Annotated in this window: 50 protein-coding genes and 1 riboswitch (2 of these 51 cut by a window edge); of the genes, 23 read left to right on the top strand and 27 right to left on the bottom strand. The window is 72.3% G+C overall.

The features are described 5' to 3' along the window. Positions 1-27: the 5' portion of a glycerol-3-phosphate dehydrogenase/oxidase gene (locus OG992_RS23410; RefSeq protein WP_266305261.1), read on the bottom strand. The gene continues 1,788 nt to the left of window position 1, outside the view; the window shows 27 of its 1,815 coding nt (coding positions 1-27); the start codon lies at positions 25-27; its stop codon lies off the left edge, out of view. A 251-nt stretch (positions 28-278) separates the two neighbouring features. Between OG992_RS23410 and OG992_RS23405 the strand changes: the two genes are divergently transcribed. The 3 genes from OG992_RS23405 (at position 279) to OG992_RS23395 (ending at position 4,529) form a co-directional block, all read left to right on the top strand. After that, a complete protein-coding gene (locus OG992_RS23405; protein ID WP_266304318.1) occupies positions 279-3,197 on the top strand; it encodes a S8 family serine peptidase in 2,919 nt (972 codons plus the stop codon). Positions 3,198-3,266: 69 nt separating this feature from the next. After that, positions 3,267-4,202 (top strand): GNAT family N-acetyltransferase, encoded by a 936-nt coding sequence (locus tag OG992_RS23400; RefSeq protein WP_266304317.1) that lies wholly within the window; start codon positions 3,267-3,269, stop codon positions 4,200-4,202. A 78-nt stretch (positions 4,203-4,280) separates the two neighbouring features. Continuing rightward, positions 4,281-4,529: a hypothetical protein gene (locus OG992_RS23395; RefSeq protein WP_266304316.1), complete on the top strand. Its 249-nt coding sequence runs from the start codon at positions 4,281-4,283 to the stop codon at positions 4,527-4,529. A gap of 56 nt (positions 4,530-4,585) precedes the next feature. On the opposite strand, the gene groL is transcribed toward OG992_RS23395, so the two are convergent. The 3 genes from groL to OG992_RS23380 all read right to left on the bottom strand — a co-directional run bounded on the left by groL (position 4,586) and on the right by OG992_RS23380 (position 7,951). Continuing rightward, positions 4,586-6,208 carry a chaperonin GroEL gene (groL, locus tag OG992_RS23390; RefSeq protein ID WP_088950420.1) on the bottom strand — a complete coding sequence of 541 codons (1,623 nt, stop codon included), beginning with the start codon at positions 6,206-6,208 and terminating at the stop codon, positions 4,586-4,588. A gap of 272 nt (positions 6,209-6,480) precedes the next feature. After that, positions 6,481-7,653, bottom strand: coding sequence for a hypothetical protein (locus OG992_RS23385; protein ID WP_266304315.1), 1,173 nt, complete (start codon positions 7,651-7,653; stop codon positions 6,481-6,483). A 94-nt stretch (positions 7,654-7,747) separates the two neighbouring features. Beyond that, on the bottom strand, positions 7,748-7,951 hold the full coding sequence (locus OG992_RS23380; protein ID WP_091402914.1) for a cold-shock protein: 204 nt from the start codon (positions 7,949-7,951) through the stop codon (positions 7,748-7,750). A gap of 325 nt (positions 7,952-8,276) precedes the next feature. Here OG992_RS23380 and OG992_RS23375 point away from each other — a divergent pair, with 325 nt between their 5' ends. Continuing rightward, positions 8,277-8,807 carry a GNAT family N-acetyltransferase gene (locus tag OG992_RS23375; RefSeq protein WP_266304314.1) on the top strand — a complete coding sequence of 177 codons (531 nt, stop codon included), beginning with the start codon at positions 8,277-8,279 and terminating at the stop codon, positions 8,805-8,807. 240 nt (positions 8,808-9,047) lie between these two features. Here the strand turns inward: OG992_RS23375 and paaN are convergent, their stop codons facing one another. Further along, on the bottom strand, positions 9,048-10,721 hold the full coding sequence (gene paaN, locus OG992_RS23370) for a phenylacetic acid degradation protein PaaN (RefSeq protein ID WP_238683083.1): 1,674 nt from the start codon (positions 10,719-10,721) through the stop codon (positions 9,048-9,050). 278 nt (positions 10,722-10,999) lie between these two features. Between paaN and OG992_RS23365 the strand changes: the two genes are divergently transcribed. After that, on the top strand, positions 11,000-13,192 hold the full coding sequence (locus OG992_RS23365) for a hypothetical protein (protein WP_266304313.1): 2,193 nt from the start codon (positions 11,000-11,002) through the stop codon (positions 13,190-13,192). A 9-nt stretch (positions 13,193-13,201) separates the two neighbouring features. Here OG992_RS23365 and OG992_RS23360 read toward each other — a convergent pair whose 3' ends face one another. From OG992_RS23360 to OG992_RS23350, 3 genes are all read right to left on the bottom strand, one after another. Next, positions 13,202-14,221 carry a GNAT family N-acetyltransferase gene (locus OG992_RS23360; RefSeq protein WP_266304312.1) on the bottom strand — a complete coding sequence of 340 codons (1,020 nt, stop codon included), beginning with the start codon at positions 14,219-14,221 and terminating at the stop codon, positions 13,202-13,204. Positions 14,222-14,486: 265 nt separating this feature from the next. After that, positions 14,487-15,773 carry a threonine synthase gene (thrC, locus tag OG992_RS23355; RefSeq protein ID WP_210780906.1) on the bottom strand — a complete coding sequence of 429 codons (1,287 nt, stop codon included), beginning with the start codon at positions 15,771-15,773 and terminating at the stop codon, positions 14,487-14,489. 10 nt (positions 15,774-15,783) lie between these two features. Continuing rightward, a riboswitch (SAM riboswitch) is annotated at positions 15,784-15,919 on the bottom strand. Positions 15,920-15,987: 68 nt separating this feature from the next. Continuing rightward, positions 15,988-16,950, bottom strand: coding sequence for a DMT family transporter (locus tag OG992_RS23350; protein ID WP_238683080.1), 963 nt, complete (start codon positions 16,948-16,950; stop codon positions 15,988-15,990). A 91-nt stretch (positions 16,951-17,041) separates the two neighbouring features. On the opposite strand from OG992_RS23350, the gene OG992_RS23345 reads away from it, so the two are divergent. Further along, positions 17,042-17,347 (top strand): helix-turn-helix transcriptional regulator, encoded by a 306-nt coding sequence (locus OG992_RS23345; RefSeq protein ID WP_238683079.1) that lies wholly within the window; start codon positions 17,042-17,044, stop codon positions 17,345-17,347. A 191-nt stretch (positions 17,348-17,538) separates the two neighbouring features. Beyond that, positions 17,539-18,228: a DUF4232 domain-containing protein gene (locus tag OG992_RS23340; RefSeq protein WP_266304311.1), complete on the top strand. Its 690-nt coding sequence runs from the start codon at positions 17,539-17,541 to the stop codon at positions 18,226-18,228. Between the two features lie 9 nt (positions 18,229-18,237). Here the strand turns inward: OG992_RS23340 and OG992_RS23335 are convergent, their stop codons facing one another. Further along, the gene (locus OG992_RS23335; RefSeq protein WP_238683077.1) at positions 18,238-19,104 is read right to left on the bottom strand and encodes an ABC transporter permease; all 867 of its coding nucleotides are present in this window, start codon (positions 19,102-19,104) and stop codon (positions 18,238-18,240) included. Next, positions 19,104-21,968, bottom strand: coding sequence for an alpha/beta fold hydrolase (locus OG992_RS23330; protein ID WP_266304310.1), 2,865 nt, complete (start codon positions 21,966-21,968; stop codon positions 19,104-19,106). Before OG992_RS23330 ends, OG992_RS23335 begins: the two co-directional genes overlap by 1 nt. Before the next feature lie 372 nt (positions 21,969-22,340). Between OG992_RS23330 and OG992_RS23325 the strand changes: the two genes are divergently transcribed. Genes OG992_RS23325 through OG992_RS23295 form a run of 7 tightly spaced genes read left to right on the top strand, consistent with a single transcriptional unit; the run spans position 22,341 to position 30,604 of the window. Next, the gene (locus tag OG992_RS23325; RefSeq protein WP_238683075.1) at positions 22,341-23,519 is read left to right on the top strand and encodes a hypothetical protein; all 1,179 of its coding nucleotides are present in this window, start codon (positions 22,341-22,343) and stop codon (positions 23,517-23,519) included. Next, the gene (locus tag OG992_RS23320; RefSeq protein WP_266304309.1) at positions 23,506-26,124 is read left to right on the top strand and encodes a sensor histidine kinase; all 2,619 of its coding nucleotides are present in this window, start codon (positions 23,506-23,508) and stop codon (positions 26,122-26,124) included. The genes OG992_RS23325 and OG992_RS23320 overlap by 14 nt, the downstream gene beginning before the upstream one ends. After that, on the top strand, positions 26,121-26,594 hold the full coding sequence (locus OG992_RS23315; protein ID WP_091402960.1) for a roadblock/LC7 domain-containing protein: 474 nt from the start codon (positions 26,121-26,123) through the stop codon (positions 26,592-26,594). Before OG992_RS23320 ends, OG992_RS23315 begins: the two co-directional genes overlap by 4 nt. Then, positions 26,591-27,079 carry a DUF742 domain-containing protein gene (locus OG992_RS23310; RefSeq protein WP_238683073.1) on the top strand — a complete coding sequence of 163 codons (489 nt, stop codon included), beginning with the start codon at positions 26,591-26,593 and terminating at the stop codon, positions 27,077-27,079. The genes OG992_RS23315 and OG992_RS23310 overlap by 4 nt, the downstream gene beginning before the upstream one ends. After that, complete coding sequence (locus OG992_RS23305; protein ID WP_238683072.1) at positions 27,057-27,815, top strand: ATP/GTP-binding protein; 759 nt, start codon at positions 27,057-27,059, stop codon at positions 27,813-27,815. Before OG992_RS23310 ends, OG992_RS23305 begins: the two co-directional genes overlap by 23 nt. Positions 27,816-27,853: 38 nt before the next feature. Then, positions 27,854-28,354 (top strand): hypothetical protein, encoded by a 501-nt coding sequence (locus tag OG992_RS23300; RefSeq protein ID WP_266304308.1) that lies wholly within the window; start codon positions 27,854-27,856, stop codon positions 28,352-28,354. Between the two features lie 36 nt (positions 28,355-28,390). Then, on the top strand, positions 28,391-30,604 hold the full coding sequence (locus OG992_RS23295) for an AAA family ATPase (protein ID WP_266304307.1): 2,214 nt from the start codon (positions 28,391-28,393) through the stop codon (positions 30,602-30,604). Positions 30,605-30,643: 39 nt separating this feature from the next. Here the strand turns inward: OG992_RS23295 and OG992_RS23290 are convergent, their stop codons facing one another. The 6 genes from OG992_RS23290 to OG992_RS23265 form a co-directional block, all read right to left on the bottom strand. Then, entirely contained in the window at positions 30,644-31,153 is a 510-nt protein-coding gene (locus OG992_RS23290; RefSeq protein WP_266304306.1) for a GNAT family N-acetyltransferase, read from the bottom strand. 149 nt (positions 31,154-31,302) lie between these two features. Next, positions 31,303-32,127, bottom strand: coding sequence for a hypothetical protein (locus OG992_RS23285; RefSeq protein ID WP_266304305.1), 825 nt, complete (start codon positions 32,125-32,127; stop codon positions 31,303-31,305). Between the two features lie 256 nt (positions 32,128-32,383). After that, positions 32,384-32,797 (bottom strand): DUF3263 domain-containing protein, encoded by a 414-nt coding sequence (locus OG992_RS23280; RefSeq protein WP_238683067.1) that lies wholly within the window; start codon positions 32,795-32,797, stop codon positions 32,384-32,386. 110 nt (positions 32,798-32,907) lie between these two features. Next, entirely contained in the window at positions 32,908-33,924 is a 1,017-nt protein-coding gene (locus OG992_RS23275) for an ABC transporter permease subunit (RefSeq protein WP_238683066.1), read from the bottom strand. Beyond that, complete coding sequence (locus tag OG992_RS23270) at positions 33,921-34,931, bottom strand: ABC transporter ATP-binding protein (protein ID WP_091403013.1); 1,011 nt, start codon at positions 34,929-34,931, stop codon at positions 33,921-33,923. The genes OG992_RS23275 and OG992_RS23270 overlap by 4 nt, the downstream gene beginning before the upstream one ends. Positions 34,932-35,052: 121 nt before the next feature. Further along, the gene (locus OG992_RS23265; protein ID WP_091403015.1) at positions 35,053-35,838 is read right to left on the bottom strand and encodes a DeoR/GlpR family DNA-binding transcription regulator; all 786 of its coding nucleotides are present in this window, start codon (positions 35,836-35,838) and stop codon (positions 35,053-35,055) included. 200 nt (positions 35,839-36,038) lie between these two features. Between OG992_RS23265 and OG992_RS23260 the strand changes: the two genes are divergently transcribed. From OG992_RS23260 to nagA, 3 genes are read left to right on the top strand one after another with little or no spacing between them, the layout of a single operon-like run. Beyond that, complete coding sequence (locus OG992_RS23260; protein WP_266304304.1) at positions 36,039-36,968, top strand: SIS domain-containing protein; 930 nt, start codon at positions 36,039-36,041, stop codon at positions 36,966-36,968. A gap of 55 nt (positions 36,969-37,023) precedes the next feature. Then, complete coding sequence (locus tag OG992_RS23255; RefSeq protein ID WP_266304303.1) at positions 37,024-37,974, top strand: ROK family protein; 951 nt, start codon at positions 37,024-37,026, stop codon at positions 37,972-37,974. After that, entirely contained in the window at positions 37,971-39,080 is a 1,110-nt protein-coding gene (gene nagA, locus OG992_RS23250) for an N-acetylglucosamine-6-phosphate deacetylase (RefSeq protein ID WP_266304302.1), read from the top strand. The genes OG992_RS23255 and nagA overlap by 4 nt, the downstream gene beginning before the upstream one ends. 253 nt (positions 39,081-39,333) lie before the next feature. Here nagA and OG992_RS23245 read toward each other — a convergent pair whose 3' ends face one another. Beyond that, on the bottom strand, positions 39,334-40,557 hold the full coding sequence (locus OG992_RS23245; RefSeq protein WP_266304301.1) for a DUF4032 domain-containing protein: 1,224 nt from the start codon (positions 40,555-40,557) through the stop codon (positions 39,334-39,336). Positions 40,558-40,677: 120 nt separating this feature from the next. Here OG992_RS23245 and OG992_RS23240 point away from each other — a divergent pair, with 120 nt between their 5' ends. After that, positions 40,678-41,415, top strand: coding sequence for a phosphatase PAP2 family protein (locus OG992_RS23240; protein ID WP_266305260.1), 738 nt, complete (start codon positions 40,678-40,680; stop codon positions 41,413-41,415). Between the two features lie 10 nt (positions 41,416-41,425). After that, complete coding sequence (locus OG992_RS23235; RefSeq protein WP_266304300.1) at positions 41,426-42,661, top strand: APC family permease; 1,236 nt, start codon at positions 41,426-41,428, stop codon at positions 42,659-42,661. A 19-nt stretch (positions 42,662-42,680) separates the two neighbouring features. Here OG992_RS23235 and OG992_RS23230 read toward each other — a convergent pair whose 3' ends face one another. The 7 genes from OG992_RS23230 to OG992_RS23205 all read right to left on the bottom strand — a co-directional run bounded on the left by OG992_RS23230 (position 42,681) and on the right by OG992_RS23205 (position 50,647). Next, entirely contained in the window at positions 42,681-43,466 is a 786-nt protein-coding gene (locus tag OG992_RS23230; RefSeq protein WP_238683061.1) for an ABC transporter permease, read from the bottom strand. Next, on the bottom strand, positions 43,463-44,452 hold the full coding sequence (locus OG992_RS23225; protein WP_266304299.1) for an ATP-binding cassette domain-containing protein: 990 nt from the start codon (positions 44,450-44,452) through the stop codon (positions 43,463-43,465). Before OG992_RS23225 ends, OG992_RS23230 begins: the two co-directional genes overlap by 4 nt. Positions 44,453-44,482: 30 nt before the next feature. Continuing rightward, entirely contained in the window at positions 44,483-47,335 is a 2,853-nt protein-coding gene (locus OG992_RS23220) for a BTAD domain-containing putative transcriptional regulator (protein WP_266304298.1), read from the bottom strand. A gap of 43 nt (positions 47,336-47,378) precedes the next feature. Beyond that, complete coding sequence (locus tag OG992_RS23215) at positions 47,379-47,852, bottom strand: GNAT family N-acetyltransferase (protein ID WP_266304297.1); 474 nt, start codon at positions 47,850-47,852, stop codon at positions 47,379-47,381. A gap of 44 nt (positions 47,853-47,896) precedes the next feature. After that, on the bottom strand, positions 47,897-48,187 hold the full coding sequence (locus OG992_RS23210) for a DUF1778 domain-containing protein (protein WP_238683057.1): 291 nt from the start codon (positions 48,185-48,187) through the stop codon (positions 47,897-47,899). Positions 48,188-48,304: 117 nt separating this feature from the next. Further along, complete coding sequence (locus tag OG992_RS33920; protein WP_353962156.1) at positions 48,305-48,637, bottom strand: DUF416 family protein; 333 nt, start codon at positions 48,635-48,637, stop codon at positions 48,305-48,307. A 39-nt stretch (positions 48,638-48,676) separates the two neighbouring features. Further along, positions 48,677-50,647 carry a TrkA family potassium uptake protein gene (locus OG992_RS23205; protein WP_266304296.1) on the bottom strand — a complete coding sequence of 657 codons (1,971 nt, stop codon included), beginning with the start codon at positions 50,645-50,647 and terminating at the stop codon, positions 48,677-48,679. Positions 50,648-50,742: 95 nt separating this feature from the next. On the opposite strand from OG992_RS23205, the gene OG992_RS23200 reads away from it, so the two are divergent. The 4 genes from OG992_RS23200 (at position 50,743) to OG992_RS23185 (ending at position 54,734) form a co-directional block, all read left to right on the top strand. Next, positions 50,743-51,231 (top strand): MSMEG_6728 family protein, encoded by a 489-nt coding sequence (locus OG992_RS23200; RefSeq protein ID WP_238683055.1) that lies wholly within the window; start codon positions 50,743-50,745, stop codon positions 51,229-51,231. A gap of 24 nt (positions 51,232-51,255) precedes the next feature. Next, positions 51,256-52,803, top strand: coding sequence for an FAD-dependent oxidoreductase (locus tag OG992_RS23195; RefSeq protein WP_238683054.1), 1,548 nt, complete (start codon positions 51,256-51,258; stop codon positions 52,801-52,803). A 67-nt stretch (positions 52,804-52,870) separates the two neighbouring features. Further along, positions 52,871-54,079 carry a hypothetical protein gene (locus tag OG992_RS23190; protein ID WP_266304295.1) on the top strand — a complete coding sequence of 403 codons (1,209 nt, stop codon included), beginning with the start codon at positions 52,871-52,873 and terminating at the stop codon, positions 54,077-54,079. 211 nt (positions 54,080-54,290) lie between these two features. Beyond that, complete coding sequence (locus OG992_RS23185; protein ID WP_238683052.1) at positions 54,291-54,734, top strand: HNH endonuclease; 444 nt, start codon at positions 54,291-54,293, stop codon at positions 54,732-54,734. A gap of 70 nt (positions 54,735-54,804) precedes the next feature. Here OG992_RS23185 and OG992_RS23180 read toward each other — a convergent pair whose 3' ends face one another. The 3 genes from OG992_RS23180 to OG992_RS23170 all read right to left on the bottom strand — a co-directional run. Further along, positions 54,805-56,499, bottom strand: a complete 1,695-nt coding sequence (locus OG992_RS23180; protein ID WP_266304294.1) for a serine/threonine-protein kinase — start codon at positions 56,497-56,499, stop codon at positions 54,805-54,807. 78 nt (positions 56,500-56,577) lie between these two features. After that, on the bottom strand, positions 56,578-57,078 hold the full coding sequence (locus OG992_RS23175; RefSeq protein ID WP_238683050.1) for a hypothetical protein: 501 nt from the start codon (positions 57,076-57,078) through the stop codon (positions 56,578-56,580). A gap of 150 nt (positions 57,079-57,228) precedes the next feature. Continuing rightward, on the bottom strand, positions 57,229-57,671 hold the 3' portion of the coding sequence (locus tag OG992_RS23170; RefSeq protein WP_238683049.1) for an enoyl-CoA hydratase/isomerase family protein. 325 nt of this gene lie beyond the right edge of the window; the window shows 443 of its 768 coding nt (coding positions 326-768); the start codon falls outside the window, past its right edge; the stop codon is at positions 57,229-57,231.

The raw sequence follows: 57,671 nt of genomic DNA, 5'->3' as shown, positions 1-57,671 counted from the left end.
GAGCTGACCGGCGACGGATCGGGAGATATTGGGGTCGCGCACCCGTCCACCGTAACCGTCGAGCCACCGTGTCGACATTCGCCGCCCGCTCCGCACCGCGCCTACCTGCTCCGAAGCGCACGACACGTCTCGCCACCCGGCCCATGCCGACCGATCGCAGATCTTGGACAGTTTCCGTCATCTCCTGACGGAAACTGTCCAAGATCTGCACGGTTCCTCGTAGCCCCGGAACCCGACGGTCGGGTCGAAACCCTTCCTCATAGTCGTAAGGTTCTCGGATGCAAGGTCAACCTGCGCACCCCGGCTACAGCGACCGCAGTTCCCCGTGGCCGGTGGTCGCGGCCGTGCTGGTCGGCTGCTGGACGGTGGCGGTCACAGTGGGAACCCAGACCGGTGGCTGGCTCACCGATCAGGTGCTGCTGGGCTTCGGACGGGACCGGTTCGGCTGGCTCTGGCCGGTGCTCGGCCTGGCCACCGTCGTGCTGGCCGGCACACCCGCCCTGCTGCTGGCCCTCCTGCCCCGGTCGGGCGCGGTCCGGGCCACCGGGCGGGCCTGGTTGATCGGGGCACTCGCGCTCGGCGTGCTCACAGTCCTGCGGGTCGTGCCGCCGGTGCACCACGAGGCATACCTCGCCGCGCTGGCCGGCGCCGCGTTGCTCAGCGCGCTCGCCGTGCGTTGGTCGGCGCGCCGCTGGGCGTACCCCGGGCTGATTGGCTCGGTCCGCGGCCCGGCACCCACCGGGAACAGCGACACCACGCGGCCCGAGGCCACCGGAGACGGCGACACCACGCGGCCCGCGCCCACCGGGAACAGCGACACCACACGGCCCGCAGCCACCGGGAACGGCGACACCACACGGCCCGAGGCCGCTGGGAACGCGGAGTCGGTCGGACGGCGCGTGCGCCAGCCCGACCCGGTGCCGCTGCTCGCTGTCGCCGCCGGGTTGGCGCTGCTGCTGCCGTGGGCCTGGCTGGGCGCGCTCGGCGGCCTCCTGGAGACCGCGCTCGCGCTGCTGGCGGCCGCCGCGCTCGGGGTGCTCGCCGCGACTCTGCTGGATGCCCCGTTCTGGTCGCTGTTCGCGGTTGGGCGACCGCCCCGGCCGGCTCGGCTGGTGCTGGTCGGCGGCCTGGTCGCCGGGGTGGCGCTGCTGCTGCTCGCGGCCGGGACCGGCCAGTCCGGCGCGCAGTTGCCCGCGCTGCTGACAGTGCCGCCGGTGGGTTTCGCACTGGCCGCGCTCTGGGCCGCGACCTGGCGGCCCACCGCCGACCCGGCCACCACAGACCCAGCCACCGCCGACCCGGCCACCCCCGACCCGGCCACCGCCAGCCCAGCCACCGCCGACCCGGCCACCACCAGCCCAGCCACCGCCAGCCCAGCCACCACCAGCCCAGCCACCACCAGCCCAGCCACCACCAGCCCAGCCACCACCAGCCCAGCCACCACCAGCCCAGCCACCACCAGCCCAGCCACCACCAGCCCAGCCACCACCAGCCCAGCCACCACCAGCCCAGCCACCACCAGCCCGGCCACCACCAGCCCAGCCACCACCAGCCCGGCCACCCCCGGCCCGGCCACCGCCGACCCGGTTGAGGCCACCCGCGCCGGCCGCACGGCGACCGGCTGGCTCGTGGGCCTGGCCGTGCTCGGCCCGTTGGCCTTCACCGACCCGGAAGAGATCAGCCTGCTGCTGGTCGGCACCCGGGACATCCCGTTCTGGGTGGCGGCCGCCAGCGGCGTCGGGCTCGCCGTCGCGGTAGTGGTCGCCATCGGGTACGCGGTGCTGCTCGCCCGACGCACGGCACGCACCCCGAACAGGCGGGTCGCCGCGGTGGCGGCCGTGGTGCTGCTGGTGGCGTTCGCGGTGGTCGACCTCGGCCCCGGCCAGCCGGGCCTGTACGGCGAGCGGCTGTTCGTGGTGCTGCGTACGCAGGCCGACCTGAGCGGCCTTCCGGCCGCAGCGCCGGGTCGGGCCGGGCGGGACGCCCGCGCGGCGGAGGTCTACCGGCGACTGGTGACGACCGCCGAGCAGAGCCAGGGTGACCTGCTGCGGGGGTTGAACCGGCTGCGCCTCGACCCGGTGTCGTACTACCTGGTCAACGCGGTCGAGGTGGACGGGGGCCCAGCGGTCCGTGCCTGGCTCGCCCGCCGGCCGGAGGTGGCGCGGGTGCTGGTCAGCCAGCGCCTGCGACCGCTGCCGGCCCCGGCCGGGCAGAACCGGGGCACGTTGCCCAAGCCCACCGGCCCGCAGTGGAACATCAGCCAGATCGGTGCCGACCGGGTGTGGTCCCAACTCCGGGTCACCGGCACGGGCATCGTGGTCGGCAGCTCCGACTCGGGGGTGGACGGCACCCATCCGGCGCTACGAGCCGGGTTCCGTGGTGGGGACGACTCCTGGTACGACCCGTGGGACGACACCCGGAGCCCGACCGACCAGGGCGGGCACGGCACCCACACGGTGGGCAGCGCGGTCGGGCGGGACGGCATCGGGGTGGCGCCGGACGCGCAGTGGGTGGGCTGCGTCAACCTGGACCGCAACCTGGGCAGCCCCGCGCACTACCTGGACTGCCTCCAGTTCATGTTGGCGCCCTTCCCAGCCGGCGGCGACCCGTTCACCGACGGCCGTCCGGAGCGCGCCCCGCAGGTGCTGACCAACTCGTGGGGCTGCCCGCCCATCGAGGGTTGCGACCAGCGCGTTCTGCGGCCGGCCACCGCCGCCCTCGACGCCGCCGGGATCTTCGTGGTCGCCGCGGCCGGTAACACCGGCCCGTGGTGCGCGTCGATCGACGATCCGCCCGCCCCGTACCCGGACGTGCTGACAGTGGGCGCGGTGGACGCCCAGCGGCGGGTCGCCGAGTTCTCCTCGCGTGGGCCGGTGCCGGGCGGCTCGGGTAAACCGGACGTGCTGGCGCCGGGGGTGGGGGTGGTGTCGGCCATGCCGGGCGGCACGTACGCCGCGTTGGACGGTACGTCGATGGCGACCCCGCAGGTGGCCGGGGTGGTCGCGCTGATGTGGTCGGCGAACCCGGCGCTGGTCGGTGACGTGACCCGGACCAGGCAGATCCTTCGGGACACTGCCACGGTGGCCACACCCACCTATCGCTCCGACAGTCCTTCCGACGCCTGCGGTACCCCGTCGAACGTCACCGGTGCCGGCCAAGTCGACGCCTACGCGGCCGTTCGCGCCGCCCAGCAATAGGCAGGTTTCCTTCCTGAAGCGCTGAGCCGGGCGTGCGGCTCGACAGTCGGTGATCTAGGGTCGGCGACCATGGACGCCGAGATCACCGTCACCGAGCTGACCGCCGACCTGGTCACCAGCGTCGTACAGCTCTGCCAGCAGGCTCTCGACCTGCCCGAGGACGCCGCCGAGGCGGCTTCCATCGTGGACGTGCTCTGGACCCGGGCCGCCGCCGAGCGGCCGGCGGTCGGGCTGGGCGCGTACCGGGGCGCGGACCTGGTGGGGGTGCTGATCTGTTCGGTGTCGTCGACCGAGCCGGGGATCGGGCACGTGGACCTGGTCGCGGTCCTTGCGGATCAGCGGCGTCGGGGCGTCGGCCGGACGCTGCTCCAGCGGGCCGAGCGGGTGCTCGCCGACCGCGGGGCGACCGAGGTGCTGCTGGCCGGAAACCCGCCGTACTACGCGTGGCCGGGAATCGACGTCCGCTACACGCCGGCGGTCTGCGCCGCACTCGCGCTCGGCTACCAGCAGGACCGGACCGCCTGGAACATGACCGCGGACCTGTCGTACGACGGGTCGCCGGCACTGCGGTCCACCGAGGCGACGGAGCAACGGCTGGCCGACCAGGGCGTCACGGTACGCCGGGCGGAGCCGGCGGACCTGCCGGCGCTGACCGCGTTCGCCCGGTCCACCTTCGGCGGAACGTGGGACGGTGAGCTGGCCGGGTCGGTGGGGCGTGCCGACGCCGGTTGCCACCTGGCGGAGCGCAACGGCGAGGTGCTCGGCTTCGCCGCGTACGGGTCGTCGCGGCCGAGTTGGTTCGGACCGATGGGCACCGCGCCGGCCGCGGAGGGCTCGGGCATCGGTGGGGTGCTGTTGCGGCGCTGCCTGCGCGACCAGCGGGCGGCGGGGCTGGACCGGGCACAGATCGGCTGGGTGGGACCGGTGCCGTTCTATTCGGGTAGCGCGGGCGCGTGGATCGAGCGGGTCTTTTTCCTGTACCGGCGAACCCTACCGACGGCATAACCGGGGCAAACAGGACAAAGATCCATTCGCCCGCATCGGCCATCGACGCCCCCTACCGTTTCGGTAGAGGAGGCAGCCATGACCACGGATGACAACCAGACCGAGGACGGCCCGCCGATCACCTGGAAACCGGTGGGTGAACTCCCCGGCCAACTGCCGTTCGACAGGCTCGACTACGGCGACGCCGAGCAACTGGCCGAGATGACCACCGAGGGCGAGCCGACGGTGGCCGAGGAACCGCAGGAGATGGTGGACGCGCCGATCAAACTGCCTCCGCCGTACAACCGGGCACAGAAGCGGCGCAACCAGCGCCCACTACCGACCTGACGACGAACGGGGCGGACCGCGTCAGCGGCCCGCCCCGTTCGGTGTCGGAACTGGACTCAGAAGTCCATGTCCCCGCCACCCGGGCCAGCCGGGGCAGCCGGGTTCTTCTCCGGCTTGTCCGCGACAACGGCCTCGGTGGTGAGGAAGAGCGCCGCGATGGAAGCGGCGTTCTGCAGCGCCGAACGCGTCACCTTGGCCGGGTCGATGATGCCCGCGGCCAGCAGGTCGACGTACTCGCCGTTGGCGGCGTTCAGACCGTGACCCGCTTCGAGGTTACGGACCTTCTCCACCACGACGCCGCCCTCAAGGCCGGCGTTGACGGCGATCTGCCGCAGCGGGGCGTCGAGCGCGACCTTGACGATGTTCGCACCGGTCGCCTCGTCGCCGACCAGGTCGAGCTTGTCGAAGGCGGTCTTGCCGGCCTGAACCAGCGCGACGCCACCACCCGGGACGATGCCCTCCTCGACGGCGGCCTTCGCGTTGCGAACGGCGTCCTCGATGCGGTGCTTGCGCTCCTTGAGCTCGACCTCGGTGGCCGCGCCGACCTTGATCACCGCAACGCCGCCGGCCAGCTTGGCCAGCCGCTCCTGCAGCTTCTCCCGGTCGTAGTCGGAGTCGCTCTTGTCGATCTCGGCCCGGATCTGGTTGACCCGGCCCTGGATCTGCTCGGCGTCACCGGCACCGTCGACGATGGTGGTCTCGTCCTTGGTCACCACGACCTTGCGGGCGCGGCCCAGCATGTCGAGGCTGGCGGCGTCGAGCTTGAGGCCGACCTCCTCGCTGATGACCTGGCCACCGGCGAGGATGGCGATGTCGGTCAGCATGGCCTTGCGGCGGTCACCGAAGCCCGGCGCCTTGACGGCGACCGACTTGAAGGTGCCACGGACCTTGTTGACCACCAGGGTGGCGAGGGCCTCGCCCTCCAGGTCCTCGGCGATGATCAGCAGCGGCTTGCCCGACTGCATGACCTTCTCCAGGATCGGGAGCAGGTCCTTCACCGACGAGATCTTGCTGTTGGCGATCAGGATGTACGGGTCGTCGAAGACGGCCTCCATACGCTCCGGGTCGGTCATGAAGTAGGCCGAGATGTAGCCCTTGTCGAAGCGCATACCCTCGGTGAGCTCAAGCTCCAGCCCGAAGGTGTTGCTCTCCTCGACGGTGATGACGCCTTCCTTGCCGACCTTGTCCATCGCCTCGGCGATGATCTCGCCGACGGTGCTGTCGCCAGCGGAGATGGAGGCGGTGGAGGCGATCTGCTCCTTGGTCTCGACGTCCTTGGCGAGCTTGGACAGCTCCTCCGAGACGCTCGCGACAGCGGCCTCGATGCCCCGCTTCAGGGCCATCGGGTTGGCGCCAGCGGCCACGTTGCGCAGGCCCTCGCGAACCAGGGCCTGGGCCAGGACGGTCGCCGTCGTCGTGCCGTCACCGGCAACGTCGTCGGTCTTCTTGGCGACCTCCTTGACCAGCTCAGCGCCGATCTTCTCGTACGGGTCCTCGAGCTCGATCTCCTTGGCGATGCTCACACCATCGTTGGTGATGGTGGGGGCACCCCACTTCTTCTCGAGCACGACGTTGCGGCCCTTGGGGCCGAGGGTCACCTTTACGGCGTCGGCGAGCTGGTTCATGCCCCGCTCGAGGCCGCGGCGCGCCTCTTCGTCGAACGCGATCATCTTGGCCATACGGCGTTGTCCTCCTGGACACTCACGGGCCACCCGAGATGTGTGCCCCGGATGGGCCGCCTGGTGTACGCACCTTGGGACGTCGCCACCTGGCGACGACGACGTCCTTCGGCCGGGCCGGATAGCCCGCGACGACCGGCCATGTGCCGCCCCGGTGTCTCCACACCGGTGCAACCTGGCCCCACCGTCCCGACCATTGGCACTCACGGTATGCGAGTGCCAATGACTTGTTTAGCACTCTCACCTGCCGAGTGCAAGCACGATGCCGCCGCTCAGCCGAGTTCCGCGGCCAGTCCAGCGCTGTTCACCGGTGCCTCATGGGCACGCTGCTCGGCGTACGTCACCAGCAGACCGATCATCTGCGCGAGGTGGGCCGGCAGGGCCAGCACGGCGGTGATCCCGATCACCACCACCGCTCCGGCGGCGGTACCCGCCGAGGAGAACGGATCCGTTCCGAGCGGGGAGGTGCCGATTCCTTCCAGGGCACCGGGGATCAGGGTGCCGACGATCACCGCGGCGGCCACCAGGGCCACCCGTCCGAGCAGCAGGCCGAGCCGGTCGTGGAACATCCGGAACGATCGACCGATCGGGTTGTGCCGTTCGAAGAGGTAGACCGGGCCGGCCATGCTCAGCGCGAAGGCCAGGTAGATGCCCGGCAGCACGCAGAAACAGACACCGACGCCGATGAGCAGACTGATCAACAGGGTCCAGCCCCACAGCCCGAGTGCCCGACGCAGGCCGTAGCGCAGCGCGGCCTCCAGGCTGGCCGGCTGACCGGCCGCCTGCTGGGTGATCACCCAGGTGCCGGCGGCCCACCCGACGGCCTGCACCAACCCGACCACCACACTGCCGCCGACCAGCAGGACGAGGAGGCTCAGCAGCTCGGCGGCGAAATTGTCCGGCAGCGCGGGGGTCGACGTCGATTCGGCCTGGGCGGCCCACTTCGCCGATGGGTCCAGCCCGAGGGAGACCACCGAGAGCACCGCCGCCGGCAGCACCTGGGTGAGCAGCATGATCGGCACCAACTGCCGCCAGCCCCGGCGCAGCGTTCCCCCGCACCGGTCGAACCAGCCGCCGATGCCGGCGCCGGGCGGCGTGACCAGGGCGTCGTTCGGGTCGAACCCGTGACCCGGCGGGTACCAGCCGACCGGCGGCCCCGGATACCACGGCTGCCCGCCGTAGGGACCCGACCCGGGCGGGTAACCCCCGGTGGGCGGGAACGCCCAGCCCTGCGGTGGCGGGGCCGCACCCCAGGCACCCTGCGCGGGATCCCAGCCGGGGGGCGGGGCGGCGGGGCCGGAGGACGGGCCGGCCGGGGGCATGCCCGGCCCCCAGCCGGGGGGCGGACCGGCGTGGCCGGGGCCGCCGGCTTGCGAGGACGGATCGGACGGGTCCGGCTCCCCCGACCCGGAGGAAGGAGTGTGCGGGGGTGACTGGTCGGTCATGAACGCTCCTCAGCTTTGGCTGGAACGGTTCACGATCTTCCCGGCTGAGTGCCCCTGCCGCAGCCCCGACTCACGGGCCGATCGGCCAGGAAGCTCAGCCGATGACGCGTACGTGCTCCGCCTGTGGGCCCTTCTGGCCCTGGGTGATCTCGAACTCGACCCGCTGACCGTCGTCCAGCGCCTTGTAACCGTCCATCTCGATCGCGGAGAAGTGAACGAACACGTCCTGACCGCCGTCGACGGCGATGAAGCCGTAGCCCTTTTCGGCGTTGAACCACTTCACGGAGCCCTGTGCCACGGTGCACTTCCCTCACTCTGCCCGGCGTTGCCTGATTCGGCGCACGGCACGGCCGGGCGCCCCGGACCACCGACTCAGCGATCGATGACCGCCATTAAATAAGGTGGCCGAAATCGCACGCTACACGAGGAGTGACGGCCGCGCACTGCCACAAATCAGACACACTTCGGGGCGTCCCGGGCGCGCTGATCGGCCGGGTTCCCCAGCCATCGGATTCGCCCGCGTCATTGCGGAGAGGGGCAGGGTCGCAGGGCAGCCCTCGAGATGATCGCGATCGGGCCCAGCTCGCGAAACGCCATCCCCGCCCTGTGGTAGGCATGCGGACATGACCACCGACATGGGCTCGCCGGCCCTACGGCTCGCGGAGATCCGCCGGGTCCGGCCGGAGGACGCCGCCCGGATGCGGGCGCTGCGCCTGGAGATGCTCGCCGACGCGCCGTTGGCCTTCCTGGAGACCCTGGCGGACGCGGCGGCCCGACCGCACAACGAGTTCGCCGCCCGGGTCGCGTACACCTCGGCCGGTGCCGGTAACGCGCAGTTCGTCGCCGACCCGGGCGGCCGGCTGGTCGGGCACGCCGGTGGCACGACCCACCCGAACGAACCGGGGCTGACCGTGATCTACGCCGTGTACGTCACGCCGACCTGGCGCGGCAGCGGCCTGCTCGGCGAGCTGATCGACGGGGTGGCCGCCTGGTCGCGAGCCTGTGGCCGACCTGAGCTGCTGCTGGAGGTGGTGGTCGGCAACGACCGCGCCTACCGCGCCTACCAGCGCCTGGGCTTCGAGGACACCGGGGTACGAGTCCCCCACCCGAACATCCCAGCCCTCACCGAGCTACAGATGCGCCGAACAGCCTGACCCACAAACCACCTCCAACGATCACCACCGCCACGCGGACGGCCGGCGCGCGCCGCCCAGCCGTGATGATCACGCTCGATCCGGGATGTAGTGGTCATCATCCGACCAGAGGCCACTACTTCCTGGGTCGAGCACGATCACGGGAAAGCAGAGGCTCCGGGCCGGACACGCCGACGACCACCGCGCCCACGGCGGGTTTCCGGGGCAGCCCGACCCGGAAACCCCCACCGCGACTAGAGATCAAACATGACGCCGCGACTGCACGATCCGGAACCGGTTCGCCACATAAGCCCCGTCGGTCAGCGCCGAGTTGGCCGCCGCGTTGGCCCCACTGCCGTGGAAGTCGGAGAACGCCGCCGACTGGTTGACGAAGACGCCCCCGGTGAGGTTGCAGGACAGGTGAACCCCGACCTCGACCGCCACCGCCTCGGTTGCGTCAAGCACTGCCTCGTCGGTCGAGTAGACCCCGGCGGTGAGCGCGCCCTTCTCGCCGACCGTCCGGCGCAGCAGCTCCAGGCTGTGCGTGGTGGAGTCGGTAGCGATGGCGAACGAGATCGGCCCGAACCACTCCCGGCCGTACGTCTCCGCGTCGTCAGCGGCCAGCTTCACGATCGTCGGGGTACGCACCACCGCGTCGGCGTACGACGGGTGGGCCACGGCCCGCGACTCCAGCACCGGCTCGCCGACCTTGGTCACCTCGGCCAGCCGCTCCAGCACCCCGTCGTTGACGATGGCGCCGGTCAGCTCCACACCTCGGGCCGGGTCGGCGGTGAGCTTGCCGACCGCTGCGGCGATTCCGCCGGCCACCTCGTCGAAGCTCTTGTGGCCCTGGTCGGTCTCGATGCCCCCGGCCGGGATGAGGATGTTCTGGGAGGTGGTGCACATCTGCCCGCTGTAGAGGGTCAGCGTGAACCCGAGGTTGCGGCACATGCCGGCGAAGTCGTCGGTGGAGTCGATGACGACGGTGTTGAGGCCGGCCTTCTCGGTGTAGACCGATGCCTGCCGCGCGTGCGTCTCCAGCCAGTCGCCGTACTCGGTGGAGCCGGTGAAGTCGACGATCCGGATCGCCTGGTGCAGGGCCAGGTCGCTGGCGAGCTTCTCACCGGGCGCCTCGGCCGCCAGCATGATCAGGTTCGGGTCGAACCCGGCCTCGGCGAGCACCTCCCGGGCGTACTTCACTGTGATGGCCAGCGGCAGCACCGCGCGCGGGTGCGGCTTGACGATCACCGGGTTGCCGGTGACCAGCGAGGCGAACAGCCCAGGGTACGAGTTCCAGGTCGGGAAGGTGTTGCAGCCGATCACCAGCGCCACCCCACGCGGCACCACGTGGAACGTCTTGGTCATCCGCAGCGGGTCGCCCTTGCCGGCGGCCTTCTCCCAGCCGGCCGTGCCCGGGTGGCGGGTCATCTCGGCGTACGCGTACGCCAGCGCTTCCAACGCCCGGTCCAGCGCGTGCGCGCCACCGGCCTGGAAGGCCATCACGAACGCCTGCCCGCTGGTGAACTGCACAGCGTTGGCCAGCTCGAAGATGTGCTTGTGCAGCCGGTCGAGGATCTCCAGGCAGACGCCGACCCGGGCCTGCGGGCCGGCGTCGCGCCACGCCGGCAGCGCGGCGGAGGCGGCGCTGATCAGCTCACCGGGGCCGGCGTGCGGGTAACGCACCGCCAACTCCACCCCGAACGGGCTCGTCTCGGTGGCGACCCGAACGCCCGCGCCGGGCTGGTCGAGCGGGAAGTCACCACCGAGGTACGCCTCGAAGGCGGCCTTACCGTCGGCGGCGGCGGTCTCGCCGTACACCCGGGGGCTGGGGGATTCGGGATAGGCGGACCAGTAGCCCCGCTCCGTGATCGCGGTCAGCGCACGGTTGAGGGTGTCGGCGTGCCTGTCGTACAGGGGATGCGGGGTCTCCGTCATGCCCGCCATCATGCCTGAGTCCGGTCCGCGAGCAGTAGCGCGAATGCCCGACAGCGGCTCATGCCTGAGTCCGGTCCGCGAGCAGTAGCGCGAATGCCCGACAGCGGCTCATGCCTGAGTCCGGTCCGCGAGCAGTAGCGCGAATGCCCGACAGCGGCTCATGCCGCAGTCGACGTCCCGAGCAGTAGCGCCAATGGCCGACGGCACGAGGTTGCTCGCGGCGGCAGCGGGTAACCGCGGGCCTCCGGCCAGGAAAGCCGGCCAGGGGAGGGCGGCGGGTGAGGATCACCGAGATCCGGGTGCACGGGGTCGCCGACAAGGGGCCCGAGACGATCCTCGACCGACCGATCGTCGCGCGGGTCGCGGGAGACGACAACGCCGGCTTCTACCGGCCGCGGCCCGGCTACGGTGCCGCCGCGGACCGCAACGGGGTGACGCTTGAGGCGTACCGCTGGAGCAGGCTGACCGGCGGGACCGCCACCCGGACGTTCTCCCTGGTCCTGCTCTTGCCGTTCATGCTCAGCAACATCGCGGCCTGGATGCTGCCGGTCACCGGACGCGGCGGCCACGCCGCGCGGGCGCTGTGCCGACTGTTGGCAGCGACGATGACCGCGATGTACGTGCTCTCCACCGTCGGGGTGTCAGTCGACCTGATCGCGTGGCAGTGCGCGGCCTACCCGAGGTGCCTGGAGGGGCGGCGGGAGTTGTCGTGGCTGGGCGACGTGCCGCCCGGGCAGCGGCTGGCGCTGCTTGCCGTACCGCCGATCCTCGCGATCTTCCTGATCTGGCGACTCGGTGCCCGGAGCTGGCAGCTCCCCGAGGACAGCGACCACGCGCCCGGGGTGGGTGCGGACCGGCTCGACGCGCCCGCTTTCTGGGACACCCGCTCGCTGCTGCGCCGCCTGCGCTCGGTGCACGTCGCGGTGGCGTTGGGCACGCTCGACATCACTCTGCTGTTGGTCCTGGCACCGCACGACGCGACGGTGCCCGGCTGGCTGCTGCTGGCCGCGGACGTGGCGCTGCTCGCCGGCGCGGTGGTGCTGCTCTGCCGGCCGGCGATAGAACGGCGCGGAGAGCAGGACCAGCGGAGTCCGCGGACGATCCGCTGGGTGGCCGTGGCACTCACCGCGCTGACAGTGGGCTACGCGGTGGTGCCACGGTCGCCGTGGAAGGCCGAGGGGATGTTGCCGGGGTACGGGCTGCTGGTGGCCGGGCTGTTCGCCGGGCAGGTGGTGCTGCTCGCGATGCTCGGCCTGGTGGTGGCGGTGCAGCGCCGTTCCCTCCCCCGCCCCTTCTTCCTGCTGGCCGGGTTGGGGGCGCCGGTGCTGATAACTGTCGCGATCGGGCTGGGCGTCGCCTACTCCTCGGGCCTGACCTACGGGCTCGCCGAGTATCTGGACCGTGGGTCCAGCCCGACGCCCGCACGGCCGCTGCCGCCCGGCGCGCCACCGTTGTCGCCGCCGATCGCCTACCGCTGGGTCACCCTCGGCTTCACCCTCGCAGTGCTCCTGGTGGTCGTGACGGCAGTGCTCGTGCCCCGGCTTCGCCGTGCTCGTCGCCGTCGGGAGGCCGAGGAGCTGATCCGGCGGGACTATCCGGAAGCCTCCCGGGCGGCCCCGGAACGGGTCCGGGCCGTCCGCGACGCGGTCGTGCGCGCCCGACTGACGGATCGGCTCGGAGGGCTGTTGGCCACCGCGTACGTGGTGTTGGCGCTGCTCACCCTGGCTGCGGCCGGGCTCTCGGTGATCGGTCCCGGCCCGGGTGCGCTCGCGCTGCGACTCGGCGGCGAGTCGCTGGCCCGTCCGGTGATCTTCGTGACCGACCTGGGCGCCCTGCTGATCGGGTTGTTCGCCACGGTCCTCGCGATAATGGGACTTGTCGCCTACCGTTCCGGCGCGATCCGGCTGGTCGGGGTGCTCTGGGAGCTGGCCACCTTCTGGCCGCGTGCCGCGCATCCGCTCGCCCCGCCGTGCTACGTCGAGCGGGCGGTCCCCGAGCTGACCCGCCGGATCGGGCAGCTCACCGCCGACGGGAACGCGGTGCTGCTGTCCGGGCAGAGTCACGGCAGCGTGCTCGCGGCGGTGACGATCCTTCAACTGCCCGACCACTGCCGCCGGCGGGTGGCCCTGCTCACCTACGGCTCCCCGCTCGGCAACCGGTACCGGCGGATCTTCCCGGCGTACGTCAGCGACGAGATGTTGCGCGAGGTCGGCAGCCGGTTGGCCTGGCGGTGGATCAACCTGTGGCGGTACACCGACGCGGTGGGCGGAGCGGTGTTCGTCCCGTTCGTCGACGGACCCGACGACCCCGCCGCCCGGGTCGACCGTCGGGTACGGGATCCGAAAGGGCTGCTCATCCCACCGACCGACACCGTGCCTCCGCCGGTGCAGGGCCACCGGTTCACTCCCGACGACGACTTCCACGCCGCGGTCGGCGAACTGGTCGAGCGCCTGGAACGGACGGACGGGTGACCTGTCGACTCAGAGGGTGAGCTGCCAGTCGGTCCAGCGGTCCACCGGGCGGAAGCCGAGCTGTTCGTTGATCGACACCATGTAGCTGTTGCTGGCCGCGTTGAAGGTGTCGATCACCCGTACCGCCGGCTCGTGGGTGAGCAGGTGGTGCAGGTTTTCCGCCTTGGCGATGAGGCCGAGCCGGTGCCCACGGTGGGCCGGGTCGACGATGGTGATCTGCTGGAACGCGTGCCAGTCGGCGGAGGCGCCCACGTCCAGCAGCGTCCAGGCGACCAGCCGACCGGACGCCTCGTGCCGCATCCCGAGGTGGTAGCGCCGCCGGCCCCGGGCGTCCAGTGCCCGCTCGTTGCCACGGATCCGCTCGGCGTCCACCTGCTCCGGCTCCCACTGCACGTCGCCCATGGGCGCGTCCATCAGCAGCCGGCCGTCGAGGTAGGCGATGTCAGCCACGTACTCCTGTGGGGTGGAGCCCTGCCAGCAGACGGAGTGATAGCCCTCGGCTCGCGGTCGGGCCTCGGCGAGCGCCGCCCGCAGAGCGACCCGGTCGATCTCGCCGACGTCGAGCCGGCGACGCACCTCGGCGAGGGCGGGTTGGGCGCCGGTCGCGGCGGCGAACGCGTCACCGGCCACGCTTCGGGCAGCGCCGCCGGGCAGCGCGGAGACGGCCATCGCCACCACCCGCTTGCGGCAGTGCTCGCGGAGCAGGCGCAGCCCGTACTCGTGCAGGGCCCGGCCGACGCCCCGGCGCCGCAGCCGCGGATGCACCAGCAGCTCGGCGGTGGCGTTGTCGGGGTTGTCGAGCTGCGGCAGGTCCAGTTGGAGGTAGCCGGCCGGCACGCCGTCCAGGCGGGCCAGCGCCCAGAGCGACCGGGTGCCGGGCATCGGCGAGTGGAACATCGCGTCGAAGCGACGCCGGCAGAAGGGCGGGAAGTCCGGGAGATCAGCGTCGTTGGCCGCCGACCCGATCCGGTACGCCTCGTCGACCGGCGTCCGGTCGGCGCCGTCGAACGACGCGATCGTGATGCTCATGCCGGTGAGCGTGCACCCTACAAAAGCGATCGGGCCAGCGAATTACTCGCTGGCCCGATCGAACGTTGGTCGGGAGGGACACTCGCACAACGCCTCCGGCGTTGGGTCGCAAGAACTTCAAAAGTCTTCGGCGAAATGCCCTCCCGCACGGAGCATCTTGCGCCGTCCGGTTCCTGCCGTCAAGTCCGTAGCGGCGGGTTTTCCACACTCACAGCGAAAACCCAGTTACCGACTGATCGACTCCGCCCGGGTCCGAGCGAGCCCGTCAGCCCAGGAGGCCGGCGTCGCGGGCAGCGCGCAGCGAGGGCTTTATGTGGTGGGTCGGCCCGACCTGGCCGGCTACCGCGTCGATGGTCTTCAGACCCTCGCCGGTGTTGAACACGACGGTCTCGGCCGTCGGGTCGAGCCGACCGGACTCGACCAGCTTGCGCAGCACGGCCACCGTGACCCCACCAGCGGTCTCGGCGAAGACCCCTGTGGTACGGGCCAGATCGCGGATGCCCGCGCGGATCTCGTCGTCGTCGGCGTACTCCATCCAGCCGCCGGTGCGGCGGACCGCCTCCAGGGCGTAGAGGCCGGCCGCCGGGTCGCCGATGTTGAGCGACTTGGCGATGCCGGTGGGCTTGACCGGGACGATCGTGTCGGTCTCGGCGTGCAGGGCGACGGCGATCGGGTTGCAGCCGGCGGACTGCGCGCCGAAGACCTTCCAGCCGTCGGCGGGCGCCTCGACCAGGCCGATCTCCACCAGCTCGGAGAACGCCTTGTCAATCTTGGTGAGCAGCTCGCCGCTGGCCATCGGGATGACCACCTGCGCCGGGATCCGCCAGCCGAGCTGCTCGGCCACCTCGTAGCCGAGGGTCTTGGAGCCCTCCGCGTAGTACGGCCGGACGTTCACGTTGACGAACGCGGTGTCCTCGAATTCGTCGGTCTCCACCAGCTCACCGCAGAGCCTGTTGACATCGTCGTACGAGCCGTCGATGGCGACCAGTTCGCCGCCGTAGACGGCTGTGGTGATGACCTTGCCCTGCTCCAGGTCGCTGGGGATGAAGACCACCGAGGGCGCACCGGCGCGGGCAGCGTGGGCGGCCACCGAGTTGGCCAGGTTGCCTGTCGACGCGCAGGCGAACCGGCTGAAGCCGAGCGCCTTGGCAGCGGTGAGCGCCACCGAGACGACCCGGTCCTTGAACGAGTGGGTGGGGTTGGCGCTGTCGTCCTTGACCCAGAGCGGCGCGGTGATGCCCAATTCGGCGGCGAGATGCGGGGCCGCCACCAGTGGGGTCAGGCCCGGGTCGAGGGTGACCCGGCTGGCCGGGTCCTGACCGGCGGGGAGCAGCGCGGCGTACCGCCAGATGTTGTTCGGGCCGGCCTCGATCTGCTCGCGGGTGACGGCGGCCAGCGCGGCGGTGTCGTAGTCGACTTCCAGCGGGCCGAAACACTCGTAACAGGCGTGCTGGGCGGCGAGCGGGTAGCGGGCCGAACAGGCACGGCAGACCAGGGCGCGGGCGGGGCTGGCGGAGGTGTCGATGCCGGAGGCGACGAGCGTCGACGTCATGTCGAGGGTCCTCTCATCTTTCCCCGCATCGCACGGTGCGGCGGGGACGGAATTGGCACCTGCCCCGCGGGTCGCTCAGCGGTGAGCGCGCGGGGTGGTTGCCGGGGCGTCGTCGGGCCGTATCCCTCAGCCCCTCTGGATGAGGTATTCAGTTGTGCCGTCGAGTCTAGGACAACGCTGTCGGTCGCTGCTACCGCTGATCCCAGGTAGTGGGTCAGCGGGCGCTCACCGCCACCGGGTCGGTCACCGCGATCGGATCCGTCACCGCGCTCGGCCGGGGCAGCGACGTGGTCCGGGGCCGGGCGGCGAGGTTCGCGGCGACCAGGGCGGCGATCGTGATGGCGGCCCCGACCAGTTCGACGGGCTCCGGGCGGTAGCCGCGGGCGATCTGCACCGCGAAGGTGGTCACCGGAACCAGGTTCATGAACAGCGCGGCGTTGGCGGCGCCGAGCCGCTGCACACCGGTGTTCCAGGCCAGGACCGCGATCACGGCGCCCACCAGCACGGCGTACGCCAGTTGCGGGGCGACCGCCACGAGGTCGGCGGCGGCCGGCGCGTGCTGCCAGCCGACGGCGTCGGCGCCGACGCTCAGGACGAGCATGGCGGCCGTGCCGGCGAGCGCGGTCAGTGTGGTGAAGCGCAGCGGGGACCACTCGCCGAACCGGCTCGCGCCGTGGGTGTAGATGCCCCAGCCCAGCACCGCGCCGATCATCATGAGCCCGCCGAGGCCGAACTGGCCGAGCCCGGCCAGGCTGCCGCGCGTGATCACCAGACCGACGCCGAGGAGCGCCACCAGGGAGAGGGCCAGCAGGAGTGGCTTCGGGCGTACGCCGTCGCGGGCCCAGCGGACGAGCTGGGTGATCACCGGCGTGGTGGCCACGAAGAGGGAGATCTGCTGCGGGGCGGCGTGTTCGAGCGCCAGGTTGGTGAGCAGGTTGAAGCCCGCGAAGCCGACCACTCCGAGCCCCACCACCTCCAGCGCCCGGCCACCGTGCCGGAGCGCGCCGGCACCCTCGCGGAGCAGCAGGATGGCGACCAGGACGACGGCGGCCAGCAGGTAGCGCGCGGTGGTCAGGTTGAGCGGGTCGACCCGGTCGAGCGCGCTGGCCAGGATCGGGAACATCACGCCCCAGCCGAGCACGGCGACCAGTGGGTACGCGGTGGCGCGGGATCGCATCGGCAACTCCAATGTTCGAGTATCGTCGAACCAACGACACCGACCCTAGGGCGTCGTTCGATCGTTGTCGAACAAGGGTTACACTGGTCACATGGAGCCGCACGAGCCCGACCTGACCGCCGTACCGGTCACCAGCGTGTTGGCCGCACTCGCCGACGACGTGCGGCTACAGATCGTCCGGGCGCTCGCCGAGGGCGGCGAGGCCGCCTGTGGCAGTTTCGACTTCGGCGTCTCCAAGGCGACCCGCAGCCACCACCTCAAGGTGCTGCGCGAGGCGGGGCTGACCCGGACCCGGGCGGCCGGCACCAGCCGACTGGTCCGGCTCCGCCGGGACGAGGTGGACGAGCTCTACCCCGGCCTGCTGGACGCGGTCCTCACCCAGCGCCCGCCGGCGTAGACGAGCCGCGCCTGTGTCAGGTACGGCGCAACCCGCGCCGATCTTGCGCTTTGTGTAGTCGGTATGGGTGGTTAAGCGCCTTATGTCGGCACAGAAAGTGCAAGATCGCGGAGCCGGCCCGGCGGCGCGGGAGAGCCGGCGAGGTCGGGGCCGGGCGGCGGTGTGCCCCGCACGTGGGCGAGGATCAACAGATGATCTCCCCCGACACGGCAGCACGGCGACGCGTCACCGCTACGGTCGCGATGGCTCTCGCGCTCGGCGGCTGCACTCCCGGCGACCATCGGGGCCAGGGCGGGGACCCGAGCGGGCCGCCCCCTGCGGCGAGGGCGGAAGCGGGCCCGTCCTCCAGCACCGAGCCGTCGGCCGAGTGCCCGGCCACCGGCGTTCGGATCCGGTCGACCGGCGGGGACGCCGCGATGGGCCTGCGCGCCCTCGGCCTGGAGCTGGTCAACTGCGGCGAGCACCCCTACCAGCTCAACGGGTACCCGGTGCTGCACGTGTTCGACGAAGCGCGCGAGCCGGTCATGCTGCGGGTGGTCAACGGCGCCAAGGAGATCACCTTGGGCTTCGACCAACCACCCCGGCAGGTCACCCTCGCCGCCGGGGAGCGGGCCACAGCAGTGGTGCTCTGGCGCAACCTGGTCACCGACTCGACAGTGGTCGCCACAAACGGCGAGTTCCTGACCGTGGCGCCCGCCGCCGGGCAGCCGGCCGCGGAGGTCGACCCGGACGGGCCGATCGACCTCGGCAACACCGGCCGGATCGGCGTCAGCGCCTGGAAGAAGGCCGACCCGTCCACGCCGGCGCCGACCCGTCCGAGCCCGCCGCCGGCGCCGAGCGTGGTCCCTTCCTCGGTGAGCCCGCCCGACAGCCGCCTGTGAGCCGACCCGCTACGAGGTGATGTCCTTGCGGGTGAAGCGCCAGAACGCCAACCCCCAGAACAGCGTCGCGTAGCTGATCGCCGAGATGCAGCCGCGCACCACGTCGTCGGTCTGCACCGGAGTCGACAGCAGACCCAGCCAGGCGGTGCTGAAGTGGGTGGGCAGGAAGTCGCGCAGCGCGCCCAGGGCGGTGATCTGGTCCAGGATGCTGGACAGGATCCAGAGCAGAACCGCACCACCCACAGCGCCCAGCGCGGCGTCCGTGATCACCGACAGCAGGAACGCCAGGCCGGCCACCACCAGCAGTACGACGGCCAGGTAGCCCAGCACGGCCAGCAACCGGAGCAACCCCTCGGTGGGTTCCAGCTCGGCGGCGACGGTGCTGCGCAGCGGTGACCAGCCGTAGCGCAGGGTGCCGGCCAGCAACGCGGTGCCGGCCAACAGCACCAGGGCCAGTCCCGAGTACGCGAGCGCGACCACCAGCTTCACGGTCAACAACCGGGCCCGGGGCACCGGGATCGCCAACAGGTATCGCAGGCTGCCCCAGCTCGCCTCGCTGGCCACCGTGTCGCCGCAGAACAGCGCGACGACTACCACCAGCAGGAACGACGCCGACACGAAGATCGAGAACAGGGTGAAGTTGAGCCCGCCCGACGTGGCCAGCTCGACCAGGCTGGCGAACTCGTTGCGACCGTTGTCGTCGTCGCCGCCCGAGTCGAACTGGAACGCGATCAGGATGATCAGCGGCAGCAACACCATGAACCCGAGCGCCAACTGGGTCCGCCGTCGGGACGCCTGCCGACGGAACTCCGCCACGAACGGCATGGTGGCCGACGGCCGGTAGCCACGGGCCTCACCCGCGTCAGTAACAACCATCACCGGTCACCGCTTCCCCGAGAGTTCTCGCCCACCAGGGCGAGGAACGCGTCCTCCAGGCGCCGCCGAGGCACCACCCGGTCCACCCCGATGCCGGCGCGCACCAGCTCCGCCACCACCTCGCTGCGGGCCGTGCCGTTGGTGTCGACCACCAGTTGGCCGTCGCTCTCCGGCAACACGCGGACCCCGTGCAGCCGGTCCAGCACCGCTCGCGCCGCCACCGGGTCGGTGACGTCGAAGAGCACGCTCGGCGACTCGCCCACGATCTCCTCCACCGGCCCGGACGCCACGATCCGGCCCTTGTTCACCACCACCGCGTGCGTGCACGTCTGCTCCACCTCGGCCAGCAGGTGACTGGAGACCAGCACCGCCCGACCGTCAGTGGCGTACCGCTGGAGCACCCGGCGCATCTCGGCGATCTGCGGCGGGTCCAGCCCGTCGGTCGGCTCGTCCAACACCAGCAGTTCGGGAAGACCGAGCATGGCCTGGGCGATGGCGAGCCGCTGGCGCATCCCGTGGCTGTAGTTCTTGATCCTCCGGTGCACCGAGTCGCCCAACCCGGCGATCTCCAGCGCCGCGTCGAACTGCGCGTCCTCCCACGGCCGCCCGGTGGCCCGCCAGTACGCCTTCAGGTTGTCCAGACCCGACAGGTGCGGCAGGAAACCCGGCCCCTCCACCAGCGCCCCGATCCGGGACAGCACCGGCGAGCCGGGCACCAGCCGACGACCGAAGACGTAGATCTCCCCGGCGGTCGGCTGGGTCAGCCCCATCAGCACCCGCAGGGTGGTGGTCTTGCCGGCGCCGTTCGGCCCGAGCAGACCCACTACCTGACCGGGGTGGACCTCGAAGTCCACGTTCGACACGGCGACGAAGCCGTCCGCGTACTCCTTGCGCAGCGCGCGCACTGCCAGCGGGGTGTCCGCGTACTCCGGGTGCACCGACCGGTCCTGGCGGCGGTGCCGGCGGCGGACCAGTGCGACGACCACGACGAGCCCGATCACGATGGCGGCGAGCAGGCCGGCGAGCACCCAGCGCCAGATCGTCGCCGCGGTGGGGATCGGCTCACCGCTGACAGTGGGCAGGATGACCGCGCCGTCAGCGGCCACCGTGTAGACGGTCGGCGCGGCCGGCGTGGTGTACGCCTGGTCGGAGGTGGCCACCACCAGCCGCAACCGGTGCCCGGCCTCCACCCGGTGCACGATCCCCGGCAGCGTCACGGTGACCGGGCGGGCGTCCTGCACCTGCTGCGGAAGGCCGGTGAGCCGGATCGGGGCGACCAGGCCGTTCGGCAGGGTGGCCGCGCCGTCCGGGTCGACGTCGTAGAGCTTGACGAAGAGCACCGCCTCGCCGGTCGGCGACGCGGCCCGCACCGTGACGGTGGGCGCACCGGCCACGTCCACGGCCTCGGTCAGCGGGGTGGACTCGAACTGGGCGTGCTGGCCCGGCACGTCACCGGCCACGCCGTCCAGCAGCGAGGCGAGTCCGCCGGCGAACGGGATCGAGGAGATGGCTGCCGGGTTGCCGTTCGGCGGGTTCGCGATCGGCTGTGCCGGGCCGGCGACAGTCACCTCCCGACGGGCGTTACCGGTGAGACCCGGGTAGTCGGGGCGGCGGAAGCCGGTGGCGACGAGGCCCCTGTCGAGCGCGTCGAAGCCGGCGATCCGCGACCAGGTGAAGTCGTCGCCGGGCGCGTCGCCCTCGCCCTTGACGTAGTGGTCGAGCCACTGGACGGTCAGGAACTTCACCCGGTCCTCGTCCGAGCGGGGTCCACTGCCACCGTCGTGCCCGCCGGTGAACCAGGCGACCCGCACCGGGGTGCCGGCGGCGGCGATGCCGCGCGCGTTGGCGTCCGCCTCACCGAGCGGGAAGAGGGTGTCCGCCTCACCCTGCACCAGCAGGGTGGGTGCCTTGATCCGGTCCAGCACACCGGCCGGGCTGGAGCGGCGCAGCAGGTCCACGGCGGCCTGGTCGGCACGGCCGGTGGTGGCGATCCGCAGGTACGCGGCGCAGACGTCGGCGGCGAACCGACCGCAGGACGGGTCGGCGGCACCGGCCGGGGCGCCACCGGGACCGGTGCCGGGGCCGGCGCCCGGCCCGGGGCTGGGCGGGCCGGCCGAGGCCGGTGCGCCCTGCGGCTGGGCGGCGGTCGCGCCGGAGAGCCCGGCCGGGCCGGAGCCCACGTTGCCGCCCCCGCCGAAGAAGAGGCCGGCCCAGCCCTTCTTGAACACACCCTCGGTCGGCGCTGCGCCGGTGCTCTCCGGCAGGAACGCACGGGAAAGATCGTTCCAAGTGATCATGGGCACGATCGCGTCGACCCGGCGGTCCTGGGCGGCCAACAGCAACGCCAACCCACCGCCGTACGAGCCACCGACCACACCGACCTTCGGGTCGCCGGCGGCGTCGGTGCGCACCTCCGGCCGCGCGGCCAGCCAGTCCAGCAGCCGCTCGGCGTCGCGTACCTCGTAGTCCGGGTTGTCCAGGTGGATCTCACCGCCGCTGCGGCCGAAACCCCGCGCGGTCCAGGTCAGCACCGCGTAGCCGCGCCCGGCGAACTCCTCCGCGTCGGAGCGCACCGACTCCTTCGTGCCGCCGAAGCCGTGCGCCAGCAGCACCGCCGGCACCTTCCGACCGGACGAGGCGTCGTCCGGCAGGTAGAGGGTGGTGTCCAGGTTCACCGGTTGGTCACCGGACGGTCCGGAGCGGACGGTGAGCATCGCGCTCTCGGTGCGTACGCCCGGTCCCTGTGGCCACACCGCCCAGGTCACGGCGGCGGCCAACAGCACGACGACCACCGCGGCGGCGATCGCCCGGCGGCGGGTGGGCAGGGCACGCCGGAACCACGCGGCCGGCGACGGCGATGTCATGCGGCACACGGTACGGCCCGCAGCCTGAGCGTTGGCTGAGATCCGCCGTACGTCCGTCCGGTTGCCCCGATCGGTGCGCGGTGGGGTGCGAGCGCGCAACGTCCGACGCGGCACAGCGAGTTGAGTTCGGATCCCGTGAATTCCGATCTTCCACGGATATCCACCTCGATCCCTCCATGTCACACCCACAGCGGACACAGAGCGTGGCGGTAACGCGGACAAATGGTGACATGGCTCGAAGTGACGCGAACCTGACTCGCCGAGTGAGGTCTGACCAGGCGGGGGTTCGATTAGTTTTCCGGTCCGGTGCACGGGACTTGTCGGCCAGCCCGACGCCGCGCCGATCAGCGCCCCACGCCGGAGGAGACACACATGACAGTCCCCGCGCCGCGGGCCCGTCGACGGCCGTCCACGCTGGGCCGGCTGCTGCCCCTGCTGCTCATCGGAGCACTGCTGGCGCCGTTGGGCCTGCTCGTCACGTCGAACTGGCGGCAGGTCACCGACGACCGGGACCTCGCCGCCCGGGAACGGCTCGGCGTGCAGTACCTCACCGCGCTGGCGGCGGTCACCGACGCCCTCGTGGAGGCCCAGTCCAACGCGGTGAACGGCCGCCCTGTGGCCCGGGAGGCGTTGAACGGGGCTGTCGAGAAGGCCGCCGCTGTGGACGCCCGCATCGGCGGGGAACTGCTCAGCCAGGAACGCTGGGCCGGCGTACGGGCCAAGCTGGAGGCACTGCGCGGCCGCAGCGCCACCGATCCCGAGGCCGCCTACACCGCGTACGGCGAGGTCTCCGACCTGCTGCTGGCCCTGCACCGGAAGGTCCGGGAGAGCTCCGGGCTGGTCCGTGACCCCGAAGCCGACTCGTTCTTCCTCCAGGACAGCGCCGGCCAGGAGCTGCCCGAGGCGGTGGTCGGCGCCGGTCGGCTGGCCGACCTGGCCACGCTCGTCAGCCGTCGGCCGGCCGCCGAGCGACCGCGCGGCCTGCTGGAGCTGACCGGCCTGCGGGTGTCCGCCCTGACCCCTGCCGCGGACCTCGTCGACAACCTGCGCTCGGCCGTTGACGGTTCGGAGAGCACCGACCTCGGCGCCAACGTGCTGACCCCGCTGGACACCTACCAGCGTTCGGTGGAGGCGCTCGCCGGGTACTCCCTGCCAGCCAAGGAGACCGGCGTGGTCGACCCGGGCCAGTTGAGTGCCGCAGCGGTCAGCTCGCACCGCTCCGCCCGCCAACTTCAGCCGGTCATCCTCACCGAGCTGGACTCCCTGCTGGCCGAGCGCATCGACCGGCTCGACCGGGACCGCTGGCTGACCGCCGGGGCGGGTGTCATCGCCGTCCTGCTGCTGGGCTGGCTCGCGGCGATGCTGGTCGCCGCCGGTCGCCGGGCACAACGGCGGGCCGCCCTGGCCGCTACCCACGCGGAGAGTCCCGACACCCCGCCGCAGCGCGACCCGTGGCAACCGCCGACCGACGAACCGCGTGCGCTGCAACCGGTCGGCGTGGCCCGTGACCCGGAGACCGCACAGTGGGGGGCGTTCGATGCTGCTCGGTAGGCTCCGGATCCGCGGCAAGCTCGCGCTGCTCGTGGTGATTCCGCTGCTCAGCATGGTCGGCCTGGCCGTGCCGGTGATGCTCGACCGGATCACCGCGGCACAGCGGGCCGGCGACACCGCCGAACGCGTCCGGCTCGCCAGCCGGGTCGGCAGCCTGGTCCAGGACCTCCAGCAGGAACGCATCCTCTCCGTCGGCTTCCTGCTCGGCCGGGTCGAACGCGGTGAGCTGGTCCGTAAGTCCGCCGACGTGGACGACCGGGTTGCCGACCTGCGGGCGGCGCGGAGCGACGCGCTGACCGACGAGGTCGACAGCGCCCTCGACGGCGTGTCCAGCCTCGTCGAGCTGCGCACGGCAGTCCTGGCCCGAGCCGCCAAACCGGGTCAGGTGATGGACGCGTTCGGCCCGGTCAACAAGGGGATCATCGAGTCGCTGCGGCTGGTGGTCGGGGTGGACACCGACACGTTGCCGGGCCGTCAGGTGCTCGCCCTCGACGGGCTGCTCCGCGCCGACGAGGGCCTGGGGACCTGCGCCACCCTGAGCCTGTTGGTCAAGGCGATCGGCACACCGGAAACCACCGCCGGGTACGTGGCGTGCATCGCCGCGCTCATGGTCGACAACTCGCGCTTCCGCAGCCTGATCACGCCCGAGCAGCTCAAGGTGGCCCAGCTCAACGACGCCGCCGTGGCCGCGCGTACCCAACCCGACTTCCTGATCAGGAGCGCCCGCGATCCGGCGGCCGCGGTCAGCGATGTGACGATCGAGGCCCTGTTCCCGGCCGTCCGCACGATGATCCGGCTCGGCCAGTTCGTCGAGAAGAAACTGATCGCCGACGTGCTCGCCGAGGTGACGGCCGAGCAGCGGCGCGCGCTGACCGCCGCGTACCTGGTCGGCGCCGCGGCGGCGTTGATCCTGACGCTGGTCGTGCTGCTCAGCGTGGCGGTGGCCCGGACGGTGGCCCGACCGTTGACCCGACTCACCCGCTCGGCCGACCGGGTCGCCCGGGTCGCCGAGGCGGAGCTGGTCCGGGTCACCGACGACGAGGCGGAAAGACACCATGCGGTCCGGCTGGAGCCGGTGGACATCCGCGCCAACGACGAGATCGGCGACCTGGCGCGGGCCTTCGACAGGGTGCAGAACACCGCGGCGCAACTGGTCGAACGGCAGGTCGCCGGCCGACGCAACGTGGCGCAGATGTTCGGCCACGTCGGACGGCGTACCCAGAACCTGGTGGGTCGGCAGATCGCGCTGATCGACCGGCTGGAGCAGCAGGAGGCCGACCCGGGCCGCCTGGAGCACCTGTACCGACTCGACCACATCTCCAGCCGGTTGCGGCGCAACGCCGGCAGCCTCGTGGTGCTCTCCGGCTCGGCCGGGGCCGACGCGCACACCGCGCCGGTGCCGCTGGCCGACGTGGTCCGGTTGGCGCTCGGTGAGATCGAGGACTACACCCGGGTGGAGGTGCAGGTGCCGGCGGGCGTCTCGGCCGCTCCGGCGGTGGTCGGTGACCTCGTCCTGGCGCTGGCCGAGCTGATGGAGAACGCCACGGTCTTCTCTCCGCCGCACACCCGGGTACTGGTGGCCGCCGAGACGTCCGGCCTCGGCGCACGGCTCACGGTGGTGGACCACGGCATCGGCATGAGCGAGCAACGCATGGCCGAGGAGAACGCCCGGCTCACCCGCCGGGAACGGCTCGACCTGGCCCCGACCGAGGTCCTCGGTCTCTTCGTGGTGGGCCGGTTGGCCCGCCGGCACGGCTGGCAGGTCGCCCTGGCCGCCACCGGCGGCGGAGGGGTGACCGCGCAGCTGGAGATCCCTTCGACGTCGCTGGTGCTACGCCGCGCCGACCGTGCCGGGGCCACAGTGGCCCGCGCGGCGGTGCCGGATCGGGACCGGCGTACGACGGCGACGCCCCACCCCGAGCACGAAGCGCGGCCCAGCGCGGTGGCCGTCGCCGCGCCGGCCCGCTTCGACTCGGATCTGCTGAGCCGGGCCACCCTCAGCCTGGACGCCGGCCCGTCCTGGAACGCGTTCGGTAGGGGCCAGCCGGAGCAGGCCGTTCCCGAACCCCAGAACCCGGAACCGGTGGGCAAGCCGGGCGGGCCACGGGTGCGGCAGCGGGTGCCCGGGGCCACACTGCACGCCACCGCCCCGACGACCCGGCCGGTGGACGCCACCAGCGCGGACCCCGCCGCGGCCCGCGCGCTGGTCGAGGCCTTCCAAGCCGGTGTACGCCGCGCCGAACTGCACGTGGCGCCGGGCCTCGACGGCGCGTCGGCGCGGACGGCCAGCGACCCGTCGGCCGGGGCCGGGGCGGCCGTGGTGGACTTGGGCGCGACCGTCGACCTACCCAGCACCCCGGGAGGCGCCGGCCCCACGGTGCCGCGTGGTGGTGGCTCGACCGATGCCGCACCGGAGCGGCCCCGGTTGAGCCGACGGGTGCCGGGAGCGAACCTCACCGCCATCCCGGTCTGCCAACCGCCCAGCACCAACCTCGGTGACCCGAACGAGGTCCGCGACCTCATCAGCGAGTTCGAGGCGGGCGTCGCCCGCGCTCTCCGCGAAGTCAGCCCCGACCACCGGAACGAAGAAGGATCATCACGGTGACCAGCCCCTTCCTGCACGACAATGTCGACCAGAGTCAGCCCAGCGCCAATGGGGACCTCAGCCCGGAGGCCCGTACGTTCAACTGGCTGCTGGACTCCTTCACCTCCAGCACCGCCGGGGTCCTGGAGGCGATCGCGGTCTCCTCGGACGGTCTGCTGATGGCCATGTCGGCGATCAAGGATCGGTCCAACGCGGAGCGGTTGGCCGCCGTCGTGTCCGGAATGACCAGCCTCGCCGGTGGGGCCGCCAGTTGGTACGCCCTCGGCGGCCTGAACCGGGTGATCGTCGACATGGCCGACGGCTACCTGCTGATCAGCGCGATCAGCAGTGGTTCCGTGCTCGGGGTGGTCGCCGACCGTTCGGCGAACCTGGGCACCGTCGCGTACGAGATGACGCTCTTCGCCGGGCGGGCCGGTGGCGCCCTGACCCCGCGACTGATCGTCGAGTTGAAGAACGCCGTTCAGCAGTGACCCCCGACGTCGCCGGCGAGGATCCGGATCCGGACCCGAGGGTTCGGATCCGACCGTACCTGCGCACGTCACCCCCGACCGGGGTGGGCGCGGCGGCGACACCGGCGCTGCCCGAGCCGGAGCCGGACGGGGACCAACCCACCGGTCCCCGTCCGTTCGTGCTCACCTCCGGGCGGGTCGCGGGCGCCGACCCGGCGATCGGGCTGGAGACCCAGGTGACCGCCCGCATGGACAGCGGCTGGTGGGCCGGCCCACCCGGCGCGCTGCTGGCACCGGAACTTCAGACCATCATCGCGCTCTGCCTCGAGCCGATCTCGGTGGCCGAGATCTCGGCCCGCGCCCGACTGCACTTCGGCGTGACGCGGGTCCTGGTCGGCGATCTACGCGCCGCCGGGCACCTGGACGTGCACGTGACCGACACCGACGACGCTGTCGACCCCGATCTCATCCTGCGAGTGATTGATGGACTCCGTGCGATCTCCTGAATGGCCGGTCGCCCCGCTCGGCGGGGTCGCCGCGAACAGCGCCGCCGCCCGTTACGGCATGTCCCCGGGCACCGGGCCGATAGTCGGGCGGGCCGGTCCCCCGCCGACCGCGCCGCCTCCGTACCGGCCCCCGGCCGGCGCGGGGTCGACGTCACCTCCGTCCGGTAAGCCGGCCGCACCGCCGATCCCGGTCAAGATCCTGGTGGCCGGTGGGTTCGGGGTGGGCAAGACCACCACAGTGGGTGCGATCTCCGAGATCGCGCCACTGACCACTGAGGCCGAGATGACCACCGCCGGGATCGGCGTGGACGACCCGGGTGCCCGGTCCACCAAGACCACCACCACTGTGGCGATGGACTTCGGCTGCGTGACGATCGACCGCAGCCTGAAGCTCTACCTGTTCGGCACGCCGGGGCAGACCCGGTTCGGCTTCATGTGGGACGACCTGGCCCGGGGAGCGCTCGGCGCGCTGGTGGTGGTGGACAGCGCCCGACTGGACGACTGCTTCCCGGCCATCGACTTCTTCGAGCGGGCCGGGCTGCCGTTCGTCGTCGGGGTCAACGCCTTCGACGGGCGGCTGGCCCTGGAACTCGGCGAGATCCGTTGGGCGCTGGCCATCGGTGACCATGTGCCCCTGGTGCAGTTCGATGCCCGCGACCGGCTCTCGGTGCGGGACGCACTACTTGTCGTCCTGGACCGCGCGCTGGACCGCGCTACCCGGGACAGGAGGGCCTGAGCCGACCAGCTCCGGCCGTGGCGGGAAGAGGTGATCTGGTGAGGGGCGACCTGGACGAGACGCTGGCCCGGCTGGCCCGACGTGTGGAGGCGTCACGCCGTCGGGCCGCCGACCGTGACGACACCACAGCACCGTCGAGCCCGCCCGGCCTCGGCGGTGACACCCGCAACGCCCGGTCGGGCCGGCACGCGGGGGTGGAGACTCCGAGCGAGGTGGCCGGCTGGGGGCCGGTCGAGGAGGTGGCCGAGGCGGTCCGCCAGGTCGTCGGGGCGTACCCCGGGCTGGCGGTGACAGTGCAGGTGGAGCACGCCGGGCGGACGTACCCGATGCGGGTCTCCTGGGACGGGCCTGCCGTCACTGTCGGACCCGTTGCCCCGCCGACGCCCGTGGAACCCCCGCCGGCCTGGCCGCTGTCCGGCCGGACGGTGCCCGCCTGGGCACCCGGTCCGGACGGGTTGACGCCGGACCCGGCGGCCCGGTTGGCCGAGCTGATCCGAAGCGACCCGACGCTGTTGGACGAGCTGGATCCGCGGCGCTGACCGGCGGGGCTGGCTGACGGCGGCTACGGTCGGGCAGTGGCGCAACCCGACCTGACCCTGACGGCGAGCCTGCGGCCGGCGGCGCTCGACGCCCGACGGGGCATCGTGCGCCTGCACCCGGAGGCGCTGACAGCGCTGGGGCTGCGCCCCGGCGACCCGGTCCGCCTTGTCGGCCGCCGCGAGACGGCCGGGATCGCCGCGGCGGCCGGGCCGGGCGCGAGCAGCGCCCTGCTGTACGCCGACGACCTGACGTTGGGCAACCTGGGTCTGCGCGACGGCGGTCAGGTGCGGGTGAGCCCGGTGCCGTTGGTCTCGGCGAGCCGGGTCGTCCTGGCCGGGCCGGTGGGGGTCGTCGCGGCGGTCAGCCCGGAGATGCTCCGGCTGGCCCTGCTGGGCAAGGTGCTCACCGCCGGGGACGACGTGTCGCTGCTGCCGCAGGACGTGCTGCCGGACGCCTCGGTCCGCAGCCTGGTCGAGGCGGCACGACGCAGCCTCGCCAACACCGTCGGTTTCGCCTGGACCAGCACGCTGCTCAGCGTGGTCACTGTCGAGCCGGCGACCGGCGCCCTGGTCACCATGGACACGTCTGTTGCCTGGGAGCACGGTGCGACGACCCACGGCGGGCCCGCCCCGGCCGGCGCCACGTCGACCCGGCCGGGTACGAGCGCCGACACCGTTGCGGCGGAGGACGCGCCCGACGTGGACGAGTTGCCCGGGCTGCGGGCCCAGGCCGAGGAACTGACCGAACTGCTGGACCTCGGCTTCCACCACCGGGAGGTGCTGGGTCGACTGGGCACCACCATCTCGTTGGGGGTGTTGCTCGTCGGCCCGGCGGGCTCCGGGAAGTCGGCGCTGGTCCGGGCCGTGGCCGCCCGGGTCGGTGCGCGCGTTCACCCGCTCTGGGCGCCGGAGGTGGCCGCGTTGACCAGTCAGGCCGCCGCCGAGCGCTTGCGCGTCGCGGCATCGGCGGCACGGGCCGAAGGCCCGGCGGTACTGCTGGTCACCGACGTCGAGGCGCTCGCACCCGCTGACGACCCCGGTCCGGTGGCGACGGTGTTCCGTCAGGTGCTCGCGGAGAGCATTCGGGCCGGCGTCGCAGTGGTCTGCACGACCGGCCGACCGGAGGCGGTCGACTCCGCGCTTCGCGCGCCCGACCTGCTGTCGCTGCGGATCAGCGTCCCGCTCCCGGATCAGGCGCTGCGCCGCGAACAGCTCACAGTGCTGACCCGGCAGGTGCCGTTGGCCGACGACGTCCGGCTCGACGAGGTGGCCGCGCGTACCCCCGGGTTCGTCGCTGCGGACCTGGCCGCACTGGTCCGGGAGGCCGGGGTACGCGCGGCGCTGCGGCAGAAGTCCGCCGAGACGCCGACGGTGTCGATGGCCGACTTCACCGCCGCCCGGGAGGTGGTCCGGCCCACCACGATGGCGGCGTCCACGCTGGATCTGGCCTCGGTGACACTGGACGACGTGGGTGGCCTGGACGAGGTCAAACAGACGCTGACCGAGTCGGTGCTGTGGCCGTTGACCTACCCGGACACCTTTGCCCGGCTCGGCGTGCAGCCGCCGCGCGGCGTGCTGCTCTACGGGCCGCCGGGCTGCGGCAAGACCTACCTGGTCACCGCGCTGGCCGGGTCGGGGCGGGCCAACGTGCTGTCGGTCAAGGGGGCGGAACTGCTCTCCAAGTGGGTCGGTGAGAGCGAACGCGCGGTTCGCGAGCTGTTCCGTCGGGCCCGGGAAGCGGCCCCCACGCTGATCTTCCTGGACGAGGTGGACGCGCTGGCGCCGGTACGCGGCCAGGCCACCGACGGGGGCACCACGGACCGGGTGGTCGCCGCCCTGCTCACCGAGTTGGACGGGGTGGAGACGCTGCGCAACGTGGTGGTGGTCGGTGCGACGAACCGGCCGGACCTGGTCGACCCGGCGTTGCTGCGGCCGGGCCGGTTGGAGCGGCTGGTCTACGTGCCACCGCCGGACGGGCCCGCCCGCGCGGAGATCCTGCGGGCCGCGTCCCGGCAGGTGCCGCTGGCACCGGACGTCGACCTGCCGGCTCTCGGTGACGAGCTGACCGGCTTCTCCGCCGCGGACTGTGCGGCGCTGATTCGCGAGGCGGCGCTGGCCGCGATGCGGGAGTCGCTCGCCGCCGCCACTGTCACCGCCGAGCACGTGTCGACAGCGCGGGCCCGGGTACGACCGTCGCTGGACCCGGCGCAGGTCGCCGGCCTGGCCGCGTACGCCGCCAACCGGGAGTGATCAGACCAGCGCAACCTTTCGCCGGCCCCGACGGGCAGCTCAGAAGGCGGGCGGCGTCGAATCGAGGCAGATTTCGGCGCGTACCGTGCCGTCGTCCTCGCGGAGTTTCGCGCCACACTTTTCCAAGACGGCGACCGCGCCGATGTTGTCCGGGGTCGTCTCGGCGACCACCGCCCGCATGCCCGCTCGAGCGGCGGCGTTCAGCAACTCCCGTAGGGCGGCCGCGCCGATTCCCTGCCCGCGCGCCGACCGGCCGAGCCACATCCCGGTCTCCACAGTGCGCGGCTCGTCACAGCGCGTCATCCGGACCATGCCCATCACCTCGCCGCCGACGAGGATGGCGTACATCTGCGAGCCGGTTGGGCCGTCCAGCCCGCCGAAGCTTGCCCGATGGAATTCGCGGAACGCCTCGCGACGGGCGAGCGACCAGCCGGCGGGTGCCTCGACCGGGGGCATCACATCACCCGGCTCCGCCTCCGCAGCCGCTACGGAGAGCAACGGCTCCAGGTTCCGTTCGTCCACCGGCTCCAGCCGGACCGCACCCGCCACGTGCCGCAGTCTGCCGCCCTCATCGGCCGAAGTCCACCCCATTGGCCATCCACTGGCGGTCCGGACAGCGGTACCGGCCGGTCGGGCGGCCCGGGTGTTCCACATCACGCTCTGTTGTCACCCGACCGGGTGTCACCGGCCCGAAACGCCTACCCGAACTCGCAGAACACCACCGAAGCGTCGTCGGTTGACTTGTGCCGGCGCAGCCGGTCGGGGTGGTCGCGCTCGGCGTCCCGCACCCTGTCGATCAACGCGCCCGGACCGTCGGCGCTCAGCAGGTCGAGCAGACCGGCCCAGTCGGTCAGCGCGAACTGCTCCACCGCGCTGGACGCGCCGTCACTGAGCAGCGCCGCCCGCCGTAGCGCCCCCGGACCGTGTCGGGGCGCGGTCCCGGTGACCGCGTGGAAGGCCGCGTCCGGGTCGGAGGCCGCCACCCAGTAGCCGTGGGTGCGGTTCATCCGCTCCCGCTGGACGCTCACGGCGTGCCGGAACCGGGTGACCGGGTCCGCCGCGCCGCCCGGCACGACGGCCACTGTCTCCCGCAGCTCCGCCATCGCCGCGTCCAGCCGGTTGTCGGTGACCACGCTGACCTGCCCGCCGGCGTCGAGGACGAGCGGGCTGTCGCAGAGCACCAGGTAGTCCACCTGGTCGCCGCAGTCCCGCAGGAGGCAGACAGTGCTGGACGGGGTGCCCGGGTGGTCGAGGTCGCACTGCCCGCCGTGGTCGGCGCGCACCGCGAGGATCGCCGCGGCCAGATTGCTGGTCAGCCGGGCGGCCGGGCGTACCGCCTCGGCGACGCCGATCCGGGCCGCCAGGTGCCGGACGTACCACTCGGGCCCGTGCACGCAACCGGTGTCGAAGCCGTCCGGCACCGTCGCGCCGTCCAGGACACCGACCAGCGGGCCGAACCGGAAGACCAGATCCTCGTTGACCGGCCGACCCGGGGACGGCGCGGACGCGGAGCGTACCCGCATCACCGGTGCTCCCACCTGCGGTTGGTGGCGGTCATTTGTCGCTCCCTCCGTCGCCTCCGGCCACCTGCCGGCGCCCCGGAGCGCTCCCCGCGTACCCCTTGGGCCTGGCGACATTCCTGCAGGCGACAAACGCTGCGATCTTGCACTTTGTGTCCCGACAAAGACGCACAAAAGACGCGAATCGACGACAGTAAGTGCAAGATCGCGGGATCGCGCGGGATCGCGCGGGAGCGCGCGGGAGCGCGGGAGCGCGCGGTTAACGGCGGCGGTTACGGGCGCGCGACGAGCGCAACCGTCGGAGTCGGCTGATCAGCACGGGGTCGGCGGCCAGGGCTGCCGGATTGTCCAGCAGGCCGTTGAGCAGCTGGTAGTACCGGGTCGACGAGATCCCGAAGGTGTCCCGGACGGCCTGCTCCTTGGCGCCGGCGTGCCGCCACCACTGCTGCTCGAAGGCGAGGATGGCGCGCTCCCGCTCGGTCAGCCCCGCCGCCGGATCAGCGGGATCAGTGGGCTGCGCAGACTCGTCGGCGGGTGGTGCCAGCTCGTCGGTGGTCTCGATGGGCGGCGCCGGTCGGGGGTTCGGGACTGTCGGCCCGGCAGCACCCGCGACCTCACCCGGACGAGCGTCGATGGACGGCTCGGGGGCGGCCGGGGTGGTGTCGGCGGACATGTCGTTCAGCCTAGTCAGCGGCGACCAGGGACGCAGCAGGCGGCGCGGCCGGTCCTCACCGCCGGGAACCCCGACGGCCGGGCCGACCGCGCCGCGTCACTTCGGTCAGGTCAGGAGATGTCGCGGCGACGCATCGCCCAGAGCGCCGCCCCGAGGATCACCACCACCCCGACCGAGAGCAGGACGGAGGACTGCTGCCAGGTAATCTCCATCGTGGCCGGCTTGCACTCCCCGTAGTAGGTCGCGTTGCAGGCGTTCCAGTCCTCCAGCTTGACCGTCTTCGTCATCCAGGCCACCGCGTAGGTGGGCAGCAGCCACGCCTCGGCGAACCGCACGCCGGCCATGGAGAGCAGGATGCCCAGGCCGAACTGGCCGACCACCATCACCGCCACCACGCCACCGAGGGCCATCGCTGTGTGCCGACCGAGCGAGGCGAGGGCGAAGCCGATGGTGGTGAGCACCAACACCAGCACCACACCGCGTACGCCGGTCAGCATGAACGACTGCCAGACCCCCGAGGTCATCTTCTCGGTGCTGCCCCGGAGGTTGGCGATCGCCCAGAACCCGGCAAACCACAGCACCGCGGCAGGCAGCGTCACCGCCAGGATGCCGGTGAGCAGCGCGGCCAGCTTGGTGAGCAGTACGGTGAGCCGCTTCGGCCGCCAGAGCAACAGGTTCATCATGCCGCCGGTGCTCCACTCGGCACCGACGAAGGACGCTCCGATGACGAACCCGACCAGGGCGAGGATCGCCGCGAACGGGATCAGTGTCTCGTCGAACGTCTCCTTGAAGTCGAACGTCGACGGCAGGAACCACTCAGCCTTGATCTCCTCCCGGGGCGGCGGAGTGATCACCGAGCAGTCGTCCGGGTAGCGGCCTTCGGTCGCCGTGCCGGAGGCCTTGGCCTGCGCACACGCGACGCGCTCCTGCTCGCTCCAGCGCACCTGCTCCTGGTACTGCTGGTCGGCCTGACGCTCGGCCCGGGCGAGCTGGCCGGCATCGATCTTCTGGTTGGTGAAGAACACCCCGACCACCACCGCGGCCAGCACCAGCAGGCCGAGCAGTGTCATGTAGCGGGTGAAACGCCGCTTGCTGAGCCGGCGCAGCTCGGTACGAAAGAGGCTCACGCGCCCCACCCTCCCCCGGCGGGACCGGGCTGACCCGTCCCACCGACCTTCATGGACTCGTCGACCTGCCGGTGCTGGCCGGGTACCGGCGCGGTGGCGGTCAGTTCGAGGAAGACGCTCTCCAGGTCGACGGCGATCGGCGCCAACTCACTGACGTAGAGGTTCTTCTCGGCGAGCAGCCGGGTCACCGACGCCGGCTTGTCGACGCCGGCCAGCATCAGGTGGTCCGGGTGACCGGTGACCCGGATCCCGGCCTGGGTGAGCGCCTCGGTGGCCACCGGCAGGTCGCTGACCGCCTCCAGCCGGATCCGGACCGCACCTGACGAGTGCTGCGCGAGCACCTCGTCGACCGGGCCGAACGCGACCCGCCGGCCCAGCGAGATGATGGTGACCGAGTCGCAAATCAGCTGGATCTCACCGAGGATGTGACTGGACAGCACCACTGTCATTCCGGACTCGGCGAGGGTACGCATCAGCGTGCGCATCTCCCGGATGCCGCCCGGGTCGAGGCCGTTGGCCGGCTCGTCGAGGATGAGCAGCTTCGGGTTCTTCAGCAGGGCCGAGGCCACGGCGAGCCGCTGTTTCATGCCCAACGAGTACGTCTTGACCCGCTCGCCGGACCGGTCGCGCAGCCCGACGAGTTCCAGCACCTCGTCGACCCTGACCGCCGGCACCTCGCCTGCCCCCGCGAGCAGGGACAGCGTGTCCCGGGCCGTGAAGTGCGGGAAGAACTGCGGGCTCTCCACGATCGCGCCGACCTGGCCGGCGACAGTGGGCAGCGCGTCGGGAACCTCGTGCCCGAGCAGCGCCATCCGGCCACCGTCGGGCCGGATCAGGCCGAGCAGCGTACGCAGCGTGGTGGTCTTGCCGGACCCGTTGGGACCCAGGAAGCCGTGCACCTGCCCCGCGTCGACCCGCATGTCGAAGCCGTCGAGCGCATTGCGGGTGCCGCGTCGACGACTCTTGTACGTCTTACGTAGACCTTCGATCTCCAGGACAGCTGGCAAGCTGCACCTCCCCCGATGGGTGGGCGTGACAGCCGACACCATACGCGGTATGCAGAAGCGCGCAATACGCGGTATGCATCGACGCGCCGATCAGGCTGGTTCATCGACGCAGCGTGACCTCTCAGGCGCAGATGACCTGTACGCCGGCGGCGCGGAACGCGTCAACCACCTCCGGCGCGGCACCGGAGTCGGTCACCAGCGTCTCCACCCGCTCGACCGGGCAGATCCGGGCGAAGGCGTGACCGCCCAGCTTGGACGAGTCCGCGATGATCACGACACGCTTGGCGCGGGCCACCATCAGGTTGTTCATCGCCGCCTCCCCCTCGTGGTGGGCGGCGGCGCCGAGCTGCGGGTCGATCGCGTCCACGCCGAGCAGGGCGACGTCCAGGGTGACCTCGCGCAGCAGCGCCCCACCCAGCGGGCCGACCAGCTCGAACGACTTCGGGCGCACCACGCCGCCGGCCACGACCACCTTCATCCGGGATCGGACCAGCAGCTCGTTGGCGATGTTCAGCGCGTTTGTCACCACTGTGAGCTGGGCACCCTCGGCGCTGGTGTTCAGATCCGGTCGGACGGCGAGAGCCCTCGCCACCTCGGTGCTGGTGGTGCCGCCGTTCAGGCCGACCACGGTGCCCGGCGTGACGAGCGCGGCGGCGGCCGCCCCGATCCGCTGCTTCTCGGCCGAGTGCTTGGCCGTCTTGTAGCGCAGCGGCAGGTCGTACGACACGCCGTTGGCGACCGCGCCACCCCGGGTCCTCGTGATCATTTGCTGCTGCGCGAGCTGGTCGAAGTCACGCCGGATGGTGGCCTGGGAGACGTCCAGCCGCTCGGCTGCCGCCTCGACGCTGACCCGGCCGTTGTCGGTCAGCATTTCGAGCAGGGCGTTCCATCTGGCGTACCGGTCCACTGCGGGGGCCCTCCCAGCAACTGCACGGACGGTGATTGATTGCGTGCACACTAGTGCGCGAAACTGGGCTGGCGCAAAAGACTGACCTGCGCGATCGGCCGGCCGGTTGCCATGGTCACCCGCGTTCGCGCAGAATAACGCGCGAAATGCGGGTCTAACGAGCCGTATTGCGCACCGGTCGGCCCTGCGAGGAGTTTCCCATGGCGTACGTGGACGCGGAGATCGCGAGCCAACCCGACTGCTGGCGGGAGGCGGCCGGGCTGGCCGAGGTCGTACGCGGTGACCTGCCACGCCCCGGGGAACGGGTCGCCGTCGTCGGTTGCGGCACGTCGTGGTTCATGGCGATGGCGTACGCGGCCCGCCGCGAGCAGGCCGGCCAGGGTGAGACCGACGCGTTCCAGGCGTCCGAGTTTCCCGCCGGCCGCCGCTACGACCGGCTGATCGCGATCACCCGTTCCGGCACCACCACAGAGGTGCTGGAACTGCTCGCCGCGCTGCGCGGACGGACACCCACCACAGTCATCGTCGGCGACCCCACATCCCCGGCGGTCGAGCTGGCCGCCGCCACCGTGGCCCTGCCCTTCGCCGACGAACGGTCGGTGGTGCAGACCCGCTTCGCGACCACCGCGCTGGCACTGCTCCGGGCCCAGCTCGGCGACCCGGTGACAGCGCTCGCCGCCGACGCCGAGGTGGCGGTGCGATCTCCCCTGCCGATCGACCCGGCCACCATCGAACAGGTCACCTTCCTCGGTCGGGGGTGGACGATCGGGCTGGCCCAGGAGGCGGCGCTGAAGTGCCGCGAGGCGGCCACCTTCTGGGCCGAGGCGTACCCGGCGATGGACTACCGGCACGGGCCCATCTCGGTCGCCGCGCCGGGCCGGCTGGTCTGGGCGTTCGGTGAGCTGCCCGACGGGCTGCCCGAGGACGTGGCGGCCACCGGCGCGGCCTTCGTGCACAGCCGCACGCACGGCTGGCGCACGGTGCTGGGCAGCTGGTCCGCCGGCCGTACCCCGGTCGACCCGATGGCCGACCTGATCCTGGCGCAGCGCTTCGCTGTCGCGCTGGCCACCAGCCGGGGCCTCGACCCGGACGCGCCCCGCCACCTGACCCGGTCCGTGGTGTTGGCGTGAGCGCGAGGAGTGAGCCGGGGTTGCGAGCCCCGCGGTCGCGAACCGAGCTGGCGCCGTGAGCGACCGCGTGGTCGTTGCGCTGGACGTCGGCGGCACCGGCATGAAGTGCGCCCTGGTCCGACCGGACGGCGTCGTGGTGCGCACCGAACGACACCCCACCGAGGCCGCGCGCGGCCCGGCCGCCGTGGTCGGCACCATCCTGAACGTGGCCGGCGGGCTGGCCGACAAGGCCCGCGCCGACGGGCTCACCCCGATCGCTGTCGGCATCGCCGTGCCCGGGGTCGTGGACGAGGCACGCGGCGTCGCGGTGTGGTCGGCGAACGTGGGCTTCCGGGACGTACCCCTGCGGGACCTGACGGTGCGACGGCTCGGCCTGCCGGCGGCCCTCGGCCACGACGTGCGTGTCGGTGGTCTCGCCGAGGCCCGGCTCGGCGCCGGACGCGGCACCGGGCACGTGCTGTTCGTGGCCATCGGCACCGGCATCGCCGCCGCGCACGTCGTGGATGGCACGGCTGCGGTGGGGGCCCACGGCGCCGCCGGGGAGATCGGCCACATCCTGGTTCGGCCCGACGGTCCGCGCTGCGGCTGCGGCCGCCCCGGCTGCCTGGAGGCGGTCGCGTCGGCCGCCGCCGTCGGCCGCCGCTACGCCGAACTGGCCGGCGACACCGCGGACGCCCCGGTGACCGCGGCCGAGGTGGCCGAGCGGGCCGCAGCCGGCGAACAGCTCGCCGGCCAGGTCTGGCAGGAGGCGGTCGAGGCGCTCGCCGACGGCCTCGCCAGCGGGCAGGCGCTGTTCGACGTGGCGACGATCGTGCTGGGCGGCGGCCTGGCCCAGGCCGGGGACCGGCTGCTGACCCCGCTGCGGGCCGCGCTGCACGAACGGATGACCTTCCACCGGGAGCCGCGACTGGTCGCGGCAGCCCTCGGCGACGAGGCCGGTTGCCTCGGTGCCGCCCTGCTCGCCCTGGACGCCGTGGGTGTCCGTGACAATCGGGAGAAGCGATGACCGTACGGGTGAACGGCCGAGTGGTGACCCCGACCGGAGTCGTCCGGCAGGGCTGCGTCGAGTGGGACGGTGATCGGATCACAGCGGTGACCGAATATCCGTCGGTGCGCGACGGGCACTGGATCGTGCCCGGCTTCGTGGACATGCACACGCACGGCGGTGGCGGGCACACGTTCACCACCGGGGACGCGGACGAGGCCCGCGCGGCGGCCGACTTCCACCTCGCCCACGGCACCACCACGCTGCTGGCCAGCCTGGTCAGCGCGCCCTTTCCACTAATGCGTACGGCCACCGAGGCGTTCGCCCCGTTGGTCGAGGAGGGCGTGTTGGCGGGGGTCCACTTCGAGGGGCCGTACCTGTCGGCCGCCCGTTGCGGCGCGCAGAACCCGGAGTACCTGCGCGACCCGTCGACCGACGAGCTGACCGAGCTGATCAAGCTGGGCCGGGGCGCGATCCGCATGGTCACCCTCGCCCCGGAGCGCGACGGCGCGCTGGAGGCGATCAAGCTGCTCACCGCGCAGCGGGTGGTGGCGGCGGTGGGCCACACCGACGCCACGTACGAGCAGACCCGCGCCGCGGTCGCCGCCGGCGCCAGCGTCGGCACCCACCTGTTCAACGGCATGCGGCCGGTGCACCACCGTGAGCCGGGGCCGGTGGTGGCCCTGCTCGACGCGCCCACTGTGATCTGCGAGCTGGTCGCCGACGGGATTCACCTGCACGACGGCATGCTGACCTTCGCCACCGCGACCGCCGGCCCGGACCGCGCCGCGCTGATCACCGACGCGATGGCCGCCGCCGGCATGCCCGACGGCGAGTACGAGCTGGGCGGCCAGGCTGTCACCGTCGCCGACGGGGTGGCCCGACTCGCCCGTGACGGCGCTATCGCCGGCAGCACGCTGACAATGGACGCCGCGCTGCGGCACGCCGTGAACGCCGGAATCCCGATTGCCGACGCCGCACGGATGGTGGCGACCACCCCGGCGCGGGCCATCGGCCTGGGTGACCGGGTCGGGTCCCTCCAGGTGGGCCTCCGCGCCGACCTGGTGGTGCTCGACGACGACCTCAACGTGGTGCGGGTGCTGCGCGGCGGCTCCTGGGTGGAGTGACGAAGGCACCCGTGGCCGCTCGCATCCGCCGGGTCGTCTCGGCCGAGCCGAGGTGCGACGCGGAGCCTTTGGAGCTGAATCGCTTACGACATCAGCCTCGTACCGAACATCAGCCTCGTACCGAACATCAGCTCGTACCGACAGGTTCGACGACCGGACGTGAGGCGGCCCCGCGCCGATTCGTTTGCGACATCAGCTCCAAAGGCCCCCAGCACATACTCCCAACGCCATGGGGAGCAGGCGGAGGCCCAGCTCAACCGATGGCGGGGACGTCGACGCCGAGGACGGCCTGCTCGTCGGGGCGGTGCACCAGCACGTCGGACAGGTACGACTGGACCGCGTGGCGCATGCCGACGTCCCGGCCCGCCTTCTCGGAGAGCAGCCACTTGTGCTCGATGATCTGGGCGAACAGCTCCTGCGGCTCCAGCTTGCGGCGCAGGTGCGCGGGGACGGCACGGACCACCGGCTCGAAGACCTCGGTGAGCCAGCGGTGGGCGGCCTGCTGCTCGTCCATCAGGTCGCTCTCCGCGCGGTAGGCGTCCAGGTCGTTGAGCAGCTTGCGGGCCTGGTTCTCCTCGGCGTCCAGGCCGGTCAGCCGCAGCAGCCGCCGGGTGTGGTAGCCGGCGTCGACGACCTTCGGCCGAACCAGGAACCGCCCGTCGTCGATTGACGACATGGCCACCTCGGCGACGTCGAAACCCAACTCGTTGAGGCGGCGGATCCGGCCCTCGATGTCGTGCCGGGCCTCCCGCTCGATCGCCTGCTCATAGGTGATCTCGTGCCAGAGCCGCTCGTAGCGCTGCACGACCTCCTCGCAGACCACCTCCGGGTCGATGGACTCGTGCAGCAGACCGGCGGCCTGCAGGTCCAGCGCCTCACCGAAGATGTTCACCCGGGCGATCTCCAGGTCCTCGCCGCGCTGACCGTTGGAGAGCTTGTTGTGCAGGGCACCCGTCTCCGCGTCCACCAGGTAGGCGGCGAAGGCGCCAGCGTCCCGCCGGAACAGCGTGTTCGACAGCGAGCAGTCGCCCCAGAAGAAGCCGGTCAGGTGCATCCGCACGATCAGGGCGGCGAGCGCGTCGAGCAGCCGGCTCATCGTCTCCGGTCGAAGGGTGTGTGAGAAGAGCGCCCGGTACGGCAGTGAGAACTGCAGATGCCGGGTGATCAGCACCGATTCGAGCGGCTCCCCGTCCTCGGTCTGCCGGTCGGCGACGACAGCCACCGCCTCGACCGAGGGAAAGTCGATCCGCTCCAGGGCCCGGAGCAGGTCGTACTCCCGCTCGGCGATCCGCTCGCGGGTCTCCTTGAACGCGTACACGTAGTCGCCCAAGCGGACAAAGCGGACGATGTGCCGGGAGATGCCCTGCGGCAGCGCCACCAGGTGTTGGGCAGGCCACTCCTCCAGCGGTGTCGACCAGGGCAGGTCGAGCAGCGCCGGGTCCACGAGGGCAGACGTGATCCGCACGGGCACAAGCATGACTGGTCGCCCCCCGCATCCGCTCCTGATCGTGGTTGGGCCCACAGCGCCGCGCACCGCGGCCTCGCGCCGGGCCGGTAGCGTGGTCGCGTGCTCAAACCCACAGCGGTACGACGTGACCTGCGGCTACGGCCCGTCCGCCCGGCCGGCTGGTGGTTCGACGCGCTCCTGCTGGTCGGTCTGGTCGGGTTGACGGTGGCGCTCGCCGCAGACCAGTTCTTGGGATTGGACCGGGCGGTCGCCGACTGGGCCGACGGGCACCGGCCGGCCGCCGCGTACTGGGTCGCCCGGGTGCTGAACTTCCTCGGCCAGGGCACCCCACTGACGTTGATCGCCGCCGGGCTGGGCGTGCTGCTGGCCGTCCGGCTGCAGTCGGTGCGACCGATCCTGCCTCCGGTGGTCGCGTTCGTGCTGACCAACCTGACGATCGGCCCACTCAAGATCTGGACCGCGCGGGCGGCACCGAGCGCCAGCGTCAAGGAGCCGTTCCTGACACCCGAGCAGACCCTGCCGCTGTTCCACGACGACCTGCCGGTGCGGTTCGCCCAGTCCTACCCGTCGGGGCACGTCGCCAACGCGATCGTCTGGTACGGGGTCATCGCGCTGCTGCTCGCCCCGCTGGCCCGCAGCTTCGGCCGCCACCTGCCGACCCGGCTCGTCACAGTGATCCGCGTCGTGCCGCCGCTGGTCGTCCTCACCACCACCACCTACCTCGGCTGGCACTGGCTGACCGACTCGGTGGCCGGGCTGCTGCTGGGCCTGCTCCTGGACCGTCTGCTGCACCGGGCACCCTGGGACGGCGTGCCGCTCCCCGGCCGGTTACGCGAGTGGGATCGCCCGTTCACCTCGTACCCCTAGGTTCTGGTACGTGGATCAACTGGCGCGGCGGCTGGGCGTACCCGATGCGGTTGTCATCGGGCTGGGCTCGATGCTGGGTGCGGGCGTCTTCGTGGTCTTCGGCCCGGCGGTGGCGGCGGCCGGCGGTGCCGGTCTGCTGCCCGCGCTGGTGCTGGCCGGATTCGTCGCCTTCTGCAACGCGACAAGTTCGGCGCGGCTCGCGGCCCGTTACCCGGAGTCCGGCGGCACCTACGTCTACGGCCGGGAGCGCCTCGGGCCGTTCGCCGGATTCCTCGCCGGCTGGGGCTTCGTGGTCGGCAAGACGGCGAGTTGCGCCGCGATGGCGTTGACCGTCGGGGCGTACCTCTGGCCGGGCCAGGCCCGGCTGGTCGCCGCCGGCGCGGTGCTCGCGGTGACCGCAGTGAACCTGCGCGGCATCGGCAAGACCGCCACAGTGACCAGGGCGTTGGTCGCGCTGGTGCTGGCGGTGCTGGCGTTGGTCGCCGTCGTCGGCCTGGTCGGTGGGCCTGTGCATCTGGACCGGCTCGGCGAGCCCGGCGGTTCGGCGCGGGGCGTGCTCACCGCCGCCGGGTTGCTGTTCTTCGCCTTCGCCGGGTATGCCCGGATCGCCACGCTGGGCGAGGAGGTCCGCGACCCGCAGCGGACCATCCCGCGCGCGGTGCCGCTGGCGCTCGGAGTGGTGCTCGTGATCTACCTGGTGCTGGCCGTGGTCGCCCTCGGCGTGCTCGGCGCCGACCGGCTGGCCGACTCCGCAGCGCCCCTGGTCGACGTGGTGACCGCCGCCGGGCTGCCCGGCCTGGCGTGGGTGGTCCGCGCCGGTGCCACCATCGCGGTCGTCGGGGTGCTGCTGTCCCTGGTCGCCGGGGTCGGTCGGACCACCCTCGCCATGGCCCGCCGCCGTGACCTGCCCGGCGCGCTGGCCGCCGTGCACCCGGTGCACCAGGTGCCGCACCGCGCCGAACTGGCGGTCGCCGCCGTGGTGATCGTGGTGGTGCTGCTCGGCGACGTACGCGACGCGATCGGCTTCTCCAGCTGCACGGTGCTGGTCTACTACGCGATCACCAACGCCGCTGCGCTCACACTGGGCCGCGACCCGGACCGACGGTTGCCGGTCCGGGTGCTGGCCGGTCTGGGGCTCTTCGGTTGTCTGCTGCTGGCGGTCAACCTGCCGCTGGGCAGCGTTCTCGTCGGCTTCGGTGTGCTCGCCGTCGGTGCCGCCTTCTACGCGCTGCCGGCCCGCCGCTGACCGAGGCCGACGGCCGGAGTCAACGGCTCAACCGCTGGTAGCGGCGCACGGCCAGCGGGGCGAACGTCGCGATCAGCAGCACCGGCCACAGCACCGCCAACAGCATCGCGTGCTCCGCCGGCCAGGAGTCGCCACCCAGGCCCGGGTTGCCGAACAGTTCACGGATCGCCGCGACGGTGGCCGACAACGGATTCCACTCCGAGATCGTCCCGATGACCGGGGGCATCAGCTCGGGCGACACGAAGACGTTGGAGATCGCGCTCAACGGGAACGCCGCCGGGAAGACGATCACGCCGACCGTGTCCGGGTTGCGGACCAGCAACGCCAGGTAGATCCCGACCCAGGTGATCGCGATTCGCAGCAGCAGGAGGAGGCCGACGGCGAGCATCGCCTTGCCGACACCCTGCCGCCACTGCCACCCGACGAGCAGGCCACACACCAGGAGGGTGGACATCTCCAGCAGGGCGCGCAGCAGGTCGGCGGCGCTGCGACCGGTCATCAGGGCGGACCGTGCCATCGGCATCGACCGGAACCGGTCGACCACGCCCCGGCTGAGGTCGAGCGCCACGCCGGTCGCGGTGGCCCCCAGCCCGTAGAGCATCGTCATCACGAAGACCCCGGGCAGCAGGAACTCGCGGTAGTCGCCGCCACCCGCCACCTGCATGCCGCTGCCGAACACGTACCCGAAGACCAGCACGAACATGATCGGCAGCGAGAAGTAGAGGATCAGCTCCTCGGGAGCGCGGACCACGTGAGTCATGTTCCGCCTGGTCATCGTCCAGCCGTCAGCGATCGCGGTGGTCATGCCATCTCCACAGTTCGTCCGGCCCCGACGGACTCGCGGGTGTCGTCCGGCCGGTGCCCGGTCAGGTGCAGGAACGCCTCGTCCAACGTCGCGCGCCGCAGACCGATGTCCTCGACAGCGATCCCGGCGTCGTCCAGCGCGCGAACCACGTCGACCAGGCCGGTGACGCGATCGAGCACCGGCACGCTGAGCCGTCGGACCTCCCTGTCGAGTTCGGGCTCCGCACCGCAGATCGGCGCGACGAGGCGGGCCGCCTGGCTCAGCTCGGCCGCGTCGCGGACCACCACCTCGATCCGGTCGCCACCTGTCATCGCCTTCAGCTGGTCGGGTGAACCCTCGGCCACCACCCGGCCGGCGTCGATCACCGAGATCCGGTCGGCGAGCTGATCGGCCTCCTCCAAGTACTGCGTGGTGAGCAGCACCGTCGTCCCGTCCGCCACGAGACCGCGGACCAGGTCCCACACCTGGTTGCGGCTGCGCGGGTCCAGGCCGGTCGTCGGCTCGTCCAGGAACAGCACCCGCGGCGTACGGATCAGGCTCGCGGCAAGGTCCAGTCGGCGACGCATCCCACCCGAGTACTCACCGGCGGAACGACTCGCCGCCTCGTCGAGCCCGAACCGTTCCAGCAGCTCACCGGCGCGTCGGCGGGCCTCCCGTCGGCCGAGCCGGAACAACCGGCCGAACAGCTCCAGGTTCTGCCGGCCGCTGAGGATCTCGTCGACCGCTGCGTACTGCCCGGTCAGCCCGATCCGGGCGCGCACCTCGTCCGGCCGGCGCGCCACGTCGTACCCGGCCACTGTGGCCCGTCCCGTGTCGAAGCGCAGCAGCGTGGTGAGGATCCGTACGGCAGTCGTCTTGCCAGCGCCGTTCGGCCCCAGCAGTCCGTGGACCGTGCCGGGCGGCACTGTCAGGTCGAACGTGTCGAGCGCGCGGGTCGGGCCGTACCGCTTGCCCAGACCCTCGGCGACCACTTCGAATGTCGTCATGCCCCCACGATGCGGCCGGGCGCTGACGGATCACGCACCGTTCGCTGACGGCGGCGCACCGGCCTTCTCCGCCTCGGTGATCTCCTTCAGGACGAGAATGATCTCCGCACGGGCGGCCTCGCCGACGTACCAGCCGGTGAGGCCACCGGCCAACGCCTCCTCGCAGTACAGCCTCGCCGCGGCCAGGTCCCCGCGCACCCGGGCCACCTGGGCGAGACCGAGCCGGGCGCTGGCCACGAACTCGGGCGCGCCGCTGCGCTGCGCGAGGAGCAGGGCACCGGCGAAGTCGTCGTGCGCCGCCGCGAGGTCACCGGCGCGCAGCCTTGTCTCGCCCCGGGTACGCAGCATGTCGGCCTGGTCGACGGCCGACCCGAGCGCCTCGACCAATCCCATGGCCTCGTCCATGTGGGCGCCCGCGGTCTCCGCATCGCCCTGCCAGGCGGCCAGCTCGCCGAGCGCACCGAGCGTGATCATGGTGCCCCACCGGTCCCCGGTGCCACGGAAGCCGTCGAGCGCGGTGGCCAGCGCGGCCCTGGCCCGGTCCCGTTGGTCGCTCCACATCAGCGCCGAGCCGCTGCCCATCGCGCCGAGCGCGTTGATCCACGGGTCCGGGCCGACCAGCCGGCGCAGCTCCCCCATCAGCTCGTCGACATCCTCGGCACCGCCGGACGGCGGTCCGGTCGAGATCCCCGACAGGTACAGCAGGAAGGGCTGGCGGGGCGGCCGGTCGAGGCTGCGGATCACGGACCGCTGCGTCCCGAGGGACGGCAGAGGGCCGGAGCCGGTCAGCGAGGCGTTGTAGACGCAGAGGGCGAATTCCTCACCCAGCCCCGGCGGCGCCTCGGTGCCGAGCAGTTCGAGAACGTCGCCGGCGAGCCGCGCCCCTTCCCCGCGCATGCCGCGCAGCCACCAGTAGAACGACAGGGCCGCGACCATCCCGGCCGCGTCGGACGCGTCACCGGCCGCGGTGGCCCGGCGCAACGCCGCGTGCAGGTTGTCCCGCTCCGCGTCCAGCAGTCGCAGCCAGTGCAGCTGTTCGACACACCGGAGGTGGTCGCTGGCGGTCCAGGCGAACTCCAGGAAGTACGCGGTGTGTGCGCGACGGAGTTGGTCGGCCTCGCCGGCCTCGGCGAGACGCTCGGCGCAGAAGGCCCGCACCGTTTCGAGCATCCGGTACCGGCCGCCGGTCATCTCCACGAAGGACTTGTCGACCAGACCGGTGAGCGCGTCGACGAACTCGGCGGTGGGCAGGCCGCAGACCCGCTCGGCCGCCTCCAGCGTGGCCCCACCGGCGAAGACGGTCAGTCGTCGGGCCACTTCCCGTTCGGCGTCGTCGAGCAGATCCCAACTCCACTCGACCACCGCCCGCAGGGTGCGGTGTCGCGGCGACACGGCCCGGTTGCCCGTCGACAACAGCCGGAACCGATCGTCGAGACGGGCGGCCACCTCGGCGACGGACAACGCGCGCAGCCGCGCGGCGGCCAATTCGATCGCCAACGGCAGGCCGTCCAGGCCGCGACAGATCCGCAGCACCATCTCGACGTTGGCCGGCGTGACGGTGAAGTCGGGGGCGACGTCGGCGGCCCGTTGGGCGAAGAGACCGACCGCCGCGTAGTCGTCGGCGTCCAACGCGGACGCGCCGAGCGGTGGCACTGTGAGCCCGGACAGCGGGCACAGCGCCTCACCGGCCAGCCCGAGCGGCTCCCGACTGGTGGCCAGGACGCGCAACGCCGGGCACGCGCTCAGCAACCGGGCCGCCAGCCGGGCCGCGTCGACGAGGACGTGCTCACAGTTGTCGAGCACCAGCAGCAGTCGCCGCTCGACGAGCGCCTCGACCAACCGGTCGACGGTCTGCCAGCCCGGCTCGGCCGGACCGCGCAGGCCGGCGTCGCGCAGGCCGAGCGCGCTCAGCACCGCCTGCGGAACGTCCGACCCGTCGGCCAGGCCGGCCAGCTCGACGAAGCGGACCTCCCCGTCGACCCTGCCCGCGGCCTCGATCGCCAGGCGCGTCTTGCCCGCGCCCCCGGGGCCGGTGAGGGTGACGAGCCGTCGCTCGCCGAGCAGGTCGCCGATGCGCTTGAGCTCCTCCTCGCGTCCGACGAAGGTGGTGAGTTGACTCGGCAGCACCGATTCGGCCGACAGGCGTTCCTGCCCACGCAGCACCGCCAGGTGAACGCCAGCCAGTTCCGCCGATGGGTCGACGCCGAGCTGATCGGCCAGCGTGTGCCGAGCGTCCTCGAACTCTGCCAGCGCCTCCGCCGGCCGACCCAGTGCCGCCAGGGCACGCATGAGCTGGCTCCGCGAGCGCTCCCGCAGGGGATGCGCGACGACCAACTCCCGCAACTCCGCGATCAGCGCGCTCTGTGCGCCCAACGCCAGGTCCGCCTCGACCCGATCCTCGATGGCGGCCAACCGCAGTTCGTCCAGCCGGGCCGCCTGGGCGGGCACGCCGGCTGCGCCGATGGCGTCGGCCAGGGCGGGACCACGCCACAGCTCCAGCGCCTCGCGCAACACCGTCGCCGCCCGGGGCCAGTCGCCGTCGATGAGCGCGCGGCGTCCCGCCCCGGCGAGCCGTTCGAACCGGTACGCGTCGACATCGTCGGGGTCCACGGCCAGGCGGTAACCGGCCGGGTGGAACTCGACCGGGTCGTGCCCGGCGGGCAGGGCCTGGCGTAGCCGCGACACCTGGGACTGGAGCGCGTTGGCAGCACCCCGGGGCGGATGCTCACCGTACAGGCCGTCGATCAGGCGCTCCGCGGAGACCACCCGACCCGCGTCGAGCAGGAGGAGCGCCAGCAGGGCGCGCAGCCGCGGACCGCCCACGGGGACCTCTCGCCCGTCGGCCAGTACCACCTGGGTCGGCCCCAGGATGCGGAAACGCATGCCGTCGATTGTCGCTCAGCTCCGGCCGGTTCCGGCTGACCGATCAGCCGTTGACCGCGCGGCGAAGGTCCTTCATCAGCAGCAACAGGTGCATGGGGTCGGTAGGGCTGGCCTCAAACTTCGCCAGCCCCTGATAGAAGTCGCGGGCGGCTTCCGTCTCACAGTGAATGAGCACAGCACGTACGCCGATGACCTCGGAGGCGGCGGCTATCCGCCGCAGTGCGTCGACCACCAGGGCTCGGCCCAGTCCGACGCCCTGGGCGCTGCGGTCGACCCCGAGCCGAGTCAGGATCACCACCGGTTGGTGGTAGCGGCCGGCCCCCTGCTGCAGGCGAGGCGAGGCATCGGCGGGGACGACGCTGCCGGCAGCCAGGGCGTAGTAGCCGGCCACTCGCTGGTCGGGGTGCTCGTTGTCCCGCACCGCGTACACCCGGGACAAGCCCGCCCGATGGGCTTGCAGGGCATGCTCGACCAGCCACACCGATTGCGCGCGGGATCCGCAGTCGAACCCGGTCACCGCGAACTCGGTCGACAGCGGCTCGACCGCCGAGAAGCGGGAACTCACAGTGGCGCACCATCAGTCGGCGGGTCGAGCACCGTCGGGCCGGTCAACAGTTCCCGCAGCCCGGCGACGTCCTGGGCCGGCCCCTGCAACGCCTCGTCGAAGACCCGCCAGGCGTCCTCGTCGAGCAGGAACGCCCGCCGGTCGGCGAGCACATCCGCCGCGGCCTCGGTCGCCGCCTTCAACACGAACGTCGAGACGCTGTCCCCGGCGGCTTGACTGGCCGCCTCCAGCAACGCCTTCTGCTGCTCATCCACCCGCAGGTGCAGCCGCTCCGCCTTCGCACTCACCACCCGATTGTACGCACAACGTACGCCCCGACAAAGTCGGATCGCCGCTAACACGCGTCGTCCCACCGCAGTTACAGGACACCACCAACTGGAGTTCGTCGAGCAGCGGCGCGAAGCTCAGCGACTGCTGTCCGGTCGCCGGCCGGGTGTCCGAGAATTGTGAGAGCCTCGGCCCGGCAACTCGGAATGGTGCACGGCCGGCTGATTACCCGCCAAGGCCGACCAGACAGCATCGACGCTGGCCTGGACGAGGTCAGCGTCACCGACCTGGTCCGGTTCGCTGAACTTTGTGTAGGACGGCACCAGAACCTCGACGCAACTAACCGCGAACGCAACACGCTGCCACGGTTCCAGTGCGGTAAGGACCGTGCGCAGCCGCTGACCGTCGAAGCTCTCGGTAGACGCTGCTCCAGCTTCAGTACGACGAGTGGGCTCAGTCTCCTTGCCCAAGAACGCCTCCGCGTCGAATGGTCGGCTGCGCCGGCGGTGTCAGCTCACCTCACCGGCCTCGTCATGACGGCGGGTCGACTCGAAGTCGTCCGGCGGGCCGCCAGCGATTGTCGAGGAAGCGCCCCCGGCTGGCGCAACGGGGTGCGCCACGCCGACCCCCGGGTCCGTCTGGCCCGGCACCGCGGGAGACGCCGCCGCCGGGGTGTGCACCCCGCCGTGGACCGCCCCGGCCGGTCGGGGGACCGGGACCGGGTGGGCCGGCGGGGCGCACTGCCGCGTCAGCCAGTCCAACCCGCGCCGCCGGGCGACGACTGTCAGCCGGTCGCCGGCGAAGATCACCTGCCGGGGGTCCAGGTCCTTCCACCAGATGGTCTTGGCACCACCGGCCGGGGTGCGGGCGATCAGCCGGACCTGCCCATCCCGGTTGACCACACCCAGCGGTCGGCCGTCCAACTCGGAGCCGGCGGCGACCGGCACCTCGGCGACCGGCAACGCGTGCCGGTCGACGGGGATCGTGGTGATCACGGCGCGTTCGGTGAGCGCCCCGATGAAGGCCGGGGCGGCCAGGTAGGAGACCGAACGGGACACGCCGAGCGCGAAGGTCTCCTCCACCCGTTCGGCGAAGTCACCGTCGAAGAGCCGAAGCACCACGCGCAGGTCGGCGCGGAGGTCGCGGGCAGCGAGCGCCGCCTCCAGGTTGGCCACGTCGTCGGTGGACGCCACCACCAGCGCCTGACAGTCGGCCACCGAAGCGGCGACGAGTGTCTCCGGCAACGCGGCGTCGCCGACGATCAGCGGCACCTCCAGTTGGCGGGCCAGGGCGGCGCCGCGTGGCTCCGGATCCTTGTCGATCGCCACCACCTCGACGTCGTACTCGCGCAGCTGCGCCATCACCCGGGTGCCGACGTTGCCCAGGCCGATCACCACCACGTGCCCGACCCGCGCGGGTTGCAGGCGGCCGGTGTGCAGGGCCAGCCGGGCGTTGACGATGCCGTCCACCACGACGGCGGTGATCAGTGGGATCAGCGCCAACCCGGCCAGGTTGAGCACCACCTGCATGATCTGGGCGTCCGCCGCCTTCGTGGTGTCCGGGTCGGCGCCGCTGAGCGTGGTGACCAGCGTCAGGTACAGCGCCTCCAGCGGAGAGACGTCCTCGGCCCGGGAGATCAGCGCCCCCAGCACCGCGATCAGCGCGAGCACCGCCATCACCGCAATGCCGATCTTGCGGGTGGCGAAGCCACGTACCGCCCCCAGCACCACAGCTACCGGACGACGGCGCCGACGCGCCCGGACCAACCGGCGGGCGGCGACCTCGGTGGCCGGTGGCTGACCGGTCGCCTCGGCGAGCACCAGGTCGGCGCCGGCCTGCTCGGCCGGCAGCAGCTCCACCCCCTGCGCCTCGCTGAGGTGCGCCAACGCGCAGACCACGTCCTGCTGTCGGACGTCGGCCCGACGCGCCACCCGCAGCGTCTTGTCCCGGTGTTGGAAGGAACTCGGGTCGACCTCGTTCAGCGCGGCGGCCACGAACGCCGGCGCGGCCATCTCGGCGTCGGAGAGCACCTCGACCGGGGCCTTGAGCAGCTTGCGTACGCCGTCGGCGAGGGTGCCGTTGAACATCCGCAGCACCTGGCGGACCCGCTGGTCGACAGCCTGGGCGCAGAGCGCGGCGTGCAGGTTGCCCACGTCGTCCTGGTGCAAGAGGGCCAGCCCGGTCGCGCCGGCCAGACCGGCGGCCTCGAAGGTGGCCACGTCCAGCCGGTCCGAGCGGACCACCCGGACGCCGCGCAGCCCGGCCACGTCCGGCCCGTTGCTGCGGTAACGCTCCGGCACCACGACTGTCACCCGGGCCCCGCCCGCCGGCAGCTCGGATTCGAGCATCGCCCGGGCCACGTAGTAGGCGAGCGCGTCCTTGCCACAGATCACGTAGTGCGGGCGTGGATCACCGACGGACCGCAGCCGCCAGTTCCACTCGACCGCCCGTCGCGCCCGGTCCCGCCACGGCTCCGCCATGCCCGGATCGTAATCAGCACGGCCACGGTGGGCGACCCCGTCCGGATCATCCCGCGAGCAGGTATGTCCGTCCCGGCGACGGGTAGAGCAGCGACATGCAGACGTTCCTCCCGTACCCGGGCTTTCTGGCCAGCGCCCGCACGCTGGATCAGAAGCGGCTCGGCAAGCAGCGGGTGGAGGCCATCCAGGTGCTGCGTGGACTCACCCGACCCGGGTACGGCTGGCGCAACCATCCGGCGGTGAAGATGTGGGCCGGGTACGAGGAGGCGCTCGTCCGGTACGGGCTGGACATGTGCGCGGTCTGGACCGAACCGGGGCGGGCCGACACCTGCGCCACCACGATGACCGTCGACCTCGCGGCAGCCTGCGGGGCCGGCGTCGTTCGGAGCCAGGACGAGCTGGCCCGAGCCGGTGAGCTGCCACCGTGGCTGGGCCGCGACGACCTGCACCTGAGTCACCGCTCGTCGCTGCTGCGCAAGGACCCGACGCACTACCGCCCGCTGTTCGGCGACGACGTGCCGGAGGATCTGGAGTACGTCTGGCCGGCCTCCGACCGTCCCCGCCGTTGCTTACCAGCCGACTGATCCACGGTGGGGCAGACTGGGCCCATGGCGCTGTCGCAAGTGGTAGGTCGGCTGATCGGCGTACGGCAGCACCAGGTGGACCCGGGCGGCGGTGGCGCCGACCGGGTGCCGCGACCGACGACGGCGCTGGTGGTGGGTGGCGGCATCGCCGGGATGTCGGCGGCTGTGGTGTTGGCCGAGCGGGGTGTGGCGGTCACGGTGCTGGAGGCGGCACCGACCCTCGGCGGTCGACTGGGCGCCTGGCCGGAGGCGCTCGCCGACGGCCACCAGCAGAACGAGCACGGCTTCCACGCGTTCTTCCGGCAGTACTACAACTGGCGGTCCATCCTCCGCCGGATCGATCCTGACCTCGGCTTTCTCAAGCCGATTCCGGGCTACCCGATTCTCAGCGAGCAGTGGCCGACCGAGGAGTTCGGCAAGTTGCCGCCCGCGCCGCCGGCGAACCTGCTGGCGCTGCTGCTGCGCAGCCCCAGCCTGCGCCTGGCCGACCTGCGGCTGATGGACCGGGACGCGGCGCTGCCGCTGCTCAGCTACGACCCGGTGCGCACCTACGCCGACCTGGACGACAGCACCGCCGACGAGCTGCTGGCGTCGCTGCGACTGCCGGACCGGGCGCGGGCGATGCTGTTCGAGGTCTTCTCGCACTCGTTCTTCAACCACGAGGCGGAGATGTCGGCCGCCGAGATGGTCGCCCAGTTCCACTTCTATCTGCTCGGCAACCCGGAGGGTCTGGCCTTCGACTGCCCCGACGAGGACTACGCCACGGCGATCTGGGAGCCGCTGACCCGGCACGTGGAGAAGCACGGCGGCCGGGTCCTCACCAACTGCGCCGCCACCGGGGTGCACCGCGACGCCGAGGGCTGGCGGGTGACGACCACCGACGGCGGCAGCCATCCGGCGGGTCATGTCGTGCTCGCCGTCGACCCGCCGGCGCTCGCCGCGCTGGTGGCGGCCTCCCCGGACGTGGCCGAGCAGGCACCCGAGCTGGCGGCACGGATGCCGGCCTTCGGTGTCCCCGGCCCGCCGTACGCGGTGGCGCGCTACTGGTGTGACGGGGACGTGGCCGCCGAGCGGGCGGTGTTCAGTGGCGTGTCCCGCCAGCCCACTCTGGACTCGGTGACGCTCTACCACCGGCTGGAGAACGAGCCGCGGCGCTGGGCGCAGCAGACCGGTGGGTCGGTCGTCGAGCTGCACGCGTACGCCTGCGAGCCCGGCGTGCCGGCCGAGGAGTTGGCCGAGCGGATGCGCCGCGAACTGGTCGCGCTCTGGCCGGAGGCGGGCGACCTGCGGGTCCGCGAGCTGCGGGCCCGGGTGGAGGCGCAGGCGCCGGCGTTCACGCCGGGCAGCCACGCGTGGCGACCGGGGGTACGCACCGACGCGAACGGCCTCTACCTGGCCGGCGACGGCATCGCCACGGACTTCCCGAGCGCGTTGATGGAACGCTCGGCCGCGACCGGGATCATCGCCGCGAACCACATCCTGCGCGCCGAGGGTGGCGCGGCCGAGCCGGTGCGCTCGATCCGGCCGCGTGGGCTGCTGGCCGGCAGGCCAAATCGACAAAACACAACATAAGCCACCGTACGCTGCCGTACGCTCGAATGATCAACCGTCGATCGGCCGGGCGGGAGGGCAGCGGGAGATGTCACCACTGCACCGCGCCGGCGCGGAGAACGAGTCGCCGATCGACGAGATCGGCCACGACGACGCGTACCCGCTGATCCGCGACGAGCGCGCGTGCATCGTCACCGCGCTCCGGCTGGGCTGGTGGATGGCGGACGCCTACCACCACGGGCAGCACGCGGAGCCCCGCGCCTTCGTCGAGGCTCGCCCTGCAGTACCGCCAGCCAAACTCTCCAACCTCACCGAGATGTCCGTCCACCGTCGGATGCGGATGTACCTCGACGGGGTGGACGTCGCCCTGGCTCAGATCGCCGACCTCACCCGGCACACCGGGCCGGTACCCGACACGTCGGCCGCCAGAGCCCTGCTCCCCGACCTGGGCCAGCCCGACTCCGCCGACCCGGTGCCGCTGCTGCTCGCCCTCGACGACCTCAACGTGGAGGTGCTGCGCTGGGCGATGGCCGCCAACCACCGGGTCGGGCTGGCCTACCGACTGGGCCGTTCGGTGGCCGACACCGTCCGAGCCGGCGACGTCACGCAGTTGCTGCGGCAGTTCGGTGGCCGGCAGGTCCAGATCAGCAGGTGGCTGGACGAGTTGGCCAGCGTGCTGCCGCCGTACTCGGCAGCGGTGGTGCGCCGCTCGCTGGCCGCCTGGGCGAGCGCTGTCGACCGTGCCGGCCACGGAGACCCGACCGAGCCGACGCCCGCCACCCTGAGCCGGGCGCTACGCGGCCAGGGCGACCTCTGGCGCGACGTGCTCACCGGCGGCCTGCACCCGCGCGACCTGCTCGACGAGGAGGACTACGCGGTGGTCGCCAGAAACTTGATCATCCGGGACCGCCGACTGGTGGCCCAGGCGGCGCGCGGCATCTTCTGGCCGGTGCTCGTACCCCTGCTGTTGGTGCTCTTCGCGGTCGTCGGAGTGAGTGCCGCCGCGGCCGCCGGCTCACCGACCACCAGGGCAACAGTGGCCCTGGTGGGCCTCGGCGCCGGGCTGGCGGCGATCTGGCGGTCGGTATCCGGGCCCGCGCTCGCAGTCGCCGGTGAGGTGAACCGGCCGCTGCTGGACAGCGAACTCACCGCCCGGATGGCGCTGCGGCTGAATCGACCGCTGACCACAGCCCAGGTCTCGGCCAAGGCGGCTCCCCGCACCCGCCGCCAGCGGCGTCCCGACGAGCCCGGCCGATCGAAATACGTTGCCCCTGTCTCCCCCGTCGACCTACCGTGAGCGCGCAAGGTCAACCACCACCGCGGGAGCAGCTCATGACGATGTCGCACGTCACCACCGTGCCGTCGACGCTGCCCGGCGACGGTTACCGAGCGGAAGGTCCCCGGGCGGGCCGGCCCGACTGACGCGTAGCCGTACGCGCTGAGCCGCCCCGTCCGACAGCCGGACCGGGCGGCTTCTTGCTGTCCGTCACCTCTGGAAAGGAGTCCCGGTGGACGCCGTCCTCGTCATCAACGCCGATCTCGGCCCGCTGCACCGGGTCACCGTCCAACACGCCGTCCGCATGCTCTGCCGTCGGGTGGCCGAGATCCACGAGGCCGAGCCGGACCGGGTGATCGGGGTCTTCCCGATGCCCCGGGTGGTGCGGCTGGTCCGCTTCGTGGTCACCCGGTGGAGGTTCAACTCCGGGCCGGCCTGGTCGCGCGCCGGTGTGCTGCGCCGCGACGACAGGTGCTGCGCGTACTGCGGCGGCCCGGCCTCCACCATCGACCACATCCTGCCCCGCTCGCGCGGTGGCCGGAACACCTGGCGGAACACCACCGCCGCCTGCTACGCCTGCAACCAGCGCAAGGGGGATCGGACGCCGGCGGAGGCGGGCATGCCGCTGCGCCGGGAGCCGGGTAACCCGGGCTGGGCGGCGCTGGCCGGGCGGTGACGGACCGGCCGGCGGGAACGGGGGGCCGCGTCCCGGGTACGTCCCGGGCGCGGCACCCGCCGGCCCCCGATCAGGCGGCGCGTTCCTTGACCCTCGACTTCAGCTGACCACTGGGGCAGTGCACCCGGATCTCACTGCTGTGCGCCGCGGAGGTCAGCTCGATAACGATCTGCTTGGCGGGCCCCCTGTCGTAGTCCTCGACCCGGAAATCGGGCGCGAGCACCACAGTGAGCACCTCGACCGACTTCCCCACGCAGCGAGCGGTGACCGTCCCGCCACGCGCGTCGACGGGTACACCGGCGGCAGCGGTGGGAGTCGGCGCGGCAGTGGTCGGGCTCGGGCCAGAAGTGGCGGGCGTCGGGCCCGGGACCACCGGCCCGCCCGGACCGGACGGGGGGCTGATCCGGGTAGCCGGCGCGGTGTTCCTGGTCGGCGGTACGACGGACGGTCTGGCCTCGGCCGCGCCGGTCGGCTCCTCCGTGCTGGGCATCCCCACAGTGGTGGTGCCCGGGCCACTGCCGGCCGGCGCGGCGCTCTGCCCCTGCCGACGATTGCTGAAGTCGCCGAGCGACCCGGCGAGCGCCACCGCGGCGATCACGGCTCCGCCGACAGTCAGGATGGCCCGCCCCCGACGCCACGGCCCGCGCCTCATCCGCGCCGCCGAATCGCCGGTCTGCGCGGTGCCAGTCGGCGCGGTGCCGGTCGGCGCGGTGCCGGTCGGCGCGGTGCCGGTCGGCGCGGTGCCGGTCTGCGCGGTGCCGGTCTGCGCGGTGCCGGTCTGCGCGGTGCCGGTCGGCCCGGCCCCGGTCGGCCCGGCCCCGGTCGGCGCGGTGCCGGTCGACCCGGCGCCGGTCGGCTCGGGGCCGGTCGACCCGGCGCCGGTCGGCTCGGGGCCGGTCACCTCGGCGACATTCGCGGCGGAGGCAGCGGCAACGGCAGCCGCCTCGGGGGCCGCCCCGCTGGCGGCGGCGAGCAATATGCGGGCGGCGTCGGCGGCCGACGGCCGGTCGGCGGGGTCGCCGGCCAGGCACCAGCGAAAGAGCCGGTGCACCTCGGGCGGCACACAGTCGATCGGGGGCAGCGGGTCCGGCTCGACGGGCGTGTGCGCGCGGAGCATCCCGGTCTGCGCCTCGGCGGGCCACGGCAATCGGCCGGTGAGCACCCGGTACAGCAGCAGGCCGAGGGCGTACACGTCGCTGGCCGGCAGCACCTCGCCGGCCTGCAACCGCTCCGGCGCCAGGTACGCCGGCGTACCCAGCAGCCGGCCCTCGAAGTCGATCTCCGGCGCGCCGGCGGCAGCCGCGATGCCGAAGTCGAGCACCTTCGCGCCGGTCGGTGTGAGCATCACGTTGCCCGGCTTGATGTCGCGGTGCACCAACCCCTGCTCGTGCGCGGCGGTGAGGGCCGAGGCCACCTCGGCGCACACCCGCAGACCGGCGCGCGGCGGCAACGGCCCGGCCACCAACCGGTGTTCGAGGGTGTGACCGCCGAGCAACTCCATCACCACGAACGGGACCTGCGCTCCGTCCAGCGCCGACTCGCCGTAGTCGTAGACGCTCGTGACGTGGGGATGCGACAGCCGGGCCGCAGCCTTGGCCTCGCCTCGGATCCGCTGTCGGGCGTTGGTGTCCGAGGCGATCAGCACCTTCACCGCCACGTCCCGTTCGAGCACCTCGTCGTACGCCCGATACACCTCCGACATGCCGCCACTGCCGAGGCGCTCCAGGAGCCGGTAGCGGCCCGCGAGCAACTGATCACGCTGCACGACGGACAGCCTGCCGTACCGGCCTGAGATCCGGGTACCCGGGATCGAAATCTCGCGATGAGTGGGACCGGCTTGCAGCTAGCGTCCGCTCAGATCCGGGTGGTCCCGCAGAAAGGCCTCACCCCGGTGGGCGTTCCGGAAGACCGACACGATCAGCACCGCCCAGATCACCAGCAGCAACCCGCCGATCACCGCGAAGAACGGCGCGAACCCCACGAATGCCTGACCAACGCTCGTCATCGCCAACCCGGCGGCCAGCACCACAAACCAGCGCTGGCCGGCGAACTGTCGGGCGGTCTCCACGAGGAGGGCCGGGTCTTCGTCGGTCTCGGGTGTGCCGCGTCGAACCTGCCTCGTCAGCCGCCGACGGTGCGACCAACTCAAGGTCAGCAACGGAGACTGCCGTGCCGCTCGGTAGCGCCCGGTGCGTACGACCCAGACGAGAGCGGCCACCTCGACGATGACTCCGAGAAACACCAGAACACGTCCGAGGTCGCTGGCCCAGCGCGGCGCTTCACCGTCGAAGATGCCGGTGTCCTGACCACCGATCACGACACCGACCGCGAGCGCGCCGGCCATGACGGATGACAGGGCAACGGGAAGCAGCCACCGATGCCGGCGTCGCCCCTGCTCGATGCCTGTCGGGCTGGTGGTCCCCGTGTGCATCATGGCCCCCGATCACCAGTGGTGGACCGGCATTACCCATCGACGCGTCGGACTGAAACGCGGTCAGTGGTCGGTCGGTGGCCGCCAGGCGAAGCGGGGCTGCCGGCGTTCGGCGATCGCCGCGACCCCCTCCCGGGCCTCGCCGGTGCTCGTCACCTTTCGGTGCCACCAGGCGATCCGCGCGGCCTCGGCCCGCTCGTCGATGATCTCCTTCGCGGCGGCGATGCTCAGCGGAGACCGCTGGGCGATCGTCGCGGTCAGTTCCTCCACCCGTTCGGCGAGCCGGTCGGCCGGCAGTACCTCGTCGACCAGGCCGATCCGCAGGGCACGCTCGGCGTCGATCAGTTCGGCGGTGAACAGCAGGAGCTTGGCGGCGGACGGGCCGACCAGCCGGGCCAGCCGGCGCGTCGTCGGTGCCGGGTAGACCAGCCCGAGCCGGGCCGGCGGCACGCCGAAACGGGCGTCGGCGGCGGCGATCCGCAGATCGCAGGCGACAGCGAGTTGAG

This window comes from Micromonospora sp. NBC_00362, from assembly GCF_026342155.1.
Lineage (GTDB): Bacteria > Actinomycetota > Actinomycetes > Mycobacteriales > Micromonosporaceae > Micromonospora > Micromonospora hortensis.
The sequence above is the reverse complement of the archived record's forward strand: the minus strand, read 5'-3'. Positions and strand labels throughout refer to the sequence as shown.

Coding starts and splice junctions, on each gene's coding strand:
- OG992_RS23405 (WP_266304318.1), top strand. CDS start 279: ATGCAAGGTCAACCTGCGCACCCCGGCTACAGCGACCGCAGTTCCCCG.
- OG992_RS23400 (WP_266304317.1), top strand. CDS start 3,267: ATGGACGCCGAGATCACCGTCACCGAGCTGACCGCCGACCTGGTCACC.
- OG992_RS23395 (WP_266304316.1), top strand. CDS start 4,281: ATGACCACGGATGACAACCAGACCGAGGACGGCCCGCCGATCACCTGG.
- groL (WP_088950420.1), bottom strand. CDS start 6,208: ATGGCCAAGATGATCGCGTTCGACGAAGAGGCGCGCCGCGGCCTCGAG.
- OG992_RS23385 (WP_266304315.1), bottom strand. CDS start 7,653: ATGACCGACCAGTCACCCCCGCACACTCCTTCCTCCGGGTCGGGGGAG.
- OG992_RS23375 (WP_266304314.1), top strand. CDS start 8,277: ATGACCACCGACATGGGCTCGCCGGCCCTACGGCTCGCGGAGATCCGC.
- paaN (WP_238683083.1), bottom strand. CDS start 10,721: ATGACGGAGACCCCGCATCCCCTGTACGACAGGCACGCCGACACCCTC.
- OG992_RS23360 (WP_266304312.1), bottom strand. CDS start 14,221: ATGAGCATCACGATCGCGTCGTTCGACGGCGCCGACCGGACGCCGGTC.
- thrC (WP_210780906.1), bottom strand. CDS start 15,773: ATGACGTCGACGCTCGTCGCCTCCGGCATCGACACCTCCGCCAGCCCC.
- OG992_RS23350 (WP_238683080.1), bottom strand. CDS start 16,950: ATGCGATCCCGCGCCACCGCGTACCCACTGGTCGCCGTGCTCGGCTGG.
- OG992_RS23345 (WP_238683079.1), top strand. CDS start 17,042: ATGGAGCCGCACGAGCCCGACCTGACCGCCGTACCGGTCACCAGCGTG.
- OG992_RS23340 (WP_266304311.1), top strand. CDS start 17,539: ATGATCTCCCCCGACACGGCAGCACGGCGACGCGTCACCGCTACGGTC.
- OG992_RS23335 (WP_238683077.1), bottom strand. CDS start 19,104: ATGGTTGTTACTGACGCGGGTGAGGCCCGTGGCTACCGGCCGTCGGCC.
- OG992_RS23330 (WP_266304310.1), bottom strand. CDS start 21,968: ATGACATCGCCGTCGCCGGCCGCGTGGTTCCGGCGTGCCCTGCCCACC.
- OG992_RS23325 (WP_238683075.1), top strand. CDS start 22,341: ATGACAGTCCCCGCGCCGCGGGCCCGTCGACGGCCGTCCACGCTGGGC.
- OG992_RS23320 (WP_266304309.1), top strand. CDS start 23,506: ATGCTGCTCGGTAGGCTCCGGATCCGCGGCAAGCTCGCGCTGCTCGTG.
- OG992_RS23305 (WP_238683072.1), top strand. CDS start 27,057: ATGGACTCCGTGCGATCTCCTGAATGGCCGGTCGCCCCGCTCGGCGGG.
- OG992_RS23285 (WP_266304305.1), bottom strand. CDS start 32,127: ATGCGGGTACGCTCCGCGTCCGCGCCGTCCCCGGGTCGGCCGGTCAAC.
- OG992_RS23280 (WP_238683067.1), bottom strand. CDS start 32,797: ATGTCCGCCGACACCACCCCGGCCGCCCCCGAGCCGTCCATCGACGCT.
- OG992_RS23260 (WP_266304304.1), top strand. CDS start 36,039: ATGGCGTACGTGGACGCGGAGATCGCGAGCCAACCCGACTGCTGGCGG.
- nagA (WP_266304302.1), top strand. CDS start 37,971: ATGACCGTACGGGTGAACGGCCGAGTGGTGACCCCGACCGGAGTCGTC.
- OG992_RS23245 (WP_266304301.1), bottom strand. CDS start 40,557: ATGCTTGTGCCCGTGCGGATCACGTCTGCCCTCGTGGACCCGGCGCTG.
- OG992_RS23230 (WP_238683061.1), bottom strand. CDS start 43,466: ATGACCACCGCGATCGCTGACGGCTGGACGATGACCAGGCGGAACATG.
- OG992_RS23225 (WP_266304299.1), bottom strand. CDS start 44,452: ATGACGACATTCGAAGTGGTCGCCGAGGGTCTGGGCAAGCGGTACGGC.
- OG992_RS23220 (WP_266304298.1), bottom strand. CDS start 47,335: ATGCGTTTCCGCATCCTGGGGCCGACCCAGGTGGTACTGGCCGACGGG.
- OG992_RS23205 (WP_266304296.1), bottom strand. CDS start 50,647: ATGGCGGAGCCGTGGCGGGACCGGGCGCGACGGGCGGTCGAGTGGAAC.
- OG992_RS23200 (WP_238683055.1), top strand. CDS start 50,743: ATGCAGACGTTCCTCCCGTACCCGGGCTTTCTGGCCAGCGCCCGCACG.
- OG992_RS23195 (WP_238683054.1), top strand. CDS start 51,256: ATGGCGCTGTCGCAAGTGGTAGGTCGGCTGATCGGCGTACGGCAGCAC.
- OG992_RS23190 (WP_266304295.1), top strand. CDS start 52,871: ATGTCACCACTGCACCGCGCCGGCGCGGAGAACGAGTCGCCGATCGAC.
- OG992_RS23175 (WP_238683050.1), bottom strand. CDS start 57,078: ATGGCCGGCGCGCTCGCGGTCGGTGTCGTGATCGGTGGTCAGGACACC.